Below are 40,400 nucleotides of genomic sequence, written 5' to 3'. Positions count from 1 at the left end.
TACCCTCTACCACTTACGCAAGTGTACCCGCTAATTACGTAATTAGCGGGTACACTTGCGTAAGTGGTAGAGGGTACAGTTAAATACTTGTAGCGGGTACACTTATATATATGGTAGCGGGTACAGTTATGTGTAATTGGTGGCGGGTACAGTTGACACACTTTTTAAACAGTGCTACATTGCTAAGGGTACATTTAATTTATTGTTTATAAAAAGGCGGCAACCATGAGTGAATCAAAAAACAGAGTTGAAAAAATAGCTAAACAGGTGCAAGACATAACTGAGTTTGCACAAACCAAAGAGAGTGGCGCAGCTAAGTATATTACAGACCGTTGTAATACCATCGCACGTACAGAAGACGAAAAGCTTAATATTGTAGTGGATAAAAAGACCGGGGAAATACTGGAACAACCGAACGTGTCACACCGCTACTACACTAAAATTATGGAGGGCTACCGTAATGCTATTAAGTCATTAAACTTTAAGCACCACGCCATTGAAAGGCACGTTAACGCCTTTATTAATAAGTATTCGGGCTCGGTTGAGGGGCTTGAAGAAATGCTTGATCCTTCACAGCCAATTGAAACATTACGCGAAAATTTAATAAAACTTAGAGCTGGGGCGCGTACCGGGTCGAGCTTTAAAACAGACCTGCTTAAACTGCGTATTGAACACCATGCGTATTACATGTTTGAACCTAAAGGCTCGTATAAAGACTTTATCAGCGATGACAGCGCCAAGAAATTAAAAGCTAAGCTATCAAACCAAATTTTAGTAAATCCTGAGTGGGTTAAAACGCTTGCTATGAAGCTTTTAACAAAAGATGACCCTAGCGTGTCAGACCTTGCAATTGGCATTGCTATGGCTACAGGCAGGCGCTTAACTGAGATAATGAAAACAGGCACAATTAAGGCTGTAAATAAATCAACGCTATTATTCGCAGGTCAGCTTAAAACTAAAAACCGCCATTTATTTGAAGAAATAAAGCCATACGAAGTGCCTGCCATGATAGACAGCGCAATTATTTGTAAGGCATTGAAAAAACTTAGAAACGAAACTAAAGCGGAACCGCTTAATTATCGTAATGTGCGCGGTGAAGAAGTTGAAAGCACTGTATTGGGTGGCGACAACAAAGACTATTACCACAACGCAGCAATTAACGCGAAATATGGCCGTACATTAAACCGCAGCATTAAAGCATTATTAAAAGATGGTTACTTTAGCTTTAAGGATTGCCGCGCTTTATACACTGAGGTCACCTACGAAGAACACGCCAAAGAGGGCGAATCTCGCTCTGCTTATCGTCATAGAGTTTTAGGCCATTCACTTATTGAAACGCAAATACACTATGAGTGCTTTAAACTCGACAGCACCATTGAAAAAATAAAGGTACTGGCGCAGGAAGATAACCCCAACGCAAACGATGATAAGCAAAAGGCGCTATTTGAGTATTTAAGCAAAGCAGACGAAAAAGTGAAGCTTTACGCCCGCGCACCAAAATTTGCCATTATGCACGACTGGCTAAAAGAAAAAGTGAGCGAAGGGCTGGAACTGGAAAAAATCACGCCCTCTTACATACGCCGCTTTTGTTTAATAGATGGTACCCAAACCAACTTAAACACTATTAAAAAATACCTAAACGAATTTGTTGAACTAGATAAATTTGTATTTGTTGAGCCTAAGAAAAAACCAACCAGCGAAATCGACAAAGAAATACAAGCCGTTGAAGAAGATTTAGAAATGGCCACCGACCGTAAAGACGAAATCGTTGAAGAAAAACAAGACTTGGTTAATGAACGCGAAGAGTTAATTGAACGCTTAGAAGACATAAAGCGTGATCTGGAAAGTTTAGAAGGCCAGGAGCTGGTAAGTGATGAAGAAATTGAAGATTTAACCGAGCTGCTTGAAGAACTGCACGAACGCAAAGAAGCTGAACAAGCAAAACAAGCCGGTGATAAAAAAGCCAATGACAAAAAAGAACCAGGCATAGTTTGGCCCCCTGCAGATGAAATTGAAATAACGGCTAATAAAATCGGTAAAAACTGGCATGCAATGGCAACCATAAACGGCACCGTGTTTGAAGTTGAACAGCCCGGCACCAAAAAACAAGCGTTAGCCGATGTTAGATCACTTTATCAAAGTGAACTCGATAAACAGTAAATCGCAACGGGCCAGCAATGGCCCAGCCATTAACAACTAAATATTTTAACAATTAAACAAATTCACAAAGGTTTAAATATGTCAGATTCAACTAAAAAAGCAGAAGCCATTGCTAAGCAAGCAGAAGACCTAGCATTGCAAATCATGCGCAATGAAGCGGCAATAAAACATGCGAGTCAGTTTTCAGTAGGTCAAACGGTTTATATGTATGTTGCACCAATACACAGTAACCAACCAGAAACCACACCTGTTTGGGAATGTGTTATTGAAGATATTATAACAACCAATGTATCAACTGTTTCTAAATATCCTGAGTCAAAAAAGGACGTGGTTAAAATTGAGCTGGGGGTTAAGTTTGGCTGGCACAGTAAAACTTATCCTGCAGAAAACTTTTTCACCACTTTAGCGGCAGCTAAAAAATATGCTATTTCTGAACTAAACAGACTAAAAGCAAAGCGCCTAGAGCGCCTTGAAGAAATTGAAAGTGCAATTGTTGATTTAATACAGCAAGGCGTTAATAAAGAAGTGCAAAACAATTGTGATCACGATTGGGAAAACATAGGTGATTACATGCAATGCACTTACCCTGAGTGCCAAGCAATAAAAATTAAACGTAACGGTGAAGTAAGTTTTGATGAGTTGAAAGACGGTAACACATATTGTTTTACTTATAAGGGCCTAGAATACTTTGGTAAATACGAAGCGCTAAGCGGTAACTTCTTTGTTGGTGGTGATGAAACACACCAAAAACATACGCATTACTTTGAAGCGGCTGCCTGTGAATCAATTGAATATAGTGCGTTTTAATTTAAACAATAAATATAGAGGTGATTTATGTGTGACTGTGTAACCCCATCAGCATTTAACGCGAAAATTCGTAAGGCAATAAAAAAGCACCAGTGCTGTGAATGTGATCAAAGTATTAATACTGGTGAAACTTATCAATACTGCAGTGGTGTTTGGGATGGCGCACCCGACAGTTACAAAACCTGTATTTCATGCCTAACGTTAAGAGAAAACTACACATCAGAAACCGGTGAGTGCGTAGCGTTTGAGCATTTAAGAGAAAGTATAGGTGGGGAATTTTGCTTAGGCTATGGAATAAAAGAGTTTATTAGTGACTACCCCAAATATGAACATGAGTTAAAGCGTTTGTTTAAATTAGAGGTCGCTGAATAATGAACAATTCACACGTTATAAAATGGTGCCGTTATAATTGCTGGTTAGCCATGCAAACAAACCGCCAATTGGGCCAATTACATTGGGCTACTCAAGAACGTATTGAAAGGGGCTTAAAGTGATTAAAAAAACAGTAAGTAAATATTTTACTAAATTAAGAAAGCGGTTATTTAATATTTGTGGTGAATGCGAGAAAGATGCAAAGCATAACGTTTACGGCACACGCTATTGCACTATTCACTTAAACTCTGAGTTCCAACGAGTTATGGAAGCCGAAGCAAAAAGGCGCGGTATAGAGTGAAAAACATTTAACCCATAAACCAACAAACCCGCATTAAGCGGGTTTTGTTTATTTATTACTTTGTATGTTTGTTTAAATGTTCAATTGTTCAATGCCTTGCGCGGTGGCTGTATAAAGGCCCGAACTGGATAACTGCACCAGGTTATTTTGCGTTAGTTGTTCAAGTATAAATTCAGTGGTTGCTACACTTTCACCAATCACACAACAAATACTGCCTAAGTAAGATCCAAACTCTGATTGGGTTAATGCGTAAATAATGGCTTTAGCGTTTTTTGTTATTGTCATAAATCCTCCTTTAAGCCGAGTTTCCCCGGCGCTTAATTTATTTGTTGTTATCAAGTGCCATCATTAACAGGCTTAATTTACGTTCAAGGTCTGCCAGTGCTTTTATTTCTGGTTCAATATGCATGGCTAATAAATTGCCTGCTGCAGTGCCTTGGCTGTTTGCTTCAAAGTAAGCCTCGCCAATAAGGGTGGCTAGTTCGTCTGCTTTTTGTTTTGCTAGTTTTAAGTTATTCATTTTAAAGCCTTGTATAAATGTTTATTTGTATAAATGTTTATTTGTTAAAATGAATGTTAGCTCTGCACATACGAAGAGTCCAGTCTTATTTAAACTGGCAAAAGAAGGGCCTCGGCAGTTAAGCCGATGCGTTTTTTTCGTGGGTTAGGTCGGTTTTTTAAGCCCGGTTAGGCTTAAATTGGCCTGTTAAGTTGGCATAAATACGCGAAATAACCGATTGCGCCCCCTCCGGTGGGGTCTGCTGGTTCATATGGCCCTCTTCACGTAGTTTAACCATTACTTTTGGCGCTAATTCAAACGGTATTCTTAGATTTTCAGCCGCTTGTTTAAATGCGCTAATCCAGCTAGAAGCCTTTATTTTATTGGCTTGAGGGGCATCCACGGTATCGGCGGTGTCTATATAGTTATCAGGCATGGCTTGGATCGTAATACCTTCCAGATGTTCCAAGCTATAGCCGCTTACTTTTTTAGCCAGTCGTTTGTGTTGAATGTCAGCCATAACCGACCAGTCTGCTTTTTCTATTGAATAGCGCAGGCGGCTTGTTGAGCCCTCTTTAACGCTGGCTAGCTGGTTTTTATTAAGTGTTAAGCCAAGCGCCTGCATAATGCCTTTAGCTTTGCTTAGTGGGTTCATACGGCGGCTAAACGTGTCAATGTGGCCACCAAACTTGTAAAAGCTGTTAAACACATGAATGTTGTCACCTTCAATCAAGTGGTTCATTGCTTTTACTAGGTTTTCAGGTGTTGCGCTGCCTTCACCCGTTTTACTATCAAAGCCAGCAATTTCAAAAAAATCTCTTAACGCTTGGCGCTGCTTAGCAAGGTATAAACGAGTAGACGGGTGAACCTCTGCCGATAGCTCTGCGTTATCTATACGCTTTGCATCGTCTGCGTTCATTTGCAGTAGTTCAAATAATTTAACTTTACGTAAAGCGCCTTTATTAAAAAACTCTACCGACTCTTGATCAACGTCCATCATTAATTGGTTTTCAATGGCCCAGCGGTTTAACTGTGCTTTTTCGTCTTTAGATAAATTGTTACGGTCATTTAGTTGCGCACGTTCTGTGTCGCTTGGCGTTGGGTTTTCCAAGTGGCGCTGCATATCAATTTCTTTTAATAAGTCGCGGCTTGCTTCTTTTTTGCTTTTGCCAATCTCTTGTTCAAGTTCAGTGGCTTCAAGTTGGTGTAACTTGTAACCGTCTGCAAATAAAATACATAACAAGTTATTTGAAAAGTCGTTTTTTGCTTTGTTCTCTTGCGCTATTAACTCAAGTCTAAAACGGTCAAACTCTAGGTCTTCCGTTGTTAACTCAATTTTGCTTGTTTCTTTATTAATAGATACATCAAGCTGGCTGTGTTCGTTGGCCAGTACCATACCTAACCACATATTAAGGGCCGACTCTTCACGCGAACTGTTTAATGTAGACAGTCCTAAAATAAATTCGGTGGCTTTACGGTCACGGCGAATCATTTGAATTGCATCAGAAGGTGCAACAGTTCCACAAAAAATACCGTAGTGGCGGTTAAAGTGGCCATTCTCAATTGATACACCAGAGCTTATGGCTGGCGAGTAAATAACGTAATCGTATTTTAAGCTTTCACCGTTTGGATCATCCGTAAACGCTTGAATATTTTTTTCAGGTTTTGAGTCTGCATCTATAAACAGCCCTTTTTTGTCAGGGTAGTTGTTTTGTAAATGGGTATATAGCATTGCGCCGTTTTTAGCTGAGTCGTTAGCAATAAGCACTTTAAAGCCTGCTGCTACGTCTTTTTCAGCGCGTAAAAAAGCGGTGTCTGCATTGGTGTAATAAATTTTAGTGTTTGAACAATCGGTAACCGCATCAACAACATGAATTTTACAATCAGGGTGATCCTCACCGTATAACTCTTTTAAGTAAGCGTTACGTCTTTTTAAAGCCAGTTCGCAAAACTCAACAAGTGTGTCGTTGGCATCGGCATCGGCTAAAACAATATGGTCGCGAGTGGTTGATACCATTTGCAGAATTTTATTAAACACGGCAACAGGGTAAGCAACTGCGCTGCCTGCTGTAGTGTGGCGTAATGTTTGCGCGGCTTCATCTATACAAAGCGCGTGTAAATTATTTAATAGTGGTGCAAACGTGCCTTTAATAGCTGAGTTAATACAACAGGCCAGTTTGTTAGAGCCCGGCAGCATATCTTTTACGTTAGGGTCTTGGTAGTGAGTGATCGGCGCGTAACCTTTAGGTGCGTTTTTACTTAGCGCATCCCATGCGCCACCAATTAGTGATACACGGTGAGCAAAAAACGCAGAGCGCTCATTTTCCCACATAACAGGTTTAATAAGGTTTTGTGTTTTACCCGAACCCATTGGCGCGCGAACAATAACAATGTCGCCCGTTTTAGATTTTACGTAATCAAGCATTTCGTCAGTAACAACCGATGAGTTAAAGCGCTTGTAAGTAATATGTTCAGGTCTGAATTTAGCGCTGGTAATGCGTTTTGAAAACGAACGAAACTCTTGCGCTGCAAACACTTTAGCTTTAAATATTTTGGTTACTTTTTCGCTTAGTTGTTTTACGTTAATGCGGTCCTTAGCGTGGGCCGTATGTGTACGAATAAGGCTAACCACATCAGATGGGCGGTATTTAGGTAAGCCCACTTGCATGCCTACGTTCGCGGCAACAAGCGCTTCTTTCATTAATTGGGTGTTGCTTACGTACTGCAGCTTATCTAATGCACGTTCAAATAAATCGCCTGCCAGTTTAAAGCGCGACTTATTACCGTTTAATTGTTTGGCTACTTCTTTTAAGCCACGGTATTCGTGCAGGTCGTTCCAGTCAGTTGCTTGAAAAACGTTATCAACCAATTCAAAGTTTGGTAAAAATGCGCGGTCGTCTTTATGTTTAGCTAATAAGTTAATACCCACTAATACGCCCGCATTGCCTTTACCTTGCTTGCATTTGTGTTGGTCGTTATCTAGTGCGTAATGCAGCACCAGGTGTGGTTGCTCTTTTTTGTACTGATCAACAACTTTAACCATGTTGCCAGAATCCAGCGCTACAATTACAGCCACTTTATCTGTTTTGTTGTTTGCTAGCATGGCTAAAAATACAGAGGCACCGGTTGCAAAACCTTCCACAACAAATACACGGTCAGCGTTGGCAATATCACCAATTACAAGGTGTGCACCGTCTTTGTTCATGCCCCATGTAAAGTCTTTGTTTGTTTTACTGCCATCAGGCTTTGTAATGTTGTTGTCGTAAATACGTTGCAGGCCGCGCGGGCGGTTTAAGGTGTCTTGTAGCAGTAAACTAATGAAGTGACCATGTTTGTCTTGCCCTTGGCGAGCATCAACAAAGTTTAAAATATTAGCTATTTTTTTATTATCTGTATAAACGAAAGAAACTGCACGAGGCAGCTGGTTATGTTCAACAAGTTCTTTGCTAACATTTGCCGCTCTCCTTTTGTTCTCTTGTTGCTGTTTAAGGAGGGCGGCTTGTTGCTTACGGGCGGCGGTGTCCTGCTTGGCTCGTTGCTCGCTTTCACGCCGACTTATTTCAGCGGGTGATAATGTTTTGCCTATTTGTTCTTTGTATAAGTCCCAAAGGAACGACAAAGCATTAAACACAACCGTGTCACCTGCGCCACCCTTGTTTTTAAATGTGATTAGCGGGTATTCAACACCCGTTTTGCTGCATGTTTCAAGTGATGCATATATACCAACAGAATTTTTAAAGCCTTTAAGCAGCGAACTACCGTAGGCGTTAACTTTACCTTCTTTACCTTTGCGCCATGATACGCGGTCAGATACAGCCGACCAGTCAACACCAATCTCTGCAGCGGTGTTTGAAATTTCAATAGCCAAATGATTGGCTACCACTTCACCGCGAGAAAAGTTTTCGTTATACCATTTTAAAAAGTTGTTAGTTTGCATATTTTTTGCACTTGTATAATTAAACATTTAAACAAATATTTAAATTCACAAAAGCAATTGAATTAACAAGTGGTAAGACATAGAATACGAAGTGTGCAGTTACATTTGTGTTTCATAGTAACCTTCGGTTTTTTTCTATGTCTTACCTTATGTAATTTAGAGAGGGCTGATTTGCTAGGTTGCCGCCTAACGTATTGGTACCACTCGCTATGTTTATTTGGTTTGCCGACCTGTTTACATAGTCTAAAAAACATATTTCTACTTGTTAATTCAATTCTTTGTGAATCTAGCCGCACTTGTTGCGGCTTTTCTTTGTCCTTGAATCACCAATCGTTCAAAAATTAATTAAAATTTATTAAATTTCATAGTAAGCTATAAACACAGATAATACGGAATCAGATCCAATTGATCAAGAAATTGATTGCCTTTAATAGTAATATTTTACTAAAATCTGATTTAGTCTGCTAAAGTAGACTAGTGAAAGGAAACATAATGCAAATTAATACCGCTTCACAACCGGTTGCAGCTCAAGCAGCCAGCAACGCAAATACCACCACAAAGCAAGCAGTAAGCGAGCAGCAAGCAGTTGCTGAACCTCAAACGCTACAGGCCGATACAGTTAGCATTTCGGCACAAGCGCAAGAGCAGCAAGCGCAAGAGCAAACGCTTTATTCTGGCAGTGGTGGTGGAACGTGGCCAACAAAACCAAAATAATTTAAAAGGTATAACAAGGATGGAACCTATAATTAGTTATATAGATGCGTTAAGTATCGAAAAAGTTTATTTTATTGCGTTAAGCGTGTGTTTACTTTTAAGTGTAAAAATTAAAAAGGTATTTCACTTAGCGCTTATTACATTGGCATTTAGCGCAGTGTCTCAATTAGTTTTGTTTGATTATTTATTTAGCAAAGGTGTTGAGTATTGGGTTGTTGGCTGGTGTATGTATGAACTGCTGCTAATAGGTTCTATTATTGCGTTTAGGTTATTTTCAAAAAACATTCATAATAAGTTCATATTATCGGATATTTTTCTTATAGTAGGCAGCGTAGTGCAAATATTAGTATATGCACTGACGTATATTGTTAAAAGTAATGGCTCTAGCGCAATGGACTTAATTTACGCATCAACAGGGCCAACACTTTATGTGTTAACTATTATTATTTTAGCATTTCCGTCTATCTATCAATTTATTCACTATTTAAAAGGTTACAAGGAGTTAAGCGGTGACAACAGCAACCGTAACAGGAGTTCTCGCGGTATTTTTAGTGCTCGCGTTCATAGCCTTATTTTGGGTTATTAAGCGTTATAAAAATAGTGCAGTACGTTCGTATCAAGAAAACGAACTTGGTATTACAGATCCAATTGGTGGCGAGTTAAAGCAGCTGGCAAAGCAGTTGGCGGTAATTCAAGAAGAGGCTGATTTAAACGGCGGATTCACTAAGGCCCATGTAGACCAAAACGTTAAAATAAAGCGTGAGTTTATAAGACTGGGACAGGAACTAAGGTTAAGCACGAAAGACGAGAGCGCTAGCTCTTCATCTTACGTACAAAGAACTTAACTAGCGACTTTAGAGGGCTGTCTTCTTTTCTCACTAATACTGAGAACTGAGCGGCAGCTATCATATCAACAAGCTTATTTAACCTTTCAAAATCTTCACTTTCTATCATTTCCATTTCGGCCAATGTTTCAAGCGCAATAGCTAACGAGTTTTCAAGTTCTTCACCTGTAAACGAATCGTGAGATTCTGCAGGCATGATTAAACGATGCGGGGTGACTTTGAGCGTTTTGGCTAAAACATCAAGTTTGTTTACGCCAATATTGCACGAAGCTGGGTCGAACCCATCTTTCCGCATTATATTACTTACTGTTTTTTGAGACACGCCACCATAACGCAACGATCGTCTAGCCAGTTCGGTACCATTAAGGCCCTGCTCGGCTGCGAACCTGCATAAATTGTCGTGAATGTTTTTTGCACTTTCCATAATTAGCATTATAATCCCTAAGTTAAGTAAAATAATACTTGATTAAAAATTTCTTAGCAATATTATACTAAACAAACATTATAGAAGAGTATTTATGGATATCACAACTAATTCGATTTTAATTCAAGCCGCAATGGAATACTTAAAGAGTGTGGCGCTTGGTAAAAACAAGCTTAGACAAGTAGCTAAAGAGGCAGGCTTAACAGAGGCGTGGCTGTATAAGTTTTACGAGGGCAAGATTGAAAGCCCAAGCGTACAAAAAATTGAAAAGTTGCTTACTCACGGTAATTACTCAATTAACGTTTTAAAAGAACTACAAGCCGATAAGGATTTTAATTAATCATGTTGTGTGGTCAAACTCTGCAAGCTGTTCGCAACGAAATACTTGAAGCGTTAAACGTACAAGCGCTGACTCGCGGCCAGTTGGACTTTGACGGCTCAATGATAACAAACCCCCACACACGCCCTGTTGTTAAGGACAGAGAATCAGGCGAGCGCATTTATACCGATCCGGTGCGTGGCATACAAACCCAACGCTTTAAAAAATCGAGCTGCCCAATGCCAAGCAATGTGTTCTTTTTAACAAAAATTACCCGCGCAATTAATTTATTAGACGAGCAGATGTGTTCGTTTGCTTATTTTACTTATTGTGATGATGCAAATTGGAGTCACACAGAAGTATTAGCCGCCCACGTATGGGCCTGTTTTTTAGATAAGCAACCAAAAGCATTTAGACAAAAAAAAGCGGCCACCCTTAAAAGCATGGTGTTTTTAGCTATGCAAGATTGGCGCAGCATAACGCTAACCGATAGCGTGTTGCATAAGCCTGTTCGTATACGCGAACTGCTTGGCATTAACGAACATCACTGGGTTCGTGACTGGTTGCCGCACTGGCAAACTATGCACCAACTATTAGACGGATTTGATAACAAGGTATTAAAGGAGGTTTTTAATGCAACTCAACAAAAAAGAGATCGCAGGACAGCTTAAATATTTTTCACCCTTTAGAGGGTGTTTAAGCTGCGAGCAAGCGCCGCACTTACATTTACAAAATGGTGATAATCCTTTCACGTTTTACTGCACACGTTGCGGTTTTCATACAGGGCCACACGGTTCAATGCAGGCAGCGGTAACAGATTGGCACCGCTCAAACCTACCAAACAACGAACACATTGCCGAGGTATGGGCTATGCGTTACGAGCGTGACGGTATTTATCACGTAGTACAAAAACAAATAGATGAAGCAGAGGCGGCTTAATGAATACGTTATTAGCTACACCAGGACTATTTATTGCTGCAGGTTTAATTGTTTCTTTAGTTTTATCGGTAAGCGCAGTTGGCGTTATTTTAAGCTCCGGTCATCAAAACAACTCATTAAACGAGCAACCCATTATAAGAAGAAGGCCAAAAATAAAACAGTACGGACTATTTACCGATGCTGTTTTATTTAATGGCACCAAGTATTTTTTAGAGCCTGCATCGGGCTCTTGGTTACCAGCGCATTGCTTAACTGATATTGAGCACGAAAGCGCACAAACATTAGTAGTAAGAAAACTGGATCATAAGCCTACGGCTAATGATATTTGTTAACTAACCGCGCCATTGGTGCAAAGAGAAAAACCATGCAAAGACAACCTAACAAACCATATCAAAAACAAGGCGGCTGCAACCGCCGTGTTAGCAACAAGGGCTTATCTAAAGCAACACAAGATGCGTTAAGAGCAAAGCTTGAACGTGATGAGCAACGCGACATTGATAATGCGTACTCGTTGGAGGGCCTGCTAAATGATTAGTGAAACAGCAGAAACTTATGCTTACCACCGCGAAGCAAACAAGCCGACTAAAGCCGATTATGAAAAAGCGTATTTGTTTTTTGATAACAACAACGCCAAACGCCGCGAAATGGGCCTTAAAGAAATAGCGCTTAATGAAACAGGTGTACCAAAAAGCTTTAGACGAGGTGTTAAATGAGCAAATTAAGCGAGCAGGATATAAGCCTAATTTTAGAGCTTGTTGAAACATTACCTATAAAAGAAGTGGCCGACAAATTCGAGGTTTTCCCTGAAACAATCCGTTACCACATGGAAAAAAATAAAGTTGCTTTTAAAGGTAACGTTCCTGCACTAAAAATTAAAAATTCTAATGTTCCAGAACAGCTAAAAACCAAAACCATTACGGTTATAGCTAAAGAAATAGGCGTATCAGTTGGCGCAATTTACTACCAGCTAGAAAAGCAAAATATAACAAAGTCTGACGTCCGTAATATACAGCGCAATAACCAGCATTTATTGCTTATCGCAATTAAAGAGAAAATAGATAGCGGTATAAATACGAGTGAAGCAATTAAAGCTCATGGCATAACGCAGAAAAAATATGAACGACTTACAGCAAACCAACTAAAAGCGAGTGCATAACATGAGCGACCAATACCAAATAAATCAAATGAAGCTTGTGAGCGCAATTAGTGATGAAGTAATTAGGCAGTACCCGAATATGACTTTTGACCCAGCCATTTATAACGCCTGTATTAAAGCGGCCAACGTTGTGGTTGATGAATGTAAGCGTGAAAAGCTAATGGCAAAAAAAGGCATGACCGTGGCGCAGTGGTTTAACTGTGATGATACCGGACTTAGCTCTAAATACATGGCTTACGTGCTTGATAATGGCACCACTCGCTTACCAGTTGCAGTATTTGAAATACCTCATGATGCTGATGATTTAGGCCGCTGCATTCGTATGGTAAAAGCCTGCGGCTTTAGACACTCCGACATAGATAGAATGTATAGCAAAAGTAACGTATGGCGCTGTATTGCTGAAAACTGGCATGAATTGGTGAAGCATTACGACAAAGGCGAACACGAATGCCTTAGCCGCTTTTTACAGTTAGCAGGGGGTGAATGATGAACACTCAAACAGCTGCTGAAAAAATGCTTGAAACAGGTTTGTTTTACTCTGCTTTGGAGTTGGGCCGCGAATTTAATGAGGGCGCTACAAGAGCAACAGGCTGGCTTAGCAATATGAGAACCTGCGAAAAATACACGGTTATTGAAACAGAACTACCTAACCGAAAGGTTAAATTAGTCTCAATTAATGGGCGTACCACTGCATTAAACCAACTGCAAAACCAAGCGCTACTGTTTAAACGCCCAAGCTTACTAATAGGGAGTTCAAGCCATGTTTGATGATGAATATGAAAAGTTTGATAAGCATAAATACAACAGCTTAAAAACTTTAGCTGCAAAAGCTTCTTACTTACTTAAATGCCAAATAAAGACACGCGAAGCAATACGTTGCACAACGCCTTGTTTTCAAGCAGTGGTTGATAGCGTTGAATTGCCAGTGTGGGCCGCTGATGAAAAGCAAACAATAGAACAAGCAGTGTTATGGCTTAAAGAGTCATCATTAAATTATCAAACATTAAGCGAGTCGGGGATTTAGCCATGTACCACAAAATGATTAAAGGCCAATATTGGGTGTTTGGTTCAAGAAAGAAATTTCAGCAAGGCTTTTTACCACGCTTTAAGTGCAGCACTCGCAAAGAGCTTACTGCTTTTTATAAACAAAGTGGCTTCAATATTTTGGAATGTTGAACCTAACCAGTAAAAAATAAATTCACAAAGGAAAAATAATGCAACAGAACACCCAATACCAGCAAAGCAACCAAAACCGACCACAGCAAAATGCACCGCAAAACAACTATGGCCAAAACAATGCACCACAAAATAACGCGCAAGGCGGCAACCAAGCGAGTCAACCTTTAGATAAGGGTTATATTAAAGTGGTTAGAGAGTACATAGAAAAGAAAGTAAACGGGCAAGTTGTTTACATACAAGGCACTAACCAGCCACAAATGACGCCACTTTATAAGGTGATTGGTGAAGTTAGTCGTTGGGCTAAAAATAACGGCCCCGGCTTTTTTGATAAAGTTAAAATGTACCCGGGCAATACCATTTTAGAGTCGCTTACTGAGGGTACAATAGATTGGCAGTCTCAACGTGCGGCAACTAATCAAGGGGGCTATTAATATGTGGTTTAGTAATTTAATTGTATATAAGTTTAAGCAACCAGCTGAGTACAATGCCGAAGAGTTTGAAGCGGCCCTTGCGCAAGATGTGATTCGCAAACCCGGTGAACAGGAACTATCAACGTTTGGCTGGGGCAAGGCATTAGGCAAGCATGGCGAGACATTAGCGCATTTTTGCAAAGACCATATTTTAGTGAGTGCTGTGAACGTAGCAAAAGACATTAGCACCAGCGTTGTTAACGAGCTGCTGGCCGAAAAGGTTGAAGCAATAGAGACCAGTGAAAACCGCCCGGTTAAGAAAAAAGAAAAAGACGAGCTAAAAGAATTAATTTTGTTTGGAATGATGAAAGACGCTTACACCAAAACAACGCGCACTCATGCTTTTATAGATATGAAAAACGGTTTGTTGGTGGTTAATGCGGGTAGCTTTAATAAGGCCGAAGAGCTGCTTGCGCTATTACGTAAATCATTAGGCACTTTACCAGTGGTACCAGCGTTTTCAAATATTGATTTAGATATGCTTTTAACTACATGGCTAACAAGCTATGAAACGCCAGACGGTTTTGCGATTGGCGCTGATGCTCACTTAGAAGAGCCATGCGATAGTGGGCAGAATGTTAAGCTAGCAGGGCATGAACTATCGTGTGATGAAGTTAAAGCGCATTTAGAAAGCGGTAAACGTGTAACGCTTTTAAGACTTGATTGGAAAGAGCGCCTGAAGTTTACACTTAAAACAGACGGTTCAATTAAGCGTATTACCTATTGCGAAACACTAAAAGAAGAAAACGCCGACATACCAAAAGAAGAAATGGCCCGTAAACTAGACGCTGATTTTTTCTTGGCATCAAGTGAAATAGTGCAGTTGTTATTAGAGCTGCTAATAGGTTGCGGTGATGATAGTTTTAGCGAAGTTAAAAGCGAGCGTTTAAAGCAGGACTTAGTTGATAATTTACACACAGACCCCGTTGATGATCCTCTTTACAGTGAAGCCGTTGTGTTTGTTGTTGAGAACAAAAAGCCAAGCGTTTCAGCACTGCAGCGCAAATTGCGTGTTGGCTATAACCGCTCGGCTCGCTTAATAGAAGAAATGGAAAAAGCAGGCATTATTAGTGCGCCCGGTGCAAATGGTGCGCGTGAGGTATTAGCCTAATGAACGGCGGCAACTACTGCCGCCCTGAGTGGGTAGGATTTAAAAATTGGGTTAAGGTGAACATAAGACGACCTTACTTCTTTTATCGTTGCCAGCTGATTGCAATAAAACAGCGTGAACTGGTACAGGCAACCCGCTTAGAGTTTTGATTGTTTAATTACACATTTAAACAAGCATGTATTTATTAATTTAAACATGTTGACAAAATGGCATAGGTAAATTAGTCTATTCACTACAGTTGGATAACTGTAAAAACCGCCTTGATGGCGGTTTTTTTATGCCTAAAATTCACTGATTCGTATTATCTGTCAATAAGTCGATACTGGATTGAAGGTGTGAAAAAGCCGTTATTAAGGCACTAAGCGCGCCATGTTGGCGTTATGCTTTTGAAGTGGGCGCAGGCTCGGTGGCCAGACCTAACCTGCATTTGACCCATTAACTAGATCATGAGCCAAACCAAGGCCCACCACTCTACTGCAGAGAGTTGGCAGGATACTACCATAAAAAAAGTAGATTCATGACAAAAAGAACATTTAATTCAGGCGCTATTACATTAGTTAACGCTGATTCGCTTGAATATTTAAAAACAATCCCTGATAACTCTATCGATTTAGTTGCTACAGACCCACCTTATTTTCAAGTTAAACAAAATGCATGGGATAACCAGTGGGATAACTCTGCTGAGTTTTTAGCATGGCTTGATGAAATGCTTTGTGAGTTTTGGCGAATACTAAAGCCCAATGGCAGCATATATTTGTTTTGTGGCCATGCGCTATCGGCTGATACTGAAATATTAATGAGATCACGTTTTAACGTACTCAATAATATTGTGTGGACTAAGCCAAGCGGCCCTTGGAATAAAGCCCGCAAAAGTGACTTACGCAAGTATTTTGGCTCAACAGAGCGCATTATATTTGCTGAGCATTATGGCAGTGAGGGGTACGCTAAAGGTAATGCAGGGTATGCAACGAAGTGCGCTGCAGCACGTAAAGAAGTGTTTAAGCCGTTAATTGATTACTTTCGTGATGCTAAGAACAAGTTAGACATTAAAGCTAAAGACATTAACCAAGCAACAGGCACTCAAATGTGCAGCCATTGGTTTAGTGATAGCCAGTGGGCTTTACCATCGGCTGACAATTACGCAAAGCTGCAGGCTTTGTTTAAAGCTAAAGGTGAAGAACTACAGGTTAGCCATGCTGAACTAGCCGACCAATACGGTGAGCTACAAAAGGAATATCAAGAGTTAACAGCCTCATATGATGAACTAAAAGCGCAGTATCAATCTTTACGCCGCCCATTTAGCGTATCAAAAGAGGTGCCGTTTACTGATCATTGGCACTTTAAGTCTGTTCAGTATTACCCCGGCAAGCATCCATGCGAAAAGCCAGCGCCATTGATGGAACACATTATTAGCTCAAGCAGTCGAGAAGGTGATGTGGTACTTGATGCGTTTGGTGGCTCACAAAGTACGGGCAAGGCGTGTTTAAAGCTGGGCCGTAAGTACATAGGCATTGAGCTTGAAGAAGAAACATTTGATAGGTCGGTTGCAGCTTTTGAAGAGTTAGTTAAAACCTGATCTTAATTTAATTAAAACAGGCCAGCACTTTGCTGGCCTTTTTATTGGAGCTTTTATGGATGTTGCAACGATTACAGGCCTTTTAAGTTTGCTGACCTTAATTGTGTTGGTGCTTAGCGGTGTGGTTTTGTATTTATCTGTAAAGTTATTAGCCCTTAAAAATACTGTTATCCAAATGAAAGAACAGATAAAGCAGGGGGCGTTATGTGACAGCAATACGGATACTCATTAAACCAAAATCAGGCAGGCTATTTAGCATTGGCATGGCGCACCATTAACGCAATCAGTTAGCCACTACACAGGACTATTAAAAATGATTAAACCACTACTTACCGTTTTAGCATCTCTTATTCTTTTATTGGTTAGCACCTTTGTTGCGCCAAGCGTTGTTACTAATGTAATGGTGATCAGCTTTGCGTTTGGCTTGCTTAAAGCCTTTACGGTAATTGCTGCAGCACGTTTTGCATTGGCCTACCTTGATTCAAGAATTGATTTTGATGTTAACGGCTGGGTTAAATTTAGGGCAAGTAATGACAATAAAGCGATGTATTTTAGTTATCGGTTTGCTGCTGTCTTTGTCGTGTTCGGGTTCATCATGGCCTAACAAGTACGACTACCAGATATTTAAAGCAAGCAAACAATATTTACCAGGCGTTGATTGGAAACTTTACAAAGCGCAGTTAATACAAGAGTCGGCACTAAGACCGAACGCAGTTAGCCCCGCAGGCGCTAAAGGTATAGCACAGTTTATGCCAGCCACTTGGGGAGAAGTTAGCCGCCAATTAGTTATTGATGGCTCACCGTTTGACCCGCACTTATCTATACCAGCAGGCGCTTATTACTTATCTAATATGCGGCGCGGTTGGATATGGAACAGGCCAGAGCAGGACAGGCACAACTTAGCACTGGCCTCATACAATGCAGGCTTTGGTAATTTGTTAAAGGCCCAGCGCCTTTGCAATAACGCCACGCTGTATGCTGACATTATTAAGTGCCTGCCAGATATTACCTTTCAACACTCCAAAGAAACCATTGGGTACGTCTTAGCTATAAGGCGCTACCACACATTATTAAGGCAATAGCTGATGATGATTAGAGTATTAGGCGGCGCATTGATTGCGTTGGCATTAAGTTGTTCAGCTGTTATTTACAGTAAGAACCAAAGCATTGACAAGTTGACCACTGATGCGGCCATTACTGCAGTTGAGTTGCAAAGCAAGACCAAAGCAATCGCTAAGCTAACGATGAGCTTAGAGCAACAGACAGCCGCTGTTAATCAATTGGTTGATGAAGCAGAACGGCGAGAGTTACTTATAAGTAAGCATTACACAGATATGCAGCTACTGAGCGTATCAAACCAGAAAGTTGAAACAGAACTGATTGAGGTAATAAACGATGAGAGCAATACAGATTGGGCTTATGTTCATTTGCCTACTGATGTTAAGCGGGTGTTCGAGTACGCCACCACCCAAAGAAATAGTAACAGTGACCAAGGTGGTGAAGGTGCTGCCACCTGCTCACCTGATGAATGTTTGTCAGCAACCACAAACGAACGTGGTTACTAACGCAGACCTGTTAAGGTTTAGCGTTCGCGCACACAATGCGCTGGTTATGTGTAATTTAGATAAGAAGGCTTTAAGGCAATGGCTTTTAATACAACAACAATAATAAAGAGCTTAGCAGCTGGCAGTGCGGCAGTAATTGCTGCACCTCAATCAGCAATCGCAGAGAATTTAGCTAAAGCCAATTGGAAACAGCTCATTACCCTACAGTTCAACTTTACTGTGAGCGATATGATCATGCTCGGCACCTTCTTCTTATTACTGCTGAACTATCTACATAACCGAAAGAAAGCCAAAGCAGAAAGCAAAAGTAAAAAACAAATCGCAAAGAGTTGGGAGCAGAACGAGTAAGCCCGTCCGGCAAGACGAGCCCCAGCGCAAGCACAAGAGCGGCATCGTAACTGCACGTTAAGCCGCCGAACGGGGAAGGGTTCGCCCTTCCTCACCCCCACGCCCCGCCGTGGTGCAGTTTGTTTCAACAAATAAATAAATTAATATTTGTTCAAGCGAATTGATACTGAAATGTTAAAAGGTACTTCCCAGCACCTTGATCCTCTACGGGTTTGAAACTCGCAGGAAAGCGCTCACTTTTAAAATTTTTTCATTTTATAGGGTTTCCGGTTTCCGCATGAAAGACCAACTTTTTAATCCCGATCTCAAATATGGGGCAAAGCAGATAGGTGACTTGTTAGGAATATCTGACAGGCAGGTCAGGAACCTACAAAACAAAGGGGTTCTAGCAAAAGCTAATGGCCGAAATGGTATCGACCCGCTTGCAAGTATTCACGCTTATATTTCGTTCAAATCAGTAGATAAACCTGAAGAACCAAAAGCGGAAGTCGAAGACGAAGAATCAGAAAAAAAGCGCGAACAACAGCTCAAAAACGATGAGCGTGAAGAACGCATTAAACTCAACAGAACAAAGCGATTAGTCCTCGAAAAACAATATGCTCCTATATCAATCATTATTGACACAATATCGATGGTGGCCATTGGCTTACGAACCCGCGTAGATTCGTGGTTGCCAAAGCTTAAAATGGCCTCGCCAGATATGACCACTGAGCAGGTCGAGGTACTAAAGCGAGAATTGGCAATGGCATTAAATGAACTCGCAGACGTTAAACCAGATCTCTCAGCCTATGAAGATAGCGATATCGAGAGCGGTTTCGCGAGCCTTGAATCCATTGAAGGCAACGATACCGATTACAGCGGTTGAATGGTCAGATAAATATTTCAGACTACCCGAAGGTAGCTCGCAAATAGCAGGCGCATGGGTTACACAGCCTTTGCAAGTAGCCCTACTTAACATGATGACAAACGACAGCATACGTTTGTTAGCAATCAAAAAATCAGCAAGGCTCGGCTACACCAAAATGATGGTGGCCGCATTGCTTTACTTAGCAGAACATAAAAAGCGCAGCGCCGTTGTTTACCAGCCAGTAGATGACGAGTCAGATGCGTTTGTAGTTGATGAAGTTGATCCAGTAATTGAAGAAATGCCAATTATTCAGCGCATTTTTCCCGACTGGAATGTTAAGAGCGAAAACAACAAAGTTTCAAAGAAAGTAATGATTGGATCAACAATCGACTTTCGTGGTGCAACAGCGCCGGGTAATTACCGCCGACTAACCAAACAAGTGTTAATTGGTGACGAAGTAAATGCATGGCCGTTAGAAGTAGGCAAAAAAGGCAAAGGCGAAGGTAACCCAATAAAGCTGGCATTACAGCGTTTAAAAGGTGCAAGTTTTCCCAAAGCCATTTTTGGAACCACGCCCACTGTGGCTGGTAATTCGCACATCAGTAACATACTGGAAGATTGCGACCTAGTATTTCGGTTTTATTTACCGTGTCCGCATTGCGGCACAGAGCAAGTGCTTGAGTTCGGTGAACGTGACGGTGAACTGAAAGAGTACGGTTTATTATGGGATGACACCCAAAGCACAACTGAAAAAAAATCCAGAACGGCACATTATAAGTGCGTAAATACGTCAGAGTGCGGACAGTCATTTCATTATTCAGACCTTACTAAAATGGAGTTAGCTGGCAAATGGATTGCCGAAGACCTTACATGGACAAAAGACGGCCTCCAGTTTTTTACCGAACACGGTTATCGAACTCAACCCCCAAAAAACGTAGGCATTGAAATAAACGCACTTTACTCACTCAACTTAGATGGGTGGGGCGAAATAGTAGCAGAATGGTTAAAGGCCAAAGGCAAACCAGCAAACGAACGCTCTTTTATAAATACCGTACTTGGTCAAGACTACGAAGATAAAAGCAGCGAAAAGCTTGATGACGAAATACTGTTCGAGCGCCGCGAAAAATACAAAGCTCAAGTACCAGAACGGGCCGTATTTTTAACAGGCGGCATAGACAGCCAACGCAACCGTTACGAGTTGTTTGTGTGGGGCTGGGGGCCAAACGATGAAAAGTGGCTAGTCGATAAACAAATCATCATGGGTGATTACGACAAAGAAAGCACCTTAAAGCTCGTTGATAAAGCCATAAACAAAACCTACAAACGCGCCAACGGAACAGAAATGACCGTAGCGCGTTGGTGTTGGGATACAGGCGGCATAGACCCCGACATAGTAAACAAGCGCAGCAAAAAGCATGGCCTGTTTCGTGTCATCCCAATCAAAGGTGCAAACGTTTACGGCAAACCAATTGCAAACTTCCCGTTAAAACGCAATAAAAACGGCGTTTACCATACCGAAATCGGCACCGATACAGCAAAAGACCTGCTGTATTTGCACATGGAAAACGACCCACTTGATCCAGCCAGCGAACCCGATGGCTTAATGCACTTACCAATTAATGATGATATTTGCGACAAATTCACCTGTCAGCAACTTGCATCCGAGCGGCTCATTGAAAAATCGGTAAGCGGTAAAAAAGTGCTGCGCTGGGATAACGAAGGGCGAAGGAACGAAGCACTTGATTGCCTTGTTTACGCCCTTGCTGCCCTGCGCATAAGCACCAGCCGTTTTGGTATCAACTTAAACGAACTGGCAAAAACCCCATCAACCGGTGGCAGTAGTTCAAACATAGATATAGAAGCCATTGGCGCAGGATAAACCATGACAGAACAACAACGACTTGAACAAATGAAAACCGCTTACAGCGACTTATTAATGGGTAAGTCGGTAAGAGTTATGCAAAAAGATGGGCGCAGAGTCGAATTTGCACCCGCCGACATTAACCGCCTAAAAGCGGCCATTACCGAACTTGAAAACGCATTAGGCTCAAGCAAACGCCGAGGGCCAGCAGGAGTCTTTTAAAAATGAAAAACGTCCAAATACTTAGCCACACAGGCGAGCCAATTAGGCAAATGTCAGCATACGAAGGTGGTGGCCAAGGTTTTGGCGGTCAGTTAGCAAGTTGGACACCAGAACTAACCACTGAAGACGCAGCGCTTTTACCAAACCTTGATTTAAGCAACGCCCGTTCAGATGATCTAGTTCGCAATAATGCATACGCCGCTGGCGGTTTACGCTTACACCTAGACAACATCGTTGGTCATATATTCAAACTTAACTGGCAACCCATGTGGCGCAGGCTAGGTTGGACAGAAGATGAGTTTATGGCCGTTAAAACCGATGTTGAATCGGCATGGCTCGAATACGCAGAAGACGAACGTTGTTACATAGACGCAGAGCAAAAGCGTACTTTTACCATGCTGATCCGCGCAGGCATTAGCCAGCACTTTAGTTACGGTGACGTAATGTGTGCGGCTGAATGGATACCGCGCCGCAACTCAGACTACGCCACCGCCATAAAAATGGTATCACCTAAACGTGTACGTAATCCGGGCAATGTAACCAGTTACGATGCCCGCATTCGTGGCGGCATCAAACACGGCAAACATGGCAACGCCGTTGGCTTTTATGTAGCCGACAGTAACATGAACTTACCGCTCAGCATGGTCGGTCACAACTTGCGTTATATCCCTAAAGAAACATGGTGGGGGCGGCGCAAATTTATCCATATATTTGATGCGCGTGACGATGGCCAATCGCGTGGTAGTAACACATTAATGTCAATCATGAGCCAAATGCACATGCACGACAAGTTACAACAAACCAAGCTACAAAACGCCATAGTCAACGCCATGTACGCCGCCACTATTGAATCCGAGCTTGATTCAGAGTCAGCGTTTCAATTTATAACGGGTGGTGAAGACACGCAAAAAAATCTATGGAACTGGCTTGGCGCGGTTAACAAGTACCATAAAGGCGCAAACATTCGCATGAATGGCGCAAAAGTGTCGCACTTAATGCCTGGTGAAAAGCTCAGCTTGCAAAAGCCGGGCAATTCCGACAACGGTTACTCGCAACTCGAAAACTCGTTTTTACAATACATGGCCGTGGGTACGGGCGTATCAGTTGAGCAATACACGCACAATTTCCAAAATTCTAATTACTCAGGTGCGCGCGCCGGATTAAATGAAAGTTGGCGTTACTTTATGGGTGATCGCAAAATTATTGCTTCACGCCAAGCAACCGCCATTTTCTCATTGTGGCTAGAAGAAGCCATTGCCAAAGGCGTAATTAAGCTACCCAAAGGCACAAACTTTTGGGAAGCCCGCAGCGCCCTTTGCCGTAGTGATTGGATAGGCTCAGGCCGTTTATCAATAGATGGCATAAAAGAAGTTAAAGAGTCGATTTTACTTATCGAAAGCGGCTTATCTACTTACCAAAAAGAACTGGCCAAAATGGGCGAAGATTACATTGAAGTGTTTGAACAACAAATGCGAGAAATGAAACTACGTGAAGACAAAGGCTTACCCAAACCAAGCTGGGTTCAAGCCGAAGAACTCGCGCCAGAACAGCCAGACGAGCCAGCCAATAACAACGGGAAAAAGAATGAACCCAATAGCGAATCAGTTTAACCAATGCCCGGTGCTGCTCGATGCCCGGCACATAACAAGCATTGCATCAATCAAAGCCGAGTTTGATGCAAGCAAACTAACCGAGCAACAACGCGCAATGGCTACAGGCATTGTATCTGCTAACAGCGAATACAAGCCTTACGAGCTAATCAAAGGCATTGCGATTATTACGGTGCGCGGCGCGCTTATTCATAACCTTGGTTACTCAGCCAGCTGGGCCACAGGGTATGACGTAATAAAACGTAAAATTGGTTTTGCCATGCACGACCCCGATGTGAAAGGGGTACTTGTTAAATTTCACACCCCCGGCGGTACGGTTTACGGTTGCCCCGATACAGGCGACTTAATCCACGAATGCGGCAAAATAAAACCCGTATGGACACTATCAGACGACATGGCCTACAGCGCAGGCCAATGGCTACACGCACAAGGTACACGCCGTTTAGTCACACAAAGCGGTGGTCTAGGTTCAATTGGTGTCTTAGTGGCCCATGCTGATTTTTCAAAAATGCTTGAAGATTACGGCGTAGAAATGACCCTAATATTTGATGGTCAACACAAAGTAGACGGCAACCCATACGAAAAACTGCCCGACACAGTAAAAGCCCAAATAAAAGCCGACTGTAAAAAAACCCGTGGCGAATTTGCCACAGCGGTATCGCGCGGCACCGGGTTAAGTGTGGCCGATGTACTAAACACCGAAGCCGAATGTTACTCAGGCCAACAGGCCGTTGATATTGGCCTTGCTGATGCCGTTGTATCAAGCAACAGCATACTTGGCGAGTTCATTGAATTTGTAAACAAACCTCAAAACGCACAAACAGGAAATGTTATGAGCACCCAGCCAAACGAAAACGCAACAACGACCACGCCAGCGCCAACCGCTGATACACAAAAACCAGCCGCAGATGCAGCCACGCAAACAGACCCTGCAACAGCAGAGCGTACACGCATTAAAGGCATTATGAGCTGCGAAGATGCACAAGGCCGCACAGGTCTTGCAAGTAAACTTGCTTACGACACCAGCATGAGTGTTGATGAAGCGGTTGCCATTTTGCAAAGCTCACCAAAAGAGCCACAAGCCGATACGCCAAAGCCAGAAGAACAAGCAGGCGCAACCGTATCAGATGGTTTTCAAAAAGCCATGAACACAGAAAACCACCCTGATTTATCAGCCGACAGCGACCAAACAGATGCAGAGCTAAGCACCGATGAAGCCCAAGCCGCTGCAATGTTAGCAAGCTTTAAAACAGCCACTGGAGTTTAATACAGCCATGACTACTCAAATTTTAAATTATGATCAAGCGGTATCGGGTGACACAAAAGTTACTCACACCACAATTACTATTGCTGAAGGCGAAAACGTAGCAAAGTTTGCCCCGCTGGTACACGATGCAACAAGCGGTCATTTTAAAGCCGCCGCTGCAGATGCAACAAAAGCTGATTATTTATCAGCCTTTGCCGTTGATGCAACAACAGGTGCAAAAGCGCACAGCGCCATTAAATCAATCACCATTGATCCAGCGTTTGTTGCCTACCCAGAAACAATGACCGATGCTAAAAAATCAGGCTTGTTTGCGGGTACACCAATTAGTACACAATCACCGGCTTAATTACCTTAGTTAAACACTTACTTTTATTTATTAATTAATAAAGAGCCTTAACGGCTCTTTTTTTATTTGGGAACTATCCATGTTAACTCCAATTTCTACAGCGGTACTTATCGCATTAAAAAAACAAATGCCAGCGCGCTATGTGCCAGCATTAAAAAACCGCCTTGTTAAAGGTGTTGTTACGTTCAACACACAAGAAGTGGCGTTTGATAAAATCAAAAAAGGCCGCAAATTAGCGCCGCTTGTATCACCAATGGTGTCAGGCAAGCCAAACAAAGCCAAAGGCGGCTTAATGACATCAGTTGTTCCAGCTTATGTTAAGCCGACTGACGTTGTAACACCTGATCGCCTATTAAAGCGCGCACCGGGCGAAGCGATTGCAGGTAATTTATCACCTGAACAACGCTTGCAAGCTATCCGTGTTGATTTACTCATGGAGCAAGAAGAAAGCATTGACCGCCGTGAAGAATGGATGGTGTGCGAAATTTTAAAAACAGGTGCCGTTACACTTGAAGGCCCAGACTTTGAAGCCGTACAGGTTGATTTTGGCCGTAGCGCAGAAAATAACGTTACGCTTTCAGGTGCAGACCGTTGGAGCGAGAAAGACCTTGAAACATACGACCCAATGGATGACATCGAAGATTGGGGCGATCGTTGTAATGTGATTGCTAATAACGTGTTCATGGGCCGAGCTTCTTGGCGTTCATTCAAAAAGTTCAAGGCAGTTAAAGAAGCACTTGATACCCGCCGTGGTTCAAACTCAACAGCTGAAATGGGTCCAATGAGCAATGACACATTCCAGTGGGCTGGCTCTATTGGCGCTTTCAACTTCTACGTTTACATAGGTGCTTACGAAGGTGACTCAGGTAATGATGAACTTTACATCGATACAAACGGCGTAATGATCACTTCATCAGAGCTTGAACTATACATGGCTTACGGTGGTATTCAGGATGCAAAAGCAAATGCAAGCCGCATTGTTGAAACAAGCCGCTACCCATCAAACTGGTTTACAGATAACCCAAGCTTTGAATGGCTGCAAACGCAATCTGCGCCAGTGCCTATTTTATTAGACGCTGATGATGTGTGTTATGTGCGTGTTTAACACGCTTTAATTTTCCTCCCTAGTAGTGACCCCAAAGCGGCGCATTTAGCGCCGCTTTTTATTGGAGTAATACCAAATGAACAAAGCAGAATTATTAGCTTACATTGCCACGCTGGTTGCGCAGTTAACCGAGTTAAACATTGAATTTACAGCTGCCCAAACAACAGGCACCAATGCCGATCTTGAAAAAGAAATCGAGCGTTTAGAGTCTTTATTGCCAGACGAACTTGAAGACGAGCCAGCCCCAACTGAACACCAAGATGAAGCGGCACAAGCGCATGAACAAGCGTTAGAAAATTCAAAAAGTGAAGACAAAACACTTAAAGAAGATGCTGCAAAAGCAGAGCAAGCCACGCGCCGTGTATTCATTAGCAAAGGCGTAAACATTGAAACCATCAAAAGCGGTTCAAAAGTCGTGTTGCAAGGCGGTAACTTTCACACGGTAGACACAAACCTTGCGCGTTCGATAGTTGCTGAAAATCACGGCCGCTATTCAACAGATGAAGACGAAGCTGATGACAGTGAAGTTTGACGACTTACTCAGCGAAATTGATGCGCTAGACCAGGCGCATTTTGGTGAGTTGTTTTCAATGCGTTCAGACTCAGACCAATGGGAACCATTCACAGGTGTTATGAGTGATTCACCTATTATTTTAGATGCCGCTGAAACGATTGGTTACACGCTCGAAGTGCCTATGTCTTTATGGCAAGGCAGCTACCCTCGAAAAAACAAACATGTGGTTACCCGTCTTAGAACGGGCGAAGAATACACCGTTCATTCTTCACGCATTGTTGATAGTGACTTAATTATAAATTTGGTGAACTAATGGATCTTAAAGAGCAAGTAGCCCAGCTTGAAAAAAAACTTGATACGTTAAACAACAAGCAGGCGCTATTTGCTCGCCAACGTTCTTTAAGTCGCAGCTCTAAACGGATGGCCACATTGGTCAGCCGTGACGCAGCAAAAGCAGAACGCTTAAAAGTGGGCCTAATAAAAAGAAAAATCCGCTTTAAAGAAATAAAAAGCCAAAGCCTAGCAGCTGTAATTATTGGCCGAACCGCAATCCCCGCCATTTATGTTGGCGTAGCAAGAACCCAAGTTAAACGCAAAAACGGCAGCTTTTTAACCAGTAGCGCAGTGCGTGACCGCAAAGGCCGATTTGCAAAAAGAGAGCACAGCGGAAACACCGCCATACGTGTTGGCCGCCATAAATTTGAAAACGCATTTTTACAGCAATTAGCAAGTGGCCGCTGGCACATAATGCAAAGAAAGTCAGATAGCCGATACCCAATAGACTTGGCAAAAATTCCAATTAGCGGCAGCGTAACCAGTGCCGCCAGTAAACACAGCAGATACATTATTGAAGATTACCTACCGAACCTGCTGATAAAAGACCTTCAATACCGAATTAATAAGTTGAGCAAATGAACCCACGTAAAGCCATACGCAAAAAAGTTGCTGAGCTACTTAAAACCTTGCAACGCGACAACAAACCCTTGTTTGAGCCAGACAGCGTTTATAGCCACCGTGTAACGGGCCTTGATGAAGAATACTTACCAGCCGCCGTTGTTTTTATTGTGGGCGGTGAGGTAGAAGCCGAACACGATGGAGATTTACACGAAGCAGAGCTGGTTGTTCAGCTTTACGACAAAGACTCGCTGAATATTGATGACAAGCTTGATGACTTAGACGAGCTAGTTAAACCACTCATTGAAGCAAACCACGACCTTAACGGCTTAGTCGATAGCATTGAACTTAGCAGTTACGACTTTAATCAAGATGAGCAGCAAGCACTTGGCATGCTCGAACTTAAGTACACAGTTAAATTTATATATTAAGGAGCCATCATGGCCTACGGAAAATACACAAAACTGCACCGCCAAACAGCGGTTGATACATTAACGTTTGTTTCTAACGTAATTGAAATTGATGGTATTTCACCAACGCGCGACACCACAGAAAACACCACCTACGGTGACGATAGTGATGCCCGAACGTACGAACGCGGCATGCTTGAACCGGGCGAATTAACGGTAAAAATTAAATACCGTAAAACCGAAAACGCAGAAGCCAAAGCAATGGAAGACGAGTTTTACGGCACAGTTGAAGATAACTCAGAAGCCACAACGCAGTATGCGCTTCATTATCCGGTTGTTGGTAAACCTTCACGCATATTTAACGGCATTATCACCAGCGTTAGCGAACCCCTTGCAGCAGGTGAAGACATGGTGCAAGAGTTTAAATTTAAGTTATCAGGGCCAATTGAGCGTGGTACATGGGCATGAGTTTAAGAGAAGAGTTAAAAAAAGCCGCTAAGCTGCAAACAAAAAAAGTGCAGCTTTCACATGGCGAAATCACAGTTACTGAGTTAAGCGCCAAAGACCGCCTGGTTGTTCTTGATTACTTACAAGCCGTTATTGATTTGCAAAATAAAGGCACCGCTAAGGCCCAGCATTACTCAACGCTAACACTTACCGTTGTGTGTGCAGGTTTACGTGATGAAAAAACAGGCGAGCTTGAGTTTAAAGTTGAAGAAACCGCAGATCGTGATGAGCTTATGTCGCTATGTGATGGCAATGTTGCAAAGATTTACGATGCTATCTGTGAAATATCAGGCCTTGATCATATGAAAAAAGACCAACCAAAAAAAGCAACAGGCTAGCTCAACTCCCCAATCGCTTGCAGGCTTTTCGCCTTGCAAAAATCCTTAGTGTTTGGGACGTAGACGCGCTGCTTGATGAAATGCCATCCAGTTTGTATCAAGACTGGATGGACTTTTTAGAGCTAGAGCCAGATGGTTTTGCCGTACAAGATTATTACTTATCTAACCTTGCATGTGTTATTGCCAACACATCGGGCAACGTCAAAAAACCATACAAGTTAAGTGATTTTTCAATATCACCTAAACAAGAACAAACACCTGAACAGCAACTTGCAATCATAGACGGGCTTTAATGTGTCAAGTAAAAGCGTACAAGACTTAATCGTTAAGCTCGTTGCTGATGGCAAGGAGTTTAAATCATCACTAGAGACTGCATCGGGCAATGCCCAAACGTTTGCTAAAAACACCAACACCGCAATGACCGACTCTAAAAAGAGTGTAAAAATTTTACAAGGTGCGGTGGCGGGTTTAGCGCTTACGATAGCAGGCAGTAGTGTAGCGGTTTTAAAACTAGCTGCAGATAATGCACAAGCGGTCACGGAAATGGATCGTGTTGCCAAGTCAATGGATGTCAACACCACACGATTCGATAAACTAGCCTTTGCAGCGAGCCAATATGGCGTGGGTCAGGATGACTTTACACAATTGCTCTCTGACACCTCAGAACGCATCACCGAACTGGTTACAATAGGCTCTGGTGAAGCGCTCGACATGTTTGAACAACTCAACATAAGCGTTGATGAGTTCAAAGGTTTAAAACCTGATGAAATGTTCCTCAAAATGATGGAAGCATTATCACAGGTAAGCTCGCAAACAGAGCGAAATTTATACCTGCAGCAAATAGCCGGTGATACAGGCCAGCGACTTTCAGAAGTGGCTGAAGATGGTGCAAAAAGCTTTGTTGAACTTGCTAACAGCATGGGCGATTACGGCGGTGCACTCAGCGAAGATATGATTAAAGAGAGTAAAGAACTCGATAAAATCTTAAAAACGCTTAGCGCAACAGGCAGCATCACCCTTAGAAACAGCTTAATTTCACTTACTCCCGTTGTTAAGGAAGTCTCAGAATACTTTGAGGACTGGAGCAAAAACGTTTCCATCATGTTCGACAAGATGCGAGACAACCCATTAAGTGATGACGGCCTTGCGTTAAAAATAACAGAAGACCGCAAAGCACTTAAACAACTACAAGAAGACCTTGTTGAATTTCAGGCAAAAAGTAAATACGGCTATAACTACGGTATTTTTTCGGATTATTCCGGTACCAACGAAGCCGTGGTTGCACAAATCAAAAAGGATATTGATTCAGTAACCGAGCGTCTTGAAAAAAACCAAGAAGCCTTTAAAAAGTCGCGTTTTGGTAATGTGTGGGATGGAAAAACCGAAAACAACCTCGGCACAACAGCACCGACCACAGTAACCAACCAAGGCGGTGAAAACACCAAAGGCACCGGGTTTAAAAAACCATTAGGCGCAGCAGCTGACTCTGAACAAATTGATCGTAACCTCAAGATAATTAAATCAGCGTTAGCCAGTGAGTTGGACGTTGAGAAAAAAGCCTATCAAGAACGTATCGATTGGATCAACAAAGCCCATGCTGCCAAAAAGGTGGGTGACGATGAAAAAACCGAGTTATTGCTTGCTAATAAACTAGCTCATGAAGAACGCATAACAGCTATTGAAGGTGAAGAAGAAGCCAAGCGCATTCAACGTGCTAACGAAGCCCGCCAGTTTGAAGACCAACAGCGCCGCGACCGTTGGAACGCAGAAATTGCCGAGTTACAAGGTTTTCATTCACTCAAAGAAGCCGAAGAAGCAGCCCACGAAGACCGCAAGCGCGGTGTTCAGCTTAAAAATGCAGGTCAGTATGGCCAAGTTGTTGATCAGTTTGTTGAGCTTGACCGCTCAAGCGGTGCAGACCGTGTTGCAATTGGTTTAGAAATTGGTGGCAAGCTCACAGAGCAAGCCGCAACCAGCAGTAAAAAAGCGTTTAGATTGCATCAAGTTGTGTCTGCAGGGCAAGCCCTTGTAAGCACCTACCTAGCAGCCAGTAAAGCACTTGAATTAGGCCCAATTGCAGGCCCAATTGCAGCAGGTGCAATTACGGCTATGGGTTTAATGAATGTAATGGCTATCAAAAACCAACCTGTACCCGATGGTGTGGCGCATGGTGGCTTGGGTTACGTTCGTGACGATGCAACGTACTTTTTGCAGCGCGGTGAGTCGGTTTTATCACCTAAGCAAAATATAGATGTGTCACGCGCCGCTGAAAAAATCAATACGGGTCAATCTGGCGGTAACGTTAATGTAAACCTTATTGAAGATGCCAGTCGCGCAGGCCAGTACGAGCAAAGCAGCATGGACGATGAGCAAATCATTAACGTGTTTGTGTCTAACATTCGTTATGGCGGTGATGCAGCATCCATTATGGAAAGCACCTACGGCGTACAAAGAACGGGGAGTTAACCATTGATTAAATACCCAAGCATACTGCCTTTCCCTCTACTTAGTTCAACCTCGTTTAAGCAGCAATCAAACATATTGCGCACCGAAATGAACAGCGGTAGAGCAAGGCAACGGCGGCGCTTTTTAAGCGTACCCACAACAATGGCAGCAACGTGGCAGTTAAGTAAAACTATGGCCACTTCATTTGAGGGCTTCTACGAAAACTCACTAAAAGATAATGAGTGGTTTTTGATGAAAATACCAACGCCACAAGGACTGGTTGAACATGAAGTTCGGTTTGTTAATTCACCAATGGAAAATTATAAACCTATTGGTTCAGGTCGATGGAATTACCAAGCCAACATAGAAGTTAAAAAACGAGAACCTGTTTCAGAAGAAATAATGACAAAAAACTTACTTCTACCAAAGACGTTAGAACAATTTGTTTATTCAATTGAAGCAGCTATTAAAAGTTATGAGGAATAAAAATGTCCAGTTTTTTACAGTTGATTGATAGATTGCAGTCGAGTATTGATGCGTTAGAAACAGTTATATTTGGCGATGATGATGCAACGGCATCTGTCGATGGGAAGACTAAAAGCAGCATATCAAAATCGATAAAAGAACAGCTCGCTAATCTTAATGCGCTAGTTGAAGGTAGAAAAGCCTATACAACCCTATCATCGCTTGTTAATGACCCTGATGTTGATATAACAAAGCTAGCTGAAGTATGGAAGGATACCCCAGAAAACAATGGTGTTTATGGGTTCGACAACGGCAATTGGGAAAAAACTGAGCTTTCTTTTTTTGAAGAGCTATTAAAAGATATACGGCCAAATATTTTTTTGGATTCTGCTTTTGATGGTATATACGTAAAAACAAAACATCCTGACGCGCTAAAAAACGTATCATATAACCCGACTAACAATAGTCATGAGTTAACATTTAAACATAGTTCAGATCAGCTTATTTATGTTGATTACAATTTAGATATAGAGTCAATTAATGAAAGCTGTACTTTATATTCACAAATAAATATTAATAGCCCTGAAGCTGCCGAGTTCTTATTTATTTATTACGATGAAAGTAACCAAGAAATCGTGAGACACAAAAAAAAGGCATCTGCAGCAGGTTTTCAAACAGTGAAAATGCAAAGTTTAAAGCCGAGCAATGCTTTTTCATGTGTATTTAGACTTATTAGATATACAGGTAACTCAGTGGCTCAAACTGAAGATGATGTGATTTTTAGCAATATAAAAATATTGAGCGAATCTATAACGAGCAATTTATTAAACAAAGAAATCCTATCGATTAAAGAAAACGTTGAATCTCTTTTGTTAGGCCCCAAGACACAAAGATATTCAGGTGCTGATTTAATAAACTTTATAAAAGACCCCCATGATTGGAAAGGCATAACAATAAATGGGCTTCAATCAAAAGTACCAGTAGTTACTGCATCTAGTGGTAAGCATGGGTTATTGCAGTCATCCCAGACAGTAAATATAACAGTAACAAATAGCTTATTCTCAGATAAAATTAGCGCCGGGGTGACTTTAACAAATAAGTTTTCAGGACAAATATCACCAAGAGTATTATTGCTTCAATATTCAAGTAATGGTGCCGAGCTATCACGAGAAACAAAAAACATCCCAAGCGCCTTAGAAGTTGACGTTAATGATAGCAACAGCTATTTACACATTGAGTTCTCAGGTATAGATATTCATGAAGATGCTTTTCGTGTCGTACTGCTTTTGGATGCGGGCAAAGGCCAGCCAATTATGTTTTGTAATCCGTATATAACAGAAGGTGAAACGAGCAACTTACAAGGTATACCAGCACGTGACTTTTTAGATTTTTGGATTGACCCTGATCTAAAACTTAAAGATACAACCTATGCAACGGGTGCATCTACGGTTGTTGATTACTTTGGCGACCCAACATTGGTTGTTGATAGCAATGACACAACGGATGTTATTCGATACGAGATTGACTCATTAACTTTACCAGGGCAGTTTTACCTATCAGCGGCAATGAAATCAACAGCTTTAACTGCTGAGGTTGGTGTATTGTTCTTAGACAAATACCGAGCAGAACTTTCGAGAAAGATATTTCCCTCAACTAAGGCCAACAAATGGGAAAAGATAAACTCTCTTATTACAGTTCCGGAAGGTACTGAAAAAGTACAATTTCGCTTCGTAAACTGGGCTGCAGGTGCTCAAGAAACCGCCACGTTTAAACACATTACTTTGACAGAAGAGAATGTTGGATGTGTTTACCGCTCTTACTACAGCAACATCAGTCAAATTGATCTATTAAACACCATTTACTTATCACCAAATGGTGATGACAGTAATGCAGGGACTAAAGCATCGCCAATGCAAAGTGGAGCGGCGGCACTGAGAAAACTACCAAACGGTGGTCGAATTATTCTTTTAGATGGAATACATAAGAATTTAACCTTTGGCCTGTCAGCTGTTAGCGGTCGATTTGAGGTTTGCGCCGCAACACTTGATGAAGTTAGAGTTATTTATGATCGAGATATTTTGAAAGAAAACTGGGCTGCAACTGATTATGAAAATGTTTATAGCCAGCTATGCGAAATATCACCGAGTAAATATTTATGGCATCACAACAGGGAAAGTGGTGAAATATCAATTGAAGATAGGCATCCACTCCAACGCGGCCGCACACACAGATTGAGTTCATCAAAATTGCTTGAGGCAAACTCTCTTGAAGATTGTTCATTAAAACCCGGCACATGGTTTTATTTGACAGACCGTTTATATATACATCCTATAGATAGCGATGATCCAAACCAGTACGAATACTACATACCTACAACGAACTCGCTATTTGTAGGGCAGCATAGCGGTGTAGACCTAGTTGCAAGAGGTATAAAGCTATTCTATGGAAGATTTAATGTTCAGGGTTGTAATTCTTACGAACTTTACGAATGTTATTCATTAGGTTCATCCTCTAATAGCATTGACAGAGGGAAGACACGTGGGCTTGAATATCGCTGCGAATACGCAGGGGCTGGCAATGATGGTGGCAATGGACACAATACAAATACCGAATACACGGGCGTAGGCTTGCCCTTCGCTTCTAGTGTTGTTTTGTTTGACCAATGGTCTCATGATTGTTATGACGATGGAGACTCACTTCACGAAAGAAGTGAAGGAACCTATCACGGCGGATTATTCGAGTTTAATGGTGACAGGGGAATTGCAACATCTTATGGTTCACATGTAACCCTTTATGGGGCAATTGCTCAGCATAACGGTCAATCAGCTAGAGGTTCAAACTATGCTGGTGAAGGTTTTTCTATTGTTGGCGATCTAGTATCTGAAGAGCTAGGTGTCGGTACTCAGATGGTATGCATTGGCTGTGTTAGTATCGGGAATAACTTCAATTACGCAGTTAACGTGGTTAGCCGTGATGAAAATGCAAAGTTAGAATTAATAAATTGTCACTCTGAACTCGCATTAGTCGCAGCTTACTCTGCTCAAACTGGTCAAATTGTTTTAAGGAATTGCACAGATACGGGTAGCTCTCTAGTTAAGCGAACTTTAGATGGTGGCCAGATAATTGTAAAAAATGGCGATTTGGTTACATGAGTACAGTCCTTCAAAAAGTATACGCCAGCGCTCCAACTAACGACCTACCAATACATACATTAACCTTACTTGCAGACACATTTGGAGCTATCCGAATTTGCGAAGGTTTTGATGATGTAACGGCAGGTTTGGAAACTGGCGAGTTTGTCACATTTACGGCGAGCGGGATGGGCGTATCATTGCCCGCCCGCTCAGTGAAAGGAAGTCAAAACTTACAATTTCAGCTTGATAATATTACGGGCCTAGCGCTTGATAAGATTAACAGCGCGATTAATGCGGGTGATAAAATAACGGTTGTTTATCGTGTTTACACTAAAAGCAACTTAAACGAACCCGGTGAACCGCCCGTTGAAATGGTAGCCAGTGATGTAAAAGCAAACGCCAAGCGCGTAAACGTGGTTGCATCGTTTACTGATTTAGTAAATAAAGCGTGGCCCCGTAGACGTTACATACCCAGCATAGCCCCGGGCTTAAAATACTTTAGTTAAAACCTCATGCATAAAATAGATGATTACCTAAGCGTACCTTACGTTGATGGTGGTCGAGATATGGCTGGCCTAGATTGTTGGGGCCAGCCACGCCTTGTGCTGCATAACGTATTTGGTAAACCGTTATTTAAGTCGTTTGGCCATGTAAGCCCAGACGATAAAACCAACCTAACAAACTCATACGCACAAATAGTTGATCAGTTTAAACCCTGCTTAGCTAAAGAGCAGGCCATTGCGTGTGGGTTTAGAGGGCAAAGTTTAATACACATGGGCTTATGTGTTGTTGTTGATGGGCAGTTACAAATACTGCATACATCACGAAAAAAAGGCCCGTCAATTGTGAAAATCGCTGACTTTAAGCGGTTATTTTTTGAGGTTAAGTTTTATGAATACACAGGTTGAAGTTAAGGTTTACCCCAATAAACTTGATCTTAATTTATACGAACCTTGCACCGCCTTTGTTGGGCAAACACTAAGTACCTGGTTAAAACAAAATGTACCCGCTTATGATGACCGCGAACAACCATTGTTTAGTGCTAACATAAATAATAGGCACGTTTTGCCGTGTGAATGGCCCACGTACACGTTTAAACCTAACGATGACATAAGGCTAATAGTTGAGGCAAAAGACCCGGTAACGATTGCTTACGCAGTGATAGCAGTAATAGCCATTGGTGTTGCCATTTATACCGCAAACCAAATACCAGATAACTACAATTCAACCACGCCAGATGGCAGCAGTATTTACGAAGTTAACACCCAAGGTAACAAGCCAAAGCTCATGGGTATTGTGCCAGAGGGCGCAGGCCGACACGCAATATTCCCTGATTATTTAACCATGCCCCGCCGTGAATATATAGACAACGAGCAGTGGCTTTATTTAATGCTAAGCGTTGGCAGTGGTGAATATGAAATCCTGCCAGAAGAAGTGTTTATTGCTAATACACCTGTTAAAAGTTATACGGGCGATGTGTTTTATGAAATATTTGGCCCCGGTGAAGATGTAAGCGTACACGAAGGACACCGCAACGTTTATACATCAAGCGAGGTGGGTTCAACGTCAGGCAGCACAGGTATAGAGCTGAAAGGGAAAATATCAAGCACAGGCGGTGAAGAAACAAGCAGCTACAGTTATTCTTTTTCAGGCACAGAATTAATTGCTTATATAGAAGAGTATGATCCTGAATTTGGTAGTTTTAAACATAAAACACCACTGCCTTTTGAGGTGGGTGAAATCATCCGTATTCAATACACAAGCAACCCTGAAAACAGCGGTTATTATGAAATACTTGAAACCAGTATTTCAGGTAATGAGCTGAAAAAGCTCAATGCTCAATACGAAGAAGACACCACATGGACAGGCTTTACAACTGAGTCTAATTCGTATGCCAAAGTGTTTACCGAAGATGGCGGCGGTGATGGTGAATTTAACGGCCCGTTTTTTGCGGTACCAGAAGGTGAAGTAACAGATCAGTTATGGCTTGATTTTTCTATGCCGCAAGGTTTGGGCGAACTTGATGATGAAGGTGACTTTTTAACTCGCTCAGTAAACATTATTGTTGAGTATAGAGCCGAGGGCGCACTTGAATGGACACAAGCACCGGCTATTTTGTTTTCAGATAAAACGAATGATCAACTAGGCAAAACCATACCAATAAGCCTGCCTGAAAAAATACGCCCTGAAATACGCGTTAAACGTAGCACCGCCGCTAACGATGACACGCGAATTTATGATGATGTGTATTGGACTGCCTTAAAAGCAGAGCTTAAAAGCGCGACTTTTTACGATGGCATGACAACGCTTGCTGTAAGAATTAAAGGTACCAATGCGCTTGCAGGTTCGGCTGAAAACAAATTTAACCTAATAGCAACGCGCGTATTACCCGTTTATGAAAATGGCGTATGGAGCGCACCGCGCCCCACCAAAGACATTGCCCCGTTTTTTGCTCATGTAATAAAGAGCGTAGGCCACGGTGACGATAAAATAGGGCTAGAAGAAGCCGAAGCCTTGCACAATATTTGGAGTGCGCGAGGTGATGAGTTTAATGCGGTTTTTGATAGTGCCACCACGGTATTTGAAGCAGTTAAACGCATACTGGCCGTTGGTTTTGCAGAGCCCACCATTGATTACGGTAGAATAACGCCAGTACGCGACCAGCCACGAACGGTTTTTCAGCACATGTATCAGCCAGACAATTACGTTGGTTTTTTAGAGCGTAGTATTAAGCTGATTGATGATGACGAACCCGATGGTGTAGAGGTTGAATATTTCAGCCCTGTTACGTGGAAGTCTGAAACGGTGCTTTGTTTATTGCCCGGTGACAATGGTTACAACCCTGAAAAAGTACGTGCGTTTGGTATAACCGATAAAGACAAAGCGTATCAGTTTGGTATGCGTAAACGCAGAATACGCCGCTACCGCCGCACCCAGTTTGATTTTAAAACCGAAATGGATGCGCTGAATTCGCGTTATATGGATTATTGCGCGTTAGCCGATGACATACCCGGTTATGAACAAACAGGCCGTGTTGAGTATGCAGTGGGGCGAACCATATTTACTGATGCAGAGCTTGAATGGCAAGACGGAGAGCAGCATATACTTGCGCTGCGCAAACCTGATGGCAAGTTATCAGGCCCGTATGTAGCATCAAAAGTAAATGGCTCAGTGAATGCGGTGGTAATTGATAAGGATCTTGATTTTGTACCAGTGCTTGATGGCTCAATGGAACCGCCGTTATTTATGTTTGGTATAACGAACCGTTGGTGTAATGCGGTTTTGATTACAGATATAAAGCCCTCATCAATTGATAAAGTAGGCGTTACCGCTTTGTTAGACGATGTGCGCGTTTATGAAGATGACGATACCCCAGCCCCCGATGATACCCCCATACCAATCCCGCCTTATTACTCCTAAACGAAAAAAGCAGCCTTATGGCTGCTTTTCTTTTCGCTGATCTATTCTGTTAAATGTGCCGTTTAGAATGATGGCCATGCCGACCCCAATTAAAAAACCAATCACATTAAAGTAAATGGTTAACACCGTAATTAAGATTAATAGCATTAATCCGACCAGTATTTTTGCAATCCCTATCATGTTAAATCCCCTAGTTAAAAACCAATAGTTGAAAACTTTTTAAGGCGTGTCAACTATTGGGTTGTTTTTGGCCATTACATTATTAAGCAGAATTGTTCAAAATCCTCTGGCTTAGCATCGCTTTCGTTAACCTCTCTTTCCATGCATTCTCTGCAAACTTTATCCCCCATTTCATCAAAAAACTCTGCGGGGTTCTCACAGCTTTCATATTCACATGGTTCCATCAACTATCCCTCCATCATTTCAATGTATTCAACTTTATCTTTAAGCTCTAAACACAGCTCACTAAGCGCATCAATTTCTTCACTTGAGTAACCAAACCTGTATAAATCATCCTCGGTTACGTGGTTAAACAGCTTACGCCCAGCCAGAACCCCAGCCTTTGTAAGTTCAATTTCAAACGTTTCTTCATCCATTAGGCAAGCCCTCCTTGTTTTATACGTAGGCCGCATTTATTATTTTTAGCCCAAATTAAAAAACGCTTAGTCCAGTATTCACTTTCAAAAATATTTTTAAGTGGCATTTTTATTAATGTGTTAAGATCTGTATCTGACATAACTTATTCCTGCATGGTTTTGGTTGTGTAGTGAGGGCCAGATTGCAGTCTGGCCCTTTCGTTTTAAAACTTATTTATCAAACTTGAATCCATCGACACCGATATCAAACTCGTATTTTCCCTCGCCTTTTTCGTACTTTTCAAACAAATCAAGCAGTGCTTCCGTGGCTATCATACGAAAAGTAACCGCTCTATCTTCATCGGTGCGTGTATCAGTGCTTAGTTGCTTTACGCCTTTCCAAATACGCTTATCTAAATCAACACGCGCCTTGTGTACGTTGGTTCCTAAGTAATCATCAACCTGAGAAACAATAGCAAGCGCCTCTTGTTTTTCGCGGCTGATGTTTGCACCAGGTCTTATGCTCATTGTTGTTTTAGTGCTCATTTAATAAATCCTTAATTTCAGCCGTAATGTTTTTAATGTCTTGCGCTGCTGGGTGAGGGCCACCAGCTTTTTTAAGTGATATAACGCTTGCGCCTGTTTTTGCTGTTTCAGGATAAACAACGGTGCGGTGTGTGCAATGCGTTAATACTGGCAGTTCGTACCCTTTGATCACCTCTTTAATTTCAGCCGTAATATTGGTGTTATCCATAGCCATAGAAATTAAAAACGCCGCTTTAGGTTTGCCGTCAGTCACCATTTGGCGCGTTTTAACAACGTCCACAAGGTCAGCACATGCCCACACATCGTAAGGCGAAGGTTGCACCGGGATAATCACCACATCAGCAACACGAATGGCCACAGCGGCCAATTCAGACACTTGTGGCGCACCATCTATAATTACGTAGTCATACCCGCGAGCAATGCGTGGTAAGTCGCGCTGCAGTGTTTTATCCAGTTTAATTACCGGGAATGTTTCATCAGCATCACCCTTAGCGGCTGACCAGTTTGAAGCGCTGCCTTGTGGGTCAATATCCACCAGCAGCACGTTAAAGCCCTCACTGTGAAGTTGTGAAGCAATATTGGTGCTTGCAGTCGTTTTGCCTGCACCGCCTTTTTGATTAATAACAGAAATTACTTTTGGCATAATAGGCCTCCTTTGTTAGCAGTAATTTAGCACTATATTACACATTTATACAAATGTTTATTTGTATATTTTAGTTGTTCATTATCGTATTTGAAATAGGCTCGGTTAACTGTTCCAGTTAAGTTCCCGTTATAATCAATATAAATCAATTAGTTAAAGTTATTTTATAAGTGTACTTCCTATTTAGGAACCTATGAAAAACCAACTGTACTGCACCGTGTTGGCATTGGCGTTATTAAATAAGTAAACATACCCATCTGATAAACCACTCACTTAATGCGCTATATGGGCGCGATTAAAAGAGCCACCAATAGCAAGCAACAACCATTAAAACCTAAAAAGCGCGTTAAAGCATAATTAACTGTACTCGCAACCAATAATAAACAAGTTAACAAGTGTACCCGCAACAATTACGCATAAGTGTACCCCTTACTCGCAAGCTAAGTGTACTCAACTGTACCCCCTTCATAAGCGCCAAGTGTACCCGCTAATTACGTAATTAGCGGGTACACTTGGCGCTTATGAAGGG

The 40,400-nt window shown here is 42.0% G+C and carries 55 protein-coding genes and 1 pseudogene; 46 read left to right on the top strand and 10 right to left on the bottom strand.

The window, feature by feature from the left end; genetic code table 11:
- The first annotated feature begins 225 nt into the window (after positions 1–225).
- From AAEY62_RS18265 to AAEY62_RS18250, 4 genes are all read left to right on the top strand, one after another.
- Positions 226–2,160, top strand: coding sequence for a protelomerase family protein (locus AAEY62_RS18265; RefSeq protein ID WP_350635717.1), 1,935 nt, complete (start codon positions 226–228; stop codon positions 2,158–2,160).
- A 78-nt stretch (positions 2,161–2,238) separates the two neighbouring features.
- Entirely contained in the window at positions 2,239–2,967 is a 729-nt protein-coding gene (locus tag AAEY62_RS18260; RefSeq protein ID WP_350635715.1) for a hypothetical protein, read from the top strand.
- Between the two features lie 27 nt (positions 2,968–2,994).
- Positions 2,995–3,339 (top strand): hypothetical protein, encoded by a 345-nt coding sequence (locus tag AAEY62_RS18255; protein WP_350635713.1) that lies wholly within the window; start codon positions 2,995–2,997, stop codon positions 3,337–3,339.
- 118 nt (positions 3,340–3,457) lie between these two features.
- Positions 3,458–3,640 (top strand): hypothetical protein, encoded by a 183-nt coding sequence (locus AAEY62_RS18250; RefSeq protein WP_350635711.1) that lies wholly within the window; start codon positions 3,458–3,460, stop codon positions 3,638–3,640.
- A gap of 72 nt (positions 3,641–3,712) precedes the next feature.
- On the opposite strand, the gene AAEY62_RS18245 is transcribed toward AAEY62_RS18250, so the two are convergent.
- The 3 genes from AAEY62_RS18245 to AAEY62_RS18235 form a co-directional block, all read right to left on the bottom strand.
- The gene (locus AAEY62_RS18245; protein ID WP_287201484.1) at positions 3,713–3,925 is read right to left on the bottom strand and encodes a hypothetical protein; all 213 of its coding nucleotides are present in this window, start codon (positions 3,923–3,925) and stop codon (positions 3,713–3,715) included.
- A gap of 37 nt (positions 3,926–3,962) precedes the next feature.
- On the bottom strand, positions 3,963–4,160 hold the full coding sequence (locus tag AAEY62_RS18240) for a hypothetical protein (RefSeq protein ID WP_287201486.1): 198 nt from the start codon (positions 4,158–4,160) through the stop codon (positions 3,963–3,965).
- A 157-nt stretch (positions 4,161–4,317) separates the two neighbouring features.
- Entirely contained in the window at positions 4,318–8,076 is a 3,759-nt protein-coding gene (locus tag AAEY62_RS18235) for a plasmid replication protein, CyRepA1 family (protein ID WP_350635709.1), read from the bottom strand.
- 492 nt (positions 8,077–8,568) lie between these two features.
- On the opposite strand from AAEY62_RS18235, the gene AAEY62_RS18230 reads away from it, so the two are divergent.
- The 3 genes from AAEY62_RS18230 to AAEY62_RS18220 are packed head-to-tail and all read left to right on the top strand — an operon-like array spanning position 8,569 to position 9,635.
- Positions 8,569–8,790: a hypothetical protein gene (locus AAEY62_RS18230; protein ID WP_350635707.1), complete on the top strand. Its 222-nt coding sequence runs from the start codon at positions 8,569–8,571 to the stop codon at positions 8,788–8,790.
- A 19-nt stretch (positions 8,791–8,809) separates the two neighbouring features.
- The gene (locus tag AAEY62_RS18225) at positions 8,810–9,376 is read left to right on the top strand and encodes a hypothetical protein (protein WP_350635705.1); all 567 of its coding nucleotides are present in this window, start codon (positions 8,810–8,812) and stop codon (positions 9,374–9,376) included.
- Positions 9,342–9,635: a hypothetical protein gene (locus AAEY62_RS18220; protein WP_350635703.1), complete on the top strand. Its 294-nt coding sequence runs from the start codon at positions 9,342–9,344 to the stop codon at positions 9,633–9,635. The genes AAEY62_RS18225 and AAEY62_RS18220 overlap by 35 nt, the downstream gene beginning before the upstream one ends.
- Here AAEY62_RS18220 and AAEY62_RS18215 read toward each other — a convergent pair.
- Positions 9,604–10,068, bottom strand: a complete 465-nt coding sequence (locus AAEY62_RS18215; protein ID WP_350635701.1) for a hypothetical protein — start codon at positions 10,066–10,068, stop codon at positions 9,604–9,606. The genes AAEY62_RS18220 and AAEY62_RS18215 overlap by 32 nt on opposite strands.
- Before the next feature lie 85 nt (positions 10,069–10,153).
- Between AAEY62_RS18215 and AAEY62_RS18210 the strand changes: the two genes are divergently transcribed.
- The 39 genes and pseudogenes from AAEY62_RS18210 (at position 10,154) to AAEY62_RS18020 (ending at position 38,107) form a co-directional block, all read left to right on the top strand.
- A complete protein-coding gene (locus tag AAEY62_RS18210; RefSeq protein ID WP_350635699.1) occupies positions 10,154–10,399 on the top strand; it encodes a hypothetical protein in 246 nt (81 codons plus the stop codon).
- A gap of 2 nt (positions 10,400–10,401) precedes the next feature.
- Positions 10,402–11,049: a bacteriophage antitermination protein Q gene (locus AAEY62_RS18205; RefSeq protein WP_350635697.1), complete on the top strand. Its 648-nt coding sequence runs from the start codon at positions 10,402–10,404 to the stop codon at positions 11,047–11,049.
- Complete coding sequence (locus tag AAEY62_RS18200) at positions 11,012–11,317, top strand: hypothetical protein (RefSeq protein WP_350635695.1); 306 nt, start codon at positions 11,012–11,014, stop codon at positions 11,315–11,317. The genes AAEY62_RS18205 and AAEY62_RS18200 overlap by 38 nt, the downstream gene beginning before the upstream one ends.
- On the top strand, positions 11,317–11,649 hold the full coding sequence (locus AAEY62_RS18195; protein ID WP_350635693.1) for a hypothetical protein: 333 nt from the start codon (positions 11,317–11,319) through the stop codon (positions 11,647–11,649). The genes AAEY62_RS18200 and AAEY62_RS18195 overlap by 1 nt, the downstream gene beginning before the upstream one ends.
- A 32-nt stretch (positions 11,650–11,681) precedes the next feature.
- Entirely contained in the window at positions 11,682–11,852 is a 171-nt protein-coding gene (locus AAEY62_RS18190; RefSeq protein WP_350635691.1) for a hypothetical protein, read from the top strand.
- A complete protein-coding gene (locus AAEY62_RS18185) occupies positions 11,845–12,030 on the top strand; it encodes a hypothetical protein (RefSeq protein WP_350635689.1) in 186 nt (61 codons plus the stop codon). Before AAEY62_RS18190 ends, AAEY62_RS18185 begins: the two co-directional genes overlap by 8 nt.
- Entirely contained in the window at positions 12,027–12,473 is a 447-nt protein-coding gene (locus AAEY62_RS18180) for a hypothetical protein (protein ID WP_350635687.1), read from the top strand. Before AAEY62_RS18185 ends, AAEY62_RS18180 begins: the two co-directional genes overlap by 4 nt.
- A 1-nt stretch (position 12,474) precedes the next feature.
- Positions 12,475–12,960, top strand: a complete 486-nt coding sequence (locus AAEY62_RS18175) for a hypothetical protein (RefSeq protein WP_350635685.1) — start codon at positions 12,475–12,477, stop codon at positions 12,958–12,960.
- The gene (locus tag AAEY62_RS18170; protein ID WP_350635683.1) at positions 12,957–13,241 is read left to right on the top strand and encodes a hypothetical protein; all 285 of its coding nucleotides are present in this window, start codon (positions 12,957–12,959) and stop codon (positions 13,239–13,241) included. Before AAEY62_RS18175 ends, AAEY62_RS18170 begins: the two co-directional genes overlap by 4 nt.
- Positions 13,234–13,497: a hypothetical protein gene (locus AAEY62_RS18165; protein WP_350635681.1), complete on the top strand. Its 264-nt coding sequence runs from the start codon at positions 13,234–13,236 to the stop codon at positions 13,495–13,497. The genes AAEY62_RS18170 and AAEY62_RS18165 overlap by 8 nt, the downstream gene beginning before the upstream one ends.
- Before the next feature lie 190 nt (positions 13,498–13,687).
- Positions 13,688–14,083: a hypothetical protein gene (locus tag AAEY62_RS18160; protein WP_350635679.1), complete on the top strand. Its 396-nt coding sequence runs from the start codon at positions 13,688–13,690 to the stop codon at positions 14,081–14,083.
- A gap of 1 nt (position 14,084) precedes the next feature.
- Positions 14,085–14,978, top strand: a pseudogene (locus tag AAEY62_RS18155) (recombination-associated protein RdgC); the annotation flags it as partial.
- A complete protein-coding gene (locus AAEY62_RS18150) occupies positions 14,958–15,233 on the top strand; it encodes a DNA translocase FtsK (RefSeq protein WP_350635719.1) in 276 nt (91 codons plus the stop codon). The pseudogene AAEY62_RS18155 and the gene AAEY62_RS18150, both read left to right, overlap by 21 nt.
- A 517-nt stretch (positions 15,234–15,750) precedes the next feature.
- Positions 15,751–16,809: a DNA-methyltransferase gene (locus AAEY62_RS18145; protein WP_350635677.1), complete on the top strand. Its 1,059-nt coding sequence runs from the start codon at positions 15,751–15,753 to the stop codon at positions 16,807–16,809.
- A gap of 55 nt (positions 16,810–16,864) precedes the next feature.
- A complete protein-coding gene (locus AAEY62_RS18140) occupies positions 16,865–17,041 on the top strand; it encodes a hypothetical protein (protein ID WP_350635675.1) in 177 nt (58 codons plus the stop codon).
- An 81-nt stretch (positions 17,042–17,122) separates the two neighbouring features.
- The gene (locus AAEY62_RS18135) at positions 17,123–17,413 is read left to right on the top strand and encodes a hypothetical protein (RefSeq protein WP_350635673.1); all 291 of its coding nucleotides are present in this window, start codon (positions 17,123–17,125) and stop codon (positions 17,411–17,413) included.
- Positions 17,340–17,891 (top strand): transglycosylase SLT domain-containing protein, encoded by a 552-nt coding sequence (locus AAEY62_RS18130; RefSeq protein ID WP_350635671.1) that lies wholly within the window; start codon positions 17,340–17,342, stop codon positions 17,889–17,891. The genes AAEY62_RS18135 and AAEY62_RS18130 overlap by 74 nt, the downstream gene beginning before the upstream one ends.
- A 313-nt stretch (positions 17,892–18,204) precedes the next feature.
- Positions 18,205–18,477, top strand: coding sequence for an Rz1-like lysis system protein LysC (gene lysC / locus AAEY62_RS18125; protein ID WP_350635669.1), 273 nt, complete (start codon positions 18,205–18,207; stop codon positions 18,475–18,477).
- Entirely contained in the window at positions 18,453–18,722 is a 270-nt protein-coding gene (locus AAEY62_RS18120) for a hypothetical protein (protein ID WP_350635667.1), read from the top strand. Before lysC ends, AAEY62_RS18120 begins: the two co-directional genes overlap by 25 nt.
- A 334-nt stretch (positions 18,723–19,056) precedes the next feature.
- The gene (locus AAEY62_RS18115) at positions 19,057–19,587 is read left to right on the top strand and encodes a hypothetical protein (RefSeq protein ID WP_350635665.1); all 531 of its coding nucleotides are present in this window, start codon (positions 19,057–19,059) and stop codon (positions 19,585–19,587) included.
- Positions 19,547–21,448: a phage terminase large subunit family protein gene (locus tag AAEY62_RS18110; protein WP_350635663.1), complete on the top strand. Its 1,902-nt coding sequence runs from the start codon at positions 19,547–19,549 to the stop codon at positions 21,446–21,448. The genes AAEY62_RS18115 and AAEY62_RS18110 overlap by 41 nt, the downstream gene beginning before the upstream one ends.
- Positions 21,449–21,451: 3 nt before the next feature.
- Positions 21,452–21,652, top strand: coding sequence for a gpW family head-tail joining protein (gene gpW / locus AAEY62_RS18105; RefSeq protein ID WP_350635661.1), 201 nt, complete (start codon positions 21,452–21,454; stop codon positions 21,650–21,652).
- Positions 21,653–21,654: 2 nt separating this feature from the next.
- Positions 21,655–23,262, top strand: coding sequence for a phage portal protein (locus AAEY62_RS18100; RefSeq protein ID WP_350635659.1), 1,608 nt, complete (start codon positions 21,655–21,657; stop codon positions 23,260–23,262).
- Positions 23,237–24,529: a S49 family peptidase gene (locus tag AAEY62_RS18095; RefSeq protein WP_350635657.1), complete on the top strand. Its 1,293-nt coding sequence runs from the start codon at positions 23,237–23,239 to the stop codon at positions 24,527–24,529. The genes AAEY62_RS18100 and AAEY62_RS18095 overlap by 26 nt, the downstream gene beginning before the upstream one ends.
- A 7-nt stretch (positions 24,530–24,536) precedes the next feature.
- Entirely contained in the window at positions 24,537–24,875 is a 339-nt protein-coding gene (locus AAEY62_RS18090; RefSeq protein ID WP_350635655.1) for a head decoration protein, read from the top strand.
- A gap of 79 nt (positions 24,876–24,954) precedes the next feature.
- Positions 24,955–25,980 (top strand): major capsid protein, encoded by a 1,026-nt coding sequence (locus AAEY62_RS18085; protein ID WP_350635653.1) that lies wholly within the window; start codon positions 24,955–24,957, stop codon positions 25,978–25,980.
- 76 nt (positions 25,981–26,056) lie between these two features.
- Positions 26,057–26,512, top strand: coding sequence for a hypothetical protein (locus tag AAEY62_RS18080; protein WP_350635651.1), 456 nt, complete (start codon positions 26,057–26,059; stop codon positions 26,510–26,512).
- Positions 26,496–26,807: a hypothetical protein gene (locus AAEY62_RS18075; protein ID WP_350635649.1), complete on the top strand. Its 312-nt coding sequence runs from the start codon at positions 26,496–26,498 to the stop codon at positions 26,805–26,807. The genes AAEY62_RS18080 and AAEY62_RS18075 overlap by 17 nt, the downstream gene beginning before the upstream one ends.
- Positions 26,807–27,409: a phage tail protein gene (locus AAEY62_RS18070; protein WP_350635647.1), complete on the top strand. Its 603-nt coding sequence runs from the start codon at positions 26,807–26,809 to the stop codon at positions 27,407–27,409. Before AAEY62_RS18075 ends, AAEY62_RS18070 begins: the two co-directional genes overlap by 1 nt.
- Entirely contained in the window at positions 27,406–27,819 is a 414-nt protein-coding gene (gene gpU / locus AAEY62_RS18065) for a phage tail terminator protein (protein WP_350635645.1), read from the top strand. The genes AAEY62_RS18070 and gpU overlap by 4 nt, the downstream gene beginning before the upstream one ends.
- A 9-nt stretch (positions 27,820–27,828) precedes the next feature.
- On the top strand, positions 27,829–28,266 hold the full coding sequence (locus AAEY62_RS18060) for a phage tail protein (protein ID WP_335674853.1): 438 nt from the start codon (positions 27,829–27,831) through the stop codon (positions 28,264–28,266).
- A complete protein-coding gene (locus AAEY62_RS18055; protein WP_350635643.1) occupies positions 28,263–28,643 on the top strand; it encodes a hypothetical protein in 381 nt (126 codons plus the stop codon). Before AAEY62_RS18060 ends, AAEY62_RS18055 begins: the two co-directional genes overlap by 4 nt.
- 17 nt (positions 28,644–28,660) lie before the next feature.
- Positions 28,661–28,936 (top strand): phage tail assembly protein T, encoded by a 276-nt coding sequence (locus tag AAEY62_RS18050; protein WP_350635641.1) that lies wholly within the window; start codon positions 28,661–28,663, stop codon positions 28,934–28,936.
- Position 28,937: 1 nt separating this feature from the next.
- On the top strand, positions 28,938–31,109 hold the full coding sequence (locus AAEY62_RS18045; RefSeq protein ID WP_350635639.1) for a hypothetical protein: 2,172 nt from the start codon (positions 28,938–28,940) through the stop codon (positions 31,107–31,109).
- 3 nt (positions 31,110–31,112) lie between these two features.
- Entirely contained in the window at positions 31,113–31,574 is a 462-nt protein-coding gene (locus tag AAEY62_RS18040; protein WP_350635637.1) for a hypothetical protein, read from the top strand.
- A 2-nt stretch (positions 31,575–31,576) separates the two neighbouring features.
- The gene (locus tag AAEY62_RS18035; protein WP_350635636.1) at positions 31,577–34,705 is read left to right on the top strand and encodes a protein kinase family protein; all 3,129 of its coding nucleotides are present in this window, start codon (positions 31,577–31,579) and stop codon (positions 34,703–34,705) included.
- Complete coding sequence (locus AAEY62_RS18030; protein ID WP_350635634.1) at positions 34,702–35,193, top strand: DUF1833 family protein; 492 nt, start codon at positions 34,702–34,704, stop codon at positions 35,191–35,193. The genes AAEY62_RS18035 and AAEY62_RS18030 overlap by 4 nt, the downstream gene beginning before the upstream one ends.
- 6 nt (positions 35,194–35,199) lie before the next feature.
- A complete protein-coding gene (locus AAEY62_RS18025) occupies positions 35,200–35,595 on the top strand; it encodes a hypothetical protein (protein WP_350635632.1) in 396 nt (131 codons plus the stop codon).
- Complete coding sequence (locus AAEY62_RS18020; protein WP_350635630.1) at positions 35,579–38,107, top strand: host specificity factor TipJ family phage tail protein; 2,529 nt, start codon at positions 35,579–35,581, stop codon at positions 38,105–38,107. The genes AAEY62_RS18025 and AAEY62_RS18020 overlap by 17 nt, the downstream gene beginning before the upstream one ends.
- A 15-nt stretch (positions 38,108–38,122) precedes the next feature.
- Here the strand turns inward: AAEY62_RS18020 and AAEY62_RS18015 are convergent, their stop codons facing one another.
- From AAEY62_RS18015 to parA, 6 genes are all read right to left on the bottom strand, one after another.
- Positions 38,123–38,287, bottom strand: a complete 165-nt coding sequence (locus AAEY62_RS18015; RefSeq protein WP_350635628.1) for a hypothetical protein — start codon at positions 38,285–38,287, stop codon at positions 38,123–38,125.
- Positions 38,288–38,361: 74 nt separating this feature from the next.
- Positions 38,362–38,511, bottom strand: a complete 150-nt coding sequence (locus AAEY62_RS18010; RefSeq protein ID WP_350635626.1) for a hypothetical protein — start codon at positions 38,509–38,511, stop codon at positions 38,362–38,364.
- A gap of 3 nt (positions 38,512–38,514) precedes the next feature.
- The gene (locus tag AAEY62_RS18005) at positions 38,515–38,703 is read right to left on the bottom strand and encodes a hypothetical protein (protein ID WP_350635624.1); all 189 of its coding nucleotides are present in this window, start codon (positions 38,701–38,703) and stop codon (positions 38,515–38,517) included.
- Complete coding sequence (locus AAEY62_RS18000) at positions 38,703–38,843, bottom strand: hypothetical protein (protein ID WP_350635622.1); 141 nt, start codon at positions 38,841–38,843, stop codon at positions 38,703–38,705. The genes AAEY62_RS18005 and AAEY62_RS18000 overlap by 1 nt, the downstream gene beginning before the upstream one ends.
- 70 nt (positions 38,844–38,913) lie before the next feature.
- Complete coding sequence (locus tag AAEY62_RS17995) at positions 38,914–39,228, bottom strand: hypothetical protein (protein ID WP_335674867.1); 315 nt, start codon at positions 39,226–39,228, stop codon at positions 38,914–38,916.
- On the bottom strand, positions 39,218–39,871 hold the full coding sequence (gene parA / locus AAEY62_RS17990; RefSeq protein WP_335674868.1) for a ParA family partition ATPase: 654 nt from the start codon (positions 39,869–39,871) through the stop codon (positions 39,218–39,220). The genes AAEY62_RS17995 and parA overlap by 11 nt, the downstream gene beginning before the upstream one ends.
- Positions 39,872–40,400: the final 529 nt, after the last annotated feature.

Source organism: Pseudoalteromonas sp. GW168-MNA-CIBAN-0100 (genome assembly GCF_040309225.1).
Lineage (GTDB): Bacteria > Pseudomonadota > Gammaproteobacteria > Enterobacterales > Alteromonadaceae > Pseudoalteromonas > Pseudoalteromonas arctica.
The sequence above is the reverse complement of the archived record's forward strand: the minus strand, read 5'-3'. Positions and strand labels throughout refer to the sequence as shown.

Excerpts from the sequence above, each read along its gene's own strand:
- AAEY62_RS18265 (WP_350635717.1), top strand. The coding sequence starts at position 226 with ATGAGTGAATCAAAAAACAGAGTTGAAAAAATAGCTAAACAGGTGCAA.
- AAEY62_RS18260 (WP_350635715.1), top strand. The coding sequence starts at position 2,239 with ATGTCAGATTCAACTAAAAAAGCAGAAGCCATTGCTAAGCAAGCAGAA.
- AAEY62_RS18255 (WP_350635713.1), top strand. The coding sequence starts at position 2,995 with ATGTGTGACTGTGTAACCCCATCAGCATTTAACGCGAAAATTCGTAAG.
- AAEY62_RS18245 (WP_287201484.1), bottom strand. The coding sequence starts at position 3,925 with ATGACAATAACAAAAAACGCTAAAGCCATTATTTACGCATTAACCCAA.
- AAEY62_RS18240 (WP_287201486.1), bottom strand. The coding sequence starts at position 4,160 with ATGAATAACTTAAAACTAGCAAAACAAAAAGCAGACGAACTAGCCACC.
- AAEY62_RS18235 (WP_350635709.1), bottom strand. The coding sequence starts at position 8,076 with ATGCAAACTAACAACTTTTTAAAATGGTATAACGAAAACTTTTCTCGC.
- AAEY62_RS18230 (WP_350635707.1), top strand. The coding sequence starts at position 8,569 with ATGCAAATTAATACCGCTTCACAACCGGTTGCAGCTCAAGCAGCCAGC.
- AAEY62_RS18225 (WP_350635705.1), top strand. The coding sequence starts at position 8,810 with ATGGAACCTATAATTAGTTATATAGATGCGTTAAGTATCGAAAAAGTT.
- AAEY62_RS18215 (WP_350635701.1), bottom strand. The coding sequence starts at position 10,068 with ATGCTAATTATGGAAAGTGCAAAAAACATTCACGACAATTTATGCAGG.
- AAEY62_RS18210 (WP_350635699.1), top strand. The coding sequence starts at position 10,154 with ATGGATATCACAACTAATTCGATTTTAATTCAAGCCGCAATGGAATAC.
- AAEY62_RS18205 (WP_350635697.1), top strand. The coding sequence starts at position 10,402 with ATGTTGTGTGGTCAAACTCTGCAAGCTGTTCGCAACGAAATACTTGAA.
- AAEY62_RS18200 (WP_350635695.1), top strand. The coding sequence starts at position 11,012 with ATGCAACTCAACAAAAAAGAGATCGCAGGACAGCTTAAATATTTTTCA.
- AAEY62_RS18195 (WP_350635693.1), top strand. The coding sequence starts at position 11,317 with ATGAATACGTTATTAGCTACACCAGGACTATTTATTGCTGCAGGTTTA.
- AAEY62_RS18190 (WP_350635691.1), top strand. The coding sequence starts at position 11,682 with ATGCAAAGACAACCTAACAAACCATATCAAAAACAAGGCGGCTGCAAC.
- AAEY62_RS18185 (WP_350635689.1), top strand. The coding sequence starts at position 11,845 with ATGATTAGTGAAACAGCAGAAACTTATGCTTACCACCGCGAAGCAAAC.
- AAEY62_RS18180 (WP_350635687.1), top strand. The coding sequence starts at position 12,027 with ATGAGCAAATTAAGCGAGCAGGATATAAGCCTAATTTTAGAGCTTGTT.
- AAEY62_RS18175 (WP_350635685.1), top strand. The coding sequence starts at position 12,475 with ATGAGCGACCAATACCAAATAAATCAAATGAAGCTTGTGAGCGCAATT.
- AAEY62_RS18170 (WP_350635683.1), top strand. The coding sequence starts at position 12,957 with ATGATGAACACTCAAACAGCTGCTGAAAAAATGCTTGAAACAGGTTTG.
- AAEY62_RS18165 (WP_350635681.1), top strand. The coding sequence starts at position 13,234 with ATGTTTGATGATGAATATGAAAAGTTTGATAAGCATAAATACAACAGC.
- AAEY62_RS18160 (WP_350635679.1), top strand. The coding sequence starts at position 13,688 with ATGCAACAGAACACCCAATACCAGCAAAGCAACCAAAACCGACCACAG.
- AAEY62_RS18145 (WP_350635677.1), top strand. The coding sequence starts at position 15,751 with ATGACAAAAAGAACATTTAATTCAGGCGCTATTACATTAGTTAACGCT.
- AAEY62_RS18140 (WP_350635675.1), top strand. The coding sequence starts at position 16,865 with ATGGATGTTGCAACGATTACAGGCCTTTTAAGTTTGCTGACCTTAATT.
- AAEY62_RS18135 (WP_350635673.1), top strand. The coding sequence starts at position 17,123 with ATGATTAAACCACTACTTACCGTTTTAGCATCTCTTATTCTTTTATTG.
- AAEY62_RS18130 (WP_350635671.1), top strand. The coding sequence starts at position 17,340 with ATGACAATAAAGCGATGTATTTTAGTTATCGGTTTGCTGCTGTCTTTG.
- lysC (WP_350635669.1), top strand. The coding sequence starts at position 18,205 with ATGAGAGCAATACAGATTGGGCTTATGTTCATTTGCCTACTGATGTTA.
- AAEY62_RS18120 (WP_350635667.1), top strand. The coding sequence starts at position 18,453 with ATGGCTTTTAATACAACAACAATAATAAAGAGCTTAGCAGCTGGCAGT.
- gpW (WP_350635661.1), top strand. The coding sequence starts at position 21,452 with ATGACAGAACAACAACGACTTGAACAAATGAAAACCGCTTACAGCGAC.
- AAEY62_RS18100 (WP_350635659.1), top strand. The coding sequence starts at position 21,655 with ATGAAAAACGTCCAAATACTTAGCCACACAGGCGAGCCAATTAGGCAA.
- AAEY62_RS18095 (WP_350635657.1), top strand. The coding sequence starts at position 23,237 with ATGAACCCAATAGCGAATCAGTTTAACCAATGCCCGGTGCTGCTCGAT.
- AAEY62_RS18090 (WP_350635655.1), top strand. The coding sequence starts at position 24,537 with ATGACTACTCAAATTTTAAATTATGATCAAGCGGTATCGGGTGACACA.
- AAEY62_RS18085 (WP_350635653.1), top strand. The coding sequence starts at position 24,955 with ATGTTAACTCCAATTTCTACAGCGGTACTTATCGCATTAAAAAAACAA.
- AAEY62_RS18080 (WP_350635651.1), top strand. The coding sequence starts at position 26,057 with ATGAACAAAGCAGAATTATTAGCTTACATTGCCACGCTGGTTGCGCAG.
- AAEY62_RS18075 (WP_350635649.1), top strand. The coding sequence starts at position 26,496 with ATGACAGTGAAGTTTGACGACTTACTCAGCGAAATTGATGCGCTAGAC.
- AAEY62_RS18070 (WP_350635647.1), top strand. The coding sequence starts at position 26,807 with ATGGATCTTAAAGAGCAAGTAGCCCAGCTTGAAAAAAAACTTGATACG.
- gpU (WP_350635645.1), top strand. The coding sequence starts at position 27,406 with ATGAACCCACGTAAAGCCATACGCAAAAAAGTTGCTGAGCTACTTAAA.
- AAEY62_RS18060 (WP_335674853.1), top strand. The coding sequence starts at position 27,829 with ATGGCCTACGGAAAATACACAAAACTGCACCGCCAAACAGCGGTTGAT.
- AAEY62_RS18055 (WP_350635643.1), top strand. The coding sequence starts at position 28,263 with ATGAGTTTAAGAGAAGAGTTAAAAAAAGCCGCTAAGCTGCAAACAAAA.
- AAEY62_RS18035 (WP_350635636.1), top strand. The coding sequence starts at position 31,577 with ATGTCCAGTTTTTTACAGTTGATTGATAGATTGCAGTCGAGTATTGAT.
- AAEY62_RS18030 (WP_350635634.1), top strand. The coding sequence starts at position 34,702 with ATGAGTACAGTCCTTCAAAAAGTATACGCCAGCGCTCCAACTAACGAC.
- AAEY62_RS18025 (WP_350635632.1), top strand. The coding sequence starts at position 35,200 with ATGCATAAAATAGATGATTACCTAAGCGTACCTTACGTTGATGGTGGT.
- AAEY62_RS18020 (WP_350635630.1), top strand. The coding sequence starts at position 35,579 with ATGAATACACAGGTTGAAGTTAAGGTTTACCCCAATAAACTTGATCTT.
- AAEY62_RS18015 (WP_350635628.1), bottom strand. The coding sequence starts at position 38,287 with ATGATAGGGATTGCAAAAATACTGGTCGGATTAATGCTATTAATCTTA.
- AAEY62_RS18010 (WP_350635626.1), bottom strand. The coding sequence starts at position 38,511 with ATGGAACCATGTGAATATGAAAGCTGTGAGAACCCCGCAGAGTTTTTT.
- AAEY62_RS18005 (WP_350635624.1), bottom strand. The coding sequence starts at position 38,703 with ATGGATGAAGAAACGTTTGAAATTGAACTTACAAAGGCTGGGGTTCTG.
- AAEY62_RS18000 (WP_350635622.1), bottom strand. The coding sequence starts at position 38,843 with ATGTCAGATACAGATCTTAACACATTAATAAAAATGCCACTTAAAAAT.
- AAEY62_RS17995 (WP_335674867.1), bottom strand. The coding sequence starts at position 39,228 with ATGAGCACTAAAACAACAATGAGCATAAGACCTGGTGCAAACATCAGC.
- parA (WP_335674868.1), bottom strand. The coding sequence starts at position 39,871 with ATGCCAAAAGTAATTTCTGTTATTAATCAAAAAGGCGGTGCAGGCAAA.